This is a genomic window from Algoriphagus sp. NF (genome assembly GCF_028823735.1).
In the GTDB taxonomy this organism is placed as follows: Bacteria; Bacteroidota; Bacteroidia; order Cytophagales; family Cyclobacteriaceae; genus Algoriphagus; species Algoriphagus marincola.
Genome location: NZ_JAPEIB010000026.1, coordinates 1 through 56782 on the forward strand (window position 1 = coordinate 1; position 56782 = coordinate 56782).

Annotated in this window: 56 protein-coding genes and 1 pseudogene; 28 read left to right on the forward strand and 29 right to left on the reverse strand. The window is 41.6% G+C overall.

Annotated elements, in window-relative coordinates; genetic code table 11:
- The 5 genes and pseudogenes from OU792_RS12685 to OU792_RS12705 all read right to left on the reverse strand — a co-directional run.
- Positions 1–499: pseudogene (locus tag OU792_RS12685) on the reverse strand (type II CRISPR RNA-guided endonuclease Cas9); the annotation flags it as partial.
- A gap of 344 nt (positions 500–843) precedes the next feature.
- Positions 844–2127, reverse strand: coding sequence for a NupC/NupG family nucleoside CNT transporter (locus OU792_RS12690; RefSeq protein WP_274670367.1), 1284 nt, complete (start codon positions 2125–2127; stop codon positions 844–846).
- Between the two features lie 84 nt (positions 2128–2211).
- Positions 2212–2808 (reverse strand): bifunctional nuclease family protein, encoded by a 597-nt coding sequence (locus OU792_RS12695; RefSeq protein ID WP_024282551.1) that lies wholly within the window; start codon positions 2806–2808, stop codon positions 2212–2214.
- Positions 2809–2813: 5 nt separating this feature from the next.
- Positions 2814–3782 carry an electron transfer flavoprotein subunit alpha/FixB family protein gene (locus OU792_RS12700; RefSeq protein WP_024282552.1) on the reverse strand — a complete coding sequence of 323 codons (969 nt, stop codon included), beginning with the start codon at positions 3780–3782 and terminating at the stop codon, positions 2814–2816.
- A 34-nt stretch (positions 3783–3816) separates the two neighbouring features.
- Complete coding sequence (locus OU792_RS12705; protein WP_100626873.1) at positions 3817–4554, reverse strand: electron transfer flavoprotein subunit beta/FixA family protein; 738 nt, start codon at positions 4552–4554, stop codon at positions 3817–3819.
- A 74-nt stretch (positions 4555–4628) separates the two neighbouring features.
- Here OU792_RS12705 and OU792_RS12710 point away from each other — a divergent pair, with 74 nt between their 5' ends.
- Positions 4629–4961, forward strand: coding sequence for a tetratricopeptide repeat protein (locus OU792_RS12710; protein ID WP_274670368.1), 333 nt, complete (start codon positions 4629–4631; stop codon positions 4959–4961).
- Between the two features lies 1 nt (position 4962).
- Here the strand turns inward: OU792_RS12710 and OU792_RS12715 are convergent, their stop codons facing one another.
- Positions 4963–6138 (reverse strand): patatin-like phospholipase family protein, encoded by a 1176-nt coding sequence (locus OU792_RS12715; protein ID WP_274670369.1) that lies wholly within the window; start codon positions 6136–6138, stop codon positions 4963–4965.
- Between the two features lie 86 nt (positions 6139–6224).
- Here OU792_RS12715 and OU792_RS12720 point away from each other — a divergent pair, with 86 nt between their 5' ends.
- Positions 6225–6719: a hypothetical protein gene (locus OU792_RS12720; RefSeq protein WP_274670370.1), complete on the forward strand. Its 495-nt coding sequence runs from the start codon at positions 6225–6227 to the stop codon at positions 6717–6719.
- Here OU792_RS12720 and OU792_RS12725 read toward each other — a convergent pair.
- From OU792_RS12725 to OU792_RS12735, 3 genes are all read right to left on the reverse strand, one after another.
- A complete protein-coding gene (locus tag OU792_RS12725; RefSeq protein WP_342453736.1) occupies positions 6709–7710 on the reverse strand; it encodes a zinc-binding dehydrogenase in 1002 nt (333 codons plus the stop codon). The genes OU792_RS12720 and OU792_RS12725 overlap by 11 nt on opposite strands.
- Positions 7710–9281: a replicative DNA helicase gene (gene dnaB / locus OU792_RS12730; RefSeq protein ID WP_274670371.1), complete on the reverse strand. Its 1572-nt coding sequence runs from the start codon at positions 9279–9281 to the stop codon at positions 7710–7712. Before dnaB ends, OU792_RS12725 begins: the two co-directional genes overlap by 1 nt.
- A 65-nt stretch (positions 9282–9346) precedes the next feature.
- Complete coding sequence (locus tag OU792_RS12735) at positions 9347–10054, reverse strand: lycopene cyclase domain-containing protein (RefSeq protein WP_026946483.1); 708 nt, start codon at positions 10052–10054, stop codon at positions 9347–9349.
- A 97-nt stretch (positions 10055–10151) separates the two neighbouring features.
- On the opposite strand from OU792_RS12735, the gene OU792_RS12740 reads away from it, so the two are divergent.
- On the forward strand, positions 10152–11513 hold the full coding sequence (locus OU792_RS12740; protein ID WP_274670372.1) for a UDP-N-acetylmuramate--L-alanine ligase: 1362 nt from the start codon (positions 10152–10154) through the stop codon (positions 11511–11513).
- A complete protein-coding gene (locus tag OU792_RS12745; RefSeq protein WP_274670373.1) occupies positions 11510–12316 on the forward strand; it encodes a 3'-5' exonuclease in 807 nt (268 codons plus the stop codon). Before OU792_RS12740 ends, OU792_RS12745 begins: the two co-directional genes overlap by 4 nt.
- A 41-nt stretch (positions 12317–12357) precedes the next feature.
- Here OU792_RS12745 and OU792_RS12750 read toward each other — a convergent pair whose 3' ends face one another.
- Positions 12358–13161: a M48 family metallopeptidase gene (locus OU792_RS12750; RefSeq protein WP_446698898.1), complete on the reverse strand. Its 804-nt coding sequence runs from the start codon at positions 13159–13161 to the stop codon at positions 12358–12360.
- Positions 13162–13245: 84 nt separating this feature from the next.
- On the opposite strand from OU792_RS12750, the gene OU792_RS12755 reads away from it, so the two are divergent.
- Positions 13246–13752 carry a DUF4442 domain-containing protein gene (locus tag OU792_RS12755; protein ID WP_035483667.1) on the forward strand — a complete coding sequence of 169 codons (507 nt, stop codon included), beginning with the start codon at positions 13246–13248 and terminating at the stop codon, positions 13750–13752.
- Here the strand turns inward: OU792_RS12755 and OU792_RS12760 are convergent.
- Together OU792_RS12760 and OU792_RS12765 are read right to left on the reverse strand one after the other, a co-directional pair.
- Entirely contained in the window at positions 13749–14507 is a 759-nt protein-coding gene (locus OU792_RS12760; RefSeq protein ID WP_274670375.1) for a hypothetical protein, read from the reverse strand. The two genes, OU792_RS12755 and OU792_RS12760, sit on opposite strands and share 4 nt — an antisense overlap.
- A gap of 33 nt (positions 14508–14540) precedes the next feature.
- A complete protein-coding gene (locus OU792_RS12765) occupies positions 14541–15206 on the reverse strand; it encodes a DUF6503 family protein (RefSeq protein ID WP_134201744.1) in 666 nt (221 codons plus the stop codon).
- Between the two features lie 30 nt (positions 15207–15236).
- Between OU792_RS12765 and OU792_RS12770 the strand changes: the two genes are divergently transcribed.
- The gene (locus OU792_RS12770) at positions 15237–16115 is read left to right on the forward strand and encodes a glutamate--tRNA ligase family protein (protein ID WP_274670376.1); all 879 of its coding nucleotides are present in this window, start codon (positions 15237–15239) and stop codon (positions 16113–16115) included.
- A gap of 84 nt (positions 16116–16199) precedes the next feature.
- Here the strand turns inward: OU792_RS12770 and OU792_RS12775 are convergent, their stop codons facing one another.
- From OU792_RS12775 to OU792_RS12790, 4 genes are all read right to left on the reverse strand, one after another.
- Entirely contained in the window at positions 16200–17681 is a 1482-nt protein-coding gene (locus OU792_RS12775) for a S10 family peptidase (protein WP_274670377.1), read from the reverse strand.
- Positions 17682–17751: 70 nt separating this feature from the next.
- On the reverse strand, positions 17752–18456 hold the full coding sequence (locus OU792_RS12780) for a potassium channel family protein (RefSeq protein ID WP_134201741.1): 705 nt from the start codon (positions 18454–18456) through the stop codon (positions 17752–17754).
- Positions 18449–19249 carry a PhzF family phenazine biosynthesis protein gene (locus OU792_RS12785; protein WP_274670378.1) on the reverse strand — a complete coding sequence of 267 codons (801 nt, stop codon included), beginning with the start codon at positions 19247–19249 and terminating at the stop codon, positions 18449–18451. The genes OU792_RS12780 and OU792_RS12785 overlap by 8 nt, the downstream gene beginning before the upstream one ends.
- A 1-nt stretch (position 19250) precedes the next feature.
- The gene (locus OU792_RS12790) at positions 19251–19766 is read right to left on the reverse strand and encodes a DinB family protein (RefSeq protein ID WP_134201739.1); all 516 of its coding nucleotides are present in this window, start codon (positions 19764–19766) and stop codon (positions 19251–19253) included.
- A 296-nt stretch (positions 19767–20062) separates the two neighbouring features.
- Between OU792_RS12790 and OU792_RS12795 the strand changes: the two genes are divergently transcribed.
- Positions 20063–20608: a ferritin gene (locus OU792_RS12795; protein ID WP_026946495.1), complete on the forward strand. Its 546-nt coding sequence runs from the start codon at positions 20063–20065 to the stop codon at positions 20606–20608.
- 290 nt (positions 20609–20898) lie between these two features.
- Positions 20899–21873, forward strand: coding sequence for a formylglycine-generating enzyme family protein (locus OU792_RS12800; protein WP_446698899.1), 975 nt, complete (start codon positions 20899–20901; stop codon positions 21871–21873).
- Positions 21874–21921: 48 nt separating this feature from the next.
- Here OU792_RS12800 and OU792_RS12805 read toward each other — a convergent pair whose 3' ends face one another.
- Entirely contained in the window at positions 21922–22509 is a 588-nt protein-coding gene (locus OU792_RS12805) for a riboflavin synthase (protein ID WP_274670380.1), read from the reverse strand.
- A gap of 107 nt (positions 22510–22616) precedes the next feature.
- Between OU792_RS12805 and OU792_RS12810 the strand changes: the two genes are divergently transcribed.
- The 6 genes from OU792_RS12810 to OU792_RS12835 all read left to right on the forward strand — a co-directional run bounded on the left by OU792_RS12810 (position 22617) and on the right by OU792_RS12835 (position 26680).
- On the forward strand, positions 22617–23282 hold the full coding sequence (locus tag OU792_RS12810) for a protein-L-isoaspartate(D-aspartate) O-methyltransferase (RefSeq protein ID WP_026946498.1): 666 nt from the start codon (positions 22617–22619) through the stop codon (positions 23280–23282).
- Between the two features lie 92 nt (positions 23283–23374).
- Complete coding sequence (locus tag OU792_RS12815) at positions 23375–23902, forward strand: acyl-CoA thioesterase (RefSeq protein WP_274670381.1); 528 nt, start codon at positions 23375–23377, stop codon at positions 23900–23902.
- A gap of 69 nt (positions 23903–23971) precedes the next feature.
- Complete coding sequence (locus OU792_RS12820) at positions 23972–24547, forward strand: hypothetical protein (RefSeq protein WP_274670382.1); 576 nt, start codon at positions 23972–23974, stop codon at positions 24545–24547.
- Complete coding sequence (locus OU792_RS12825) at positions 24548–24859, forward strand: DUF3817 domain-containing protein (RefSeq protein ID WP_026946501.1); 312 nt, start codon at positions 24548–24550, stop codon at positions 24857–24859.
- Between the two features lie 5 nt (positions 24860–24864).
- Complete coding sequence (locus OU792_RS12830; protein ID WP_026946502.1) at positions 24865–25887, forward strand: hypothetical protein; 1023 nt, start codon at positions 24865–24867, stop codon at positions 25885–25887.
- Between the two features lies 1 nt (position 25888).
- A complete protein-coding gene (locus OU792_RS12835) occupies positions 25889–26680 on the forward strand; it encodes a cation transporter (protein WP_274670383.1) in 792 nt (263 codons plus the stop codon).
- A gap of 2 nt (positions 26681–26682) precedes the next feature.
- Here the strand turns inward: OU792_RS12835 and OU792_RS12840 are convergent, their stop codons facing one another.
- From OU792_RS12840 to OU792_RS12850, 3 genes are read right to left on the reverse strand one after another with little or no spacing between them, the layout of a single operon-like run.
- Entirely contained in the window at positions 26683–27270 is a 588-nt protein-coding gene (locus tag OU792_RS12840) for a Maf family nucleotide pyrophosphatase (RefSeq protein WP_134201731.1), read from the reverse strand.
- Positions 27239–28549, reverse strand: coding sequence for a DUF1015 domain-containing protein (locus tag OU792_RS12845; RefSeq protein WP_134201730.1), 1311 nt, complete (start codon positions 28547–28549; stop codon positions 27239–27241). The genes OU792_RS12840 and OU792_RS12845 overlap by 32 nt, the downstream gene beginning before the upstream one ends.
- Entirely contained in the window at positions 28542–30050 is a 1509-nt protein-coding gene (locus OU792_RS12850; RefSeq protein ID WP_134201729.1) for an acetyl-CoA carboxylase biotin carboxylase subunit, read from the reverse strand. Before OU792_RS12850 ends, OU792_RS12845 begins: the two co-directional genes overlap by 8 nt.
- Before the next feature lie 176 nt (positions 30051–30226).
- Between OU792_RS12850 and OU792_RS12855 the strand changes: the two genes are divergently transcribed.
- Together OU792_RS12855 and OU792_RS12860 are read left to right on the forward strand one after the other, a co-directional pair.
- Positions 30227–31477, forward strand: a complete 1251-nt coding sequence (locus OU792_RS12855; RefSeq protein ID WP_134201728.1) for an aminotransferase class I/II-fold pyridoxal phosphate-dependent enzyme — start codon at positions 30227–30229, stop codon at positions 31475–31477.
- Positions 31478–31576: 99 nt separating this feature from the next.
- Positions 31577–31753: a histone H1 gene (locus tag OU792_RS12860; RefSeq protein WP_035475384.1), complete on the forward strand. Its 177-nt coding sequence runs from the start codon at positions 31577–31579 to the stop codon at positions 31751–31753.
- Between the two features lie 63 nt (positions 31754–31816).
- Here OU792_RS12860 and OU792_RS12865 read toward each other — a convergent pair whose 3' ends face one another.
- Complete coding sequence (locus tag OU792_RS12865) at positions 31817–33658, reverse strand: M1 family metallopeptidase (protein ID WP_166669397.1); 1842 nt, start codon at positions 33656–33658, stop codon at positions 31817–31819.
- 167 nt (positions 33659–33825) lie between these two features.
- On the opposite strand from OU792_RS12865, the gene OU792_RS12870 reads away from it, so the two are divergent.
- On the forward strand, positions 33826–36948 hold the full coding sequence (locus OU792_RS12870; protein ID WP_134201727.1) for a VPS10 domain-containing protein: 3123 nt from the start codon (positions 33826–33828) through the stop codon (positions 36946–36948).
- Between the two features lie 165 nt (positions 36949–37113).
- On the opposite strand, the gene OU792_RS12875 is transcribed toward OU792_RS12870, so the two are convergent.
- Both OU792_RS12875 and OU792_RS12880 read right to left on the reverse strand, forming a co-directional pair.
- Positions 37114–37545, reverse strand: coding sequence for a hypothetical protein (locus OU792_RS12875; protein ID WP_134201726.1), 432 nt, complete (start codon positions 37543–37545; stop codon positions 37114–37116).
- 76 nt (positions 37546–37621) lie between these two features.
- Entirely contained in the window at positions 37622–38131 is a 510-nt protein-coding gene (locus OU792_RS12880; RefSeq protein WP_274670384.1) for a hypothetical protein, read from the reverse strand.
- Positions 38132–38252: 121 nt separating this feature from the next.
- On the opposite strand from OU792_RS12880, the gene OU792_RS12885 reads away from it, so the two are divergent.
- Positions 38253–39845, forward strand: coding sequence for an ATP-dependent DNA ligase (locus OU792_RS12885; protein ID WP_274670385.1), 1593 nt, complete (start codon positions 38253–38255; stop codon positions 39843–39845).
- Positions 39835–42294, forward strand: a complete 2460-nt coding sequence (locus OU792_RS12890; RefSeq protein ID WP_274670386.1) for a ligase-associated DNA damage response DEXH box helicase — start codon at positions 39835–39837, stop codon at positions 42292–42294. The genes OU792_RS12885 and OU792_RS12890 overlap by 11 nt, the downstream gene beginning before the upstream one ends.
- Here the strand turns inward: OU792_RS12890 and OU792_RS12895 are convergent.
- The 4 genes from OU792_RS12895 to OU792_RS12910 form a co-directional block, all read right to left on the reverse strand.
- Entirely contained in the window at positions 42291–43736 is a 1446-nt protein-coding gene (locus OU792_RS12895; RefSeq protein ID WP_134201723.1) for a TrkH family potassium uptake protein, read from the reverse strand. The genes OU792_RS12890 and OU792_RS12895 overlap by 4 nt on opposite strands.
- Positions 43737–43738: 2 nt before the next feature.
- Positions 43739–45085: a Trk system potassium transporter TrkA gene (trkA, locus tag OU792_RS12900; RefSeq protein WP_026946515.1), complete on the reverse strand. Its 1347-nt coding sequence runs from the start codon at positions 45083–45085 to the stop codon at positions 43739–43741.
- A 120-nt stretch (positions 45086–45205) separates the two neighbouring features.
- Positions 45206–46444, reverse strand: coding sequence for a DNA recombination protein RmuC (locus OU792_RS12905; protein ID WP_134201722.1), 1239 nt, complete (start codon positions 46442–46444; stop codon positions 45206–45208).
- Positions 46434–47456, reverse strand: coding sequence for an alpha/beta fold hydrolase (locus OU792_RS12910; RefSeq protein WP_134201721.1), 1023 nt, complete (start codon positions 47454–47456; stop codon positions 46434–46436). The genes OU792_RS12905 and OU792_RS12910 overlap by 11 nt, the downstream gene beginning before the upstream one ends.
- Before the next feature lie 79 nt (positions 47457–47535).
- Here OU792_RS12910 and OU792_RS12915 point away from each other — a divergent pair, with 79 nt between their 5' ends.
- From OU792_RS12915 to OU792_RS12930, 4 genes are read left to right on the forward strand one after another with little or no spacing between them, the layout of a single operon-like run.
- Complete coding sequence (locus OU792_RS12915) at positions 47536–48771, forward strand: Nramp family divalent metal transporter (protein WP_274670387.1); 1236 nt, start codon at positions 47536–47538, stop codon at positions 48769–48771.
- A gap of 50 nt (positions 48772–48821) precedes the next feature.
- Positions 48822–49370 (forward strand): RNA polymerase sigma factor, encoded by a 549-nt coding sequence (locus tag OU792_RS12920; protein WP_026946519.1) that lies wholly within the window; start codon positions 48822–48824, stop codon positions 49368–49370.
- Positions 49371–49404: 34 nt separating this feature from the next.
- Positions 49405–49770, forward strand: a complete 366-nt coding sequence (locus OU792_RS12925; protein ID WP_274670388.1) for a hypothetical protein — start codon at positions 49405–49407, stop codon at positions 49768–49770.
- Positions 49767–50204: a hypothetical protein gene (locus OU792_RS12930; RefSeq protein ID WP_274670389.1), complete on the forward strand. Its 438-nt coding sequence runs from the start codon at positions 49767–49769 to the stop codon at positions 50202–50204. Before OU792_RS12925 ends, OU792_RS12930 begins: the two co-directional genes overlap by 4 nt.
- A 30-nt stretch (positions 50205–50234) precedes the next feature.
- Here OU792_RS12930 and mscL read toward each other — a convergent pair whose 3' ends face one another.
- Positions 50235–50660, reverse strand: a complete 426-nt coding sequence (gene mscL, locus OU792_RS12935) for a large-conductance mechanosensitive channel protein MscL (RefSeq protein ID WP_026946522.1) — start codon at positions 50658–50660, stop codon at positions 50235–50237.
- A gap of 158 nt (positions 50661–50818) precedes the next feature.
- Here mscL and OU792_RS12940 point away from each other — a divergent pair, with 158 nt between their 5' ends.
- The 5 genes from OU792_RS12940 (at position 50819) to prfB (ending at position 56129) form a co-directional block, all read left to right on the forward strand.
- Positions 50819–52867, forward strand: a complete 2049-nt coding sequence (locus tag OU792_RS12940; RefSeq protein ID WP_274670390.1) for a S9 family peptidase — start codon at positions 50819–50821, stop codon at positions 52865–52867.
- A 92-nt stretch (positions 52868–52959) separates the two neighbouring features.
- A complete protein-coding gene (locus OU792_RS12945; RefSeq protein ID WP_024282615.1) occupies positions 52960–53331 on the forward strand; it encodes a methylglyoxal synthase in 372 nt (123 codons plus the stop codon).
- Complete coding sequence (gene pfkA / locus OU792_RS12950; protein WP_026946524.1) at positions 53331–54317, forward strand: 6-phosphofructokinase; 987 nt, start codon at positions 53331–53333, stop codon at positions 54315–54317. The genes OU792_RS12945 and pfkA overlap by 1 nt, the downstream gene beginning before the upstream one ends.
- A 97-nt stretch (positions 54318–54414) precedes the next feature.
- Positions 54415–54960 (forward strand): hypothetical protein, encoded by a 546-nt coding sequence (locus tag OU792_RS12955; RefSeq protein WP_051260791.1) that lies wholly within the window; start codon positions 54415–54417, stop codon positions 54958–54960.
- A 67-nt stretch (positions 54961–55027) separates the two neighbouring features.
- Positions 55028–56129, forward strand: a protein-coding gene (gene prfB, locus OU792_RS12960) for a peptide chain release factor 2 (RefSeq protein ID WP_134201715.1) whose coding sequence is annotated in 2 segments (ribosomal slippage) — positions 55028–55087 and positions 55089–56129 — 1101 coding nt in all. Because the reading frame shifts where the segments join, the coding sequence is not laid out codon by codon here.
- Between the two features lie 273 nt (positions 56130–56402).
- Here prfB and OU792_RS12965 read toward each other — a convergent pair.
- Positions 56403–56729 (reverse strand): hypothetical protein, encoded by a 327-nt coding sequence (locus tag OU792_RS12965; protein ID WP_274670391.1) that lies wholly within the window; start codon positions 56727–56729, stop codon positions 56403–56405.
- Positions 56730–56782 lie beyond the last annotated feature (53 nt).

Consider the following 56782-nt stretch of genomic DNA (forward strand, 5'->3'; position numbering starts at 1 on the left):
AATAGACAGTCCAATCATAGGGAATCTTGGTTTCTTCACCACTAGCTTTTTGATAAAATAGTTCAGGACGACTTACTTTAAAGTCAACCAGCATTTCTTCAAATGAATCACGAAAAATGAACTCATATTTTCCATTTTCATTTTTCCTGTAATTAAGTTTGACTTCCTTTCCTTGTTTAAATTGCCCTAGTTTCTCATCAAAATCGATGCTTTTTGAATAATGCTCGGGAAGAAAACCTAGAATGTTTAACACTCGGTGAAGTCGCTCTCTACGCATATTATCTCGTTGATATAATCGGCGAATTCCACGATAGCTAGTTCTTTCGGCAGTTTGTGATATAGATTGACCGGAGTCAAATTTTCCCAAAATATCTGCACTCATGGGAATTATTCGTACTCCTAACCCTTCGATATGACCTTCTTTTTTTTCAAAGTCATGCTTGATTAGACTCCATCCAATACTATTTGTCCCCAAATCCAATCCTAAAATTTTTTTCATCTTTTTTAAAAATTGAAAGTTTAAAACTTATATTAGCAATACCAATTTGAAGCAATTCACAATAAGGATTATTCCGTTGTGAAAACATTTAAGAGGGCCCCTTTTGACGAGTTCATCAGGGGTCGTCTTTTTTTAGTTCTTTAGGTATGGATGCAAAATACCCATCCTTCTCGAAAAAAAGAATACCATAAAATGGGTAATTTTTAAATAAATCGACTATTGACGTAAATTGTCGTAATAAAAAATCATCAGAAATAAATCAGATTATTTCCTTAAGAGATTACATTTAATCATAGAATTCTTTATAGAACCTAAATTAAAATCTTGTACTTGATACTCGCTACTTAAAACAACATCCCCGCAATTGTCGCTGTCATCATACAAGCAAGTGAAGCAGCAAAAAGCGAAATCAAACCAAGTTTACTCAGCGTTCCCTGTTTATTAGGAGCGATGATACTGATACCGCCTAGCTGGATGGCAATTGAACTGAAATTAGAAAAACCACAGAGCGCATAGGTTGCGATGACGATGGACTTGGGAGAAAGAGACCCTACTTCCTTCATTTCGGAAAGGCTCAAGTAGGCTACAAACTCATTGATCACTGTCTTTTGACCCAAGAGACTTCCTACCTGCAAAGTATCCGTCCACTCTACCCCTATCACCCAAGCGAAGATTCGGAATACCTGCCCAAAAATATATTCCAGAGAAAAGCCATCAAATTGTCCTCCTGTGGTACTTACCACAAAGCCATTGATTCCTGTCACTTCACCAAACAAATCACTCAAAAAGTAATTGACAGCTGCAATCACCGCTATAAAAGCCAAAAGCATGGCACCAACATTTAATGCTAATTTTAACCCTTCGGAAGCACCAATAGACATGGCGTCGATCAGGTTGACTCCCATACTTTCCTTACTCACTTCCAGCTTTTCTTGGACGCGCTCTTTTTCCACTTCAGGGATGAAAATCTTCGATAGCACTATCGCAGCCGGTGCATTCATAATACTCGCTCCCAAAAGATAGGCAGCAAATTTACTTTGCTCTTCTAGACTATCTCCTCCCAAAAAGGCTACGTAGCCTGCAAGAACACCTCCTGCTATTGTCGCCATACCACCCGTCATCAAGCACATAAGTTCTGACTTGGTCATATTGGGAATAAAGGGGCGAACGAGTAGTGGAGCTTCAGTTTGTCCCAAGAAAATATTTCCCGCTGCAGAGAGACTTTCCGGACCGGACAATCGCATCGTGCGTGCCATTATCCAGGCGATTCCAAAGACCACTTTTTGAAGAATTCCTAAGTAATACAGCCCGGCAGAAACGGTAGAAAAGAAAATAATCGTCGGTAAAACCTTAAAAGCGAATATGAATCCGAAACTATCTCCTGCAAGATCGCCGAAAATAAACCTTGCCCCGGCCTCACTAAAACTCAGAAACTTCACAAAGGCACTAGATAAGGCCGAAAAGCCAGAAGCAACAATCGGAACCTTAGTGATCAGAATTCCAAAAACCAATTGGAGAGCAATTCCTATAAGCACCAGTCTCCAATCTACTTTTCGTCGGTTTGCTGAAAAAATGTAAGCAATTGCCACGATGACAAGCAAACCAATGATACCTCTGATATAATCCATAGAATTCCTGTTGAAGCAGAAGCCTCAAAATTAGAGAATAGGGAGCAATAAAAAAGCCTGATCTCTCAGGCTTTTTTAGAAGTCCTAGTTTCGTTTATTAATTTCATCCCTGATCCGAGCAGCTTTTTCATAGTCCTCATCAGCAATTGCCTTATCCAGCAATTGATTGAGTTTATCCAAGCTAAAATCCTTCAAGGATGGTTCTTTCTTTGCAGTAAATTTTTGTGAAGAAGTTGACTTGGTACTTTTGGTTTGGGGCTCTTCTACATCGAAATGCTCCACGCCACCTTCCGACATCACCTTTTCGCTACAGAATATCGGACAACCGAAGCGAATTGCAATGGCAATAGCATCAGATGGCCTGGAATCAATTTCTGCATCGACCTGATCACTTCGACATTGAATTTTGGCGTAATACACACCTTCTTTCATATCAGTAATCACCACCCGATCGATATCATAATTGAATCCTGTAGCGAATGATTTAAATAAGTCATGCGTCATCGGACGATTAGGAATGATTTTTTCAATCTCCAAGGCAATTGCCTGAGCTTCAAACATCCCAATGACGATGGGTAGACGGCGGATTCCTCCAACCTCTCCCAGTACCAAAGTAAAAGATCCTGACTGAGAATGGTTAGAAGAAAGACCTAAAATTTCCAGTTCAATAACTTTTTCCACAAAAATTAGAGTTCAGCTTTAAGCGCTTCGTTCAACTTAGGAACAACTTCAAAAGCATCTCCTACGATCCCATAATCCGCAGCTTTGAAAAATGGAGCTTCTGGATCTTTATTGATCACAACGATATATTTTGAAGAGTTTACGCCCGCAAGATGCTGAATAGCGCCTGAAATTCCTATTGCTACGTATAAAGTTGGTGCAACTTTTACACCAGTTTGGCCTACGTGCTCGTGATGAGGTCTCCAACCGATGTCAGAAACTGGCTTTGAACAGCCTGTTGCTGCTCCCAGGGTTTTGGCCAAGTCTTCGATCATTCCCCAATTTTCAGGGCCTTTCATTCCGCGTCCGCCTGATACTACGATGTCAGCTTCAGGAAGTAGTATTTCACCTGTAGCCTGCTCAGTAGATGTGATTTTCGAAGCAAAATCAGAATCAGCCAAGCTAACTTCAAAGGATTCTACACTTGCTGGAGCACCATCCGTTTTCAAGTCAACAGCATTCTTTTTGATCGCCAAGATTTTATTTTCAGTTTCTACTGCCGTCATGGCAAAAGCCTTTCCGGTGTAAATACTTCTTTTCACTTGGTATCCTGAACTTGTATCGGGCAATTCGACTACATTTGAAACAAGTCCTGCTTTAATTTTAATTGCTAATCGGGCAGCTACAGCATCACCAAGGGATGATTTTGCTAAAACTACAGTCTTTGCTCCTACCTTCTCGAATGCCTGAGCAACAGCTGATGCATGTGCCTGAATTACTCCTGCAGAAAGCCTGTCATCTGATGCATGCAATACTTTTGCAGCACCGGCAGAACCCACAGAAGCTAACTCATCATCTCCGATAGCACCTAAAGCTACAGCGACTACTTCTCCTTCGTTGGTTTTAGCTGCCAAAGCATTTGCAAACGATACTGCCTCAAGACTTGTCTTTTTTACCTTACCTCCTGCGTGTTCTATATATACTAAAATTGCCATATTATCTTGATTTTAAATTCTTTATTTGATTGAATTAAAGGACTTTAGCTTCGTTTTTCAAAAGCTTCACTAGCTCTCCAACATTGTCCTTATCGATGAGCTTCACAGCACCTTTTGCAGGAGGAAGCTGATATTGTGTAGCTTCTGCTTGTGTTTCTTCTGAAACGGCTTCCACGACATTCAAAGGCTTTGTTCGGGCAGACATGATTCCACGCATGTTAGGAATTTTCCACTCTGCAATAGGCTCCTGACATCCAGCGATCAAAGGAAGGGTAGCCTCAAGCATTTCCTTTCCTCCTTCAATCTCACGGGCCATTTTCACAGTGCTTCCTTCCACATCTAGCTTCATTACTGGAGAAAAGGATGGCATGCCTAAGATTTCTCCGACCATTCCATGTACCATTCCTCCATTAAAATCGATGGATTCTCTACCCATCAAAATCAAATCATAGCCACCTTCTTTCGCATAATGCGCAATTTGAGAAGCTACGAAAAATGAATCTTTTGGCTCAGCATTCACTCGGATAGCTTCGTCAGCACCGATAGCCAATGCCTTTCGTAGTGTAGGGTCACTTTCTGCAAGTCCTACATTCAATACGGTCAATTTACCTCCAGTCTGATCTCTTAGCTCAACTGCTCGAGCCAATGCATAGTCATCGTAGGGACCGATGATAAACTGAACCCCTGTGGTGTCAAACTTTGTATTATTGTCAGTGAATTGAATCTTTGACGTCGTATCTGGCACATGGGTGATACATACAAGAATCTTCATTGGTTTAGAATTTGATTATTTTAGATTTATTTGTCGTGAAAATAACAGTAAGACCTTAATTAAAAAAACAATTCATGGCCAATTTAGAACGACTTAGACTTTTAGAAGAATTTGCAGAAGAAGAACCTAACAACCCCTTTAACTGGTACGCATTAGCACTGGAAACTGAAATAAGTCAACCTGATAAAGCTCTATTTTACTTTAGGAAAGTTCTAAAGGATTTTCCAGATTATTTGCCTGTTTATTTCCCCTCAGCACACTTTTTCGCAGAAAACGAACTGATCCAAGAAGCCAAAGAGACTTTCGAATCAGGTATTGAACTGGCTAAGCAACTCAAGGAATCAAAAGCACTACGGGAACTGCAAAATGCCTATCAAAACTTCCTGTTCGAATATGACCTAGACTAGGTCAAACTTTGAAATTTGTAGGAAAATGCTCTTGCTTGATCTCCTGTGCTCCCGCCATGTGGCCTAAATCATATAATTTTCGACAGTTTTTTGCATTATCCATCGCAGCTAGGCTATCCACCTGCTTTTGAGTATATGGTTTCGAGGGCTTAAATCGCTCATTCAGATCTTCCACGTCAAGCATCACATTGTAGCGTAGGTAGTGAATCAATCCCTTTTTTCTTCCTGGTTCATCCGTAAGAATATCATCTTCCAAAGCTGTCACTTCACTATCAATCTCAACCGCTGTAGGCGAGCGCGATAGCCATTGCATGATCTGTTGATTTTGCCAACTAGCATCTTGCATAAACATTTCTGGAAGATTGGAAGCCCAATTCAGCAGGTGACTTTTACTGATTCGTCGAGGTAGCTTTTTCCAGCGAGTCATTCCTGTCCCTACTGACACGACCATTAATTTATCCTCACCCATTTCCCAATGATAAGGGAATCCTTTGAGCGTTGCGACCATCAACATCTGAAGCGCAGGATTATTGGCCATGCTGACTCCACCGTCTACAAATGCGGCATAGCTGTCCTTTCCTCCCACATGGATGCTTTGTGGAAGAAAATAAGTAGGAGCCGCTGCACTCGCGCGTACACATTCCCAAACGGGTATGGCCTTATTATTCCCATGATCTGTGTCATAAAACTTTCCTTTGGGATGGTTATTCAAAGGCCAAACGGAATTGGTATCTGCACGCTTGGCTACAATGACAAGAGCCGTTTTAATTTCCTTCTGATCCCCAAGCAAAGTATCCCCGAATACGTTTTTCAGTTCAGAGATCAAGGCCTTATCGTCATATTTGGCCTTCAGAAGATCATCAATCTCGAAAATTCGATACCAGCGGTATTTTTTCCCAAAGATTTTGGTGCCTAGCTCAAAGTATTTATCCCGAATTTCATCCACAGACATTCCTTTGGCCAAGGCCGCGGCAATGATAGACCCGGTACTTGTCCCTCCTATCATGTCAAAGTACTCACAAAGCAACATGTCTCGTTTCGAGTGCTGTTTTCGAATGAGTTCTTCAATGTGTTTCAAATACCCAAGCGTCAATGCACCTCGAATCCCCCCACCATCCAGAGCAAGGATTCGTTTGTTTCCAGTCTTCGCATCAAATTTTTCGGCTAAAGTCTTCATAAAAGTGATTTTGGATTTTTGGAGAAAAACATTTTTATACAATTTAGTAAATTGAAATTCAGCTAGTTAAAAAATCAGAAATTTTTATGGCCGTCACACAGAAAGAAATGCTCGAATACTTCATTCCGAGAATTGAAGAAAAGGGTAAAACCTACGAAAAGAAAACGCTGGTGACGGCTAAAAAAGCAAAGCCGGGGGAAAAAGTAATTACCCGAACATCAGATGGTGTAGAAACCCAAAACACGGCAAAGGAAGGTGATTTTTTGGTTGAAAATCAGACCAGCTCAGGTGAGCAATATCTGGTTGGCAAGGAGATTTTCGAAAGTAAATACCGAATCCATCAAAGCTTGTCAAAAGGCTGGGCCAGCTACCATCCGATCGGGAAAATCAATGCAATTGAAGTCAATGCCCAAGACCTAGAGCACTTCAAAAGTGATGAGGAGCTTACTTTTATAGCTCCTTGGGGTGAAAGCATGGTAGTCAAAGAAGGTGACTTCCTGGTATGCCCACTTGATTTTTCTGAAATTTACCGAATTGCCAAGAAGGAATTTGGTGAGACTTATAAAGCTATTAAGGCTTAAGAACAATTTTCCCCGACTGTTTTCCATCCCGCATTCTATCAAATGCATCTACGGCATTCTCAAAAGAAAAGACTTGATCTACCAAAGGCTTAATTTCCTTTTCTTCCACCAACTTCAGCATTTCAGAGAAGTCATTATCCGAACCCATGGTGCTCCCCAAAATTTTTAGCTGATTCCAAAAAATCCGTCTCGCTTCCAATTTACCGGGGTTTCCCTGCGTTGCTCCGTAAATAACTATCCTAGCTCCCGGCCGAGAAACTTTGATCAAATCATTCAACCCATCGCCTGAAGCCCCATCAATAATTAAATCAAACCCTCCTGTTTCGTTTTGGGCTTTCTTAGTCCAATCTTCATCTCTATAATTAAAGCCTCCATCTAGCCCAATTTCGATGGCTTTTTGAATTTTAGACTCTTGACTACTAGATACATATATCTTAGCACCTAAAGCTTTTGAGAATTGTGCAGCAAACTGTGCAACTCCCCCTCCAAATCCTGTAATCAGGACTTGATCGCTTGGTTTGACTTTTCCCTGATATACCAATGCTCTAAAAGCGGTCAAACCTGCCAAAGGCAGCGCTGCGGCTTCCTCCCAATTCAAATGAGAAGGCTTCAGATGAAGTCGGTCAGCTGGTACAATCAAATATTCTGAAAGGGTCCCATGCTCTGGCATCCCCAAAATTTGAAAATCATTGGATTGGGCCTTTTGATCCTCTCCCCAATGCAGAGCAGGATTTATGATGACTTCTTGACCTACTTTCCAAGAGGTAACTTCTGAGCCCACTTCTTCAATAATTCCAGCTCCATCAGAACCCAAAATCACTCCATCGGAAATATTTGGGTAGAGCCCTTGTCGACACCATTCATCCCGATGATTTAGCGCAGCGGCCTTGATTTTTACTTTCACCTGATTTGACAAGAGTGAAGGTATGCTCACCTCTCTCAATTGAATTTTATCGGCGAGATTTCTATCTAAAACAATTCCTAGCATCATTAAAATGGGCTTTCTGCGTCACTATTTAAGAGGTCATCCGAATCATCATTTGCCCGGCTAGGAAGATTGATAGTTTGAGAGGAATCGAAATTGGACGCTCCGCTGGATTGAGAGGAGAATTTATTTCCGTAAAGAGGCTCAATCGATTGATTCTGCTGATATCCACCCAAACTATCCAAATCTGTAAACTTGGTGTATTTGCCAATAAATCGAAGTTTGACAGTGCCTAAGGATCCATTTCGGTGCTTCGCAATAATTACCTCTCCTACTCCTTGGGTACTCATTCCTTCATCTTCCGTAATTCCATAGTATTCTGGACGATAAAGGAACATCACCATATCTGCATCCTGCTCGATAGCACCGGATTCCCGAAGGTCAGAAAGTTGTGGTCTTTTATCTCCTCCACGGGTTTCCACCGCTCGGGAAAGCTGGGAAAGGGCAATCACCGGGATCTCAAGCTCTTTTGCGATCTTTTTCAAAGCACGGGAAATACTTGCAATCTCCTGCTCTCGGTTTCCTCCTCCCCCGCCTTTGGTATCGCCGGACATCAGCTGCAGGTAATCGATTACGATCATTTGAATATTGTGCTGAGCCTTTAGCTTTCTAGCTTTTGCCCGAAGCTCCAAAATCGACAAGGCTGGCGTATCATCGACGAAAAGCGATGCCTTGGAAAGCTTGGCTGTTTTGTGAACTAACTGCGCCCATTCATGCTCAAGCAAACTTCCCTTTTTGATTTTTTCTGAATCAAGTTCAGCTTCTGAGGAAATCAATCGATTCACCAACTGAACGGAAGACATTTCAAGAGAAAAAATCGCAACAGGACGCTCATGATCCACGGCTGCATTTCGAAGTACAGAAAGCACGAAAGCCGTTTTACCCATCGCAGGACGGGCCGCAATGATAACCAAATCTGATTTTTGCCAACCTGAAGTGACCCGGTCCAAATCGGTAAATCCTGAAGGAACTCCCGTCAAACCATCTTTTTGATCCTTTTTTGCCTCCATCTCTGCGATAGCTTCACGCATGATGGATCGCATATCTGCGTAATTTTTCCGAATGTTTTTCTCAGATATCTCAAAAAGTGACTGCTCCATCTCATCCAGCAACTCGAAAACATCGGTAGTTTCCTCAAATGCATTCTTTTGGATCTCTGAGGAAATTCTGATTAACTCTCGCTTGATAGCCTGCTCAGTGATAATTCGAGCGTGAAATTCGATATTGGCAGCAGAGGATACCTTTGAGGTCAGTTCTGTGATGTAAAAAGCACCTCCAGCTATCTCCAGCTTTCCATTTTTCCGGAGTTGGGAGGTTACCGTGAGTAGATCAATTGGTTGCGATTCGGAAAACAGATCAAGAATCGCCTGAAAAATGGCCTGATGCGAATCCTTATAAAAACTCTCAACCTTTAAGATATCAATGACCTGCGTCAGTGCATCTTTTTCAAGCATAAGAGCACCAAGGACTGCCTCTTCCAAGTCAGTAGCTTGCGGCGGAAGTTTACCTAGGTTGTTCGGGTTTTCGTAAGTGGGCTTTTTACGGGAATTACGTGGGTTGGCTGGCTGTTCACTCATTTAACAAATGTATTTTCTTTCTGCGGGTATTTTTAAACAAGTTTTCCAGAACTTGTCCACAAAAATTAAGCCCCGATCGGGGAAACTTCCTTGTAGTACACTCCATTTCTATACCCACGAAACATGGAGCAAAGTACCGCCCAACCAAAATGCCAAAGCATTTCAGAGACTGGAATACCGATTATTTTATAACCCAAAATAGGCTCATCGTTCAGCATTCCATATTTATCCCAAAAATCAGGATAGAGCAGGCCAAAGGTGATGTAATAAATAACCATAACGATGGCCAAAGTAGCAAAACCCGAAATCAGCGAAAGCTTGATCAAATCGGGCCTTTGGATCCAGATATAAGTCGCTAAGCCCATGAAAGTCAGGAATGTGACATATCCAGAGTGAATATCCAGAATCAGACTGAAAACTGTCAAGCTAGCGCATCCGATCAACCATAAAATAAAAAAATCACGGTTTTTGGCGGCTGTTTGCCTTTCGAAGTCTATCTCCTTTTTAGTAAAAGAAGAGTGGATATATCCACCAACTCCAAACATCGCAAAGCCAATAATAAAATCCTCAATTCCCGGCCAACCGGTTTTCCAAATCATCGGAGGTCTCCAATAATCGTGGAAATACCAAACTTCTGCAATGATTCCCATCAACCCGCCAATAATTCCCACTTTGATCATCCCACTCTTCCAGGGACTTTTGATAAAAACTACAAACCAAGCCAGTAGATAGAGTAAAGAAAGAATCAGGTATGCATACTTGTCATCCAGCATATTTTCTCAGTCTATTAATTTTGGTGAAATAGTTTAATAATGATTCGTTAGGCTTCCGCAAAGATTTAACTTTATATCGAAAACTAAAACAACCCAAATGAATAGCTATCATTTTATAGCCATTGGCGGAGCAATCATGCATAATTTGGCTCTTGCCTTAGCAAAAAAAGGACATCAGGTGAGTGGTTCCGATGACGAAATCTATGAGCCTTCGCGAAGTAGACTGGAAAAGGCAGGCATTCTACCGGACAAATTTGGCTGGTATCCTGAAAAAATTCATGAAGATCTAGATGGCATTATTTTAGGCATGCACGCCCGCATCGACAATCCAGAGTTGATCAAAGCCAAAGAGCTTGGCATTCCTATTTATTCCTTCCCTGAATTTGTTTTCAATCAAAGCCAGGACAAAAAGCGGGTAGTCATAGCAGGTTCGCATGGAAAAACTTCTATTACCTCCATCATTCTTCATGTTCTGAGAGATCAAAAAGTCCAGTTCGACTATCTCGTAGGAGCGCAGATTGAGGGCTTTGATTTGATGGTTGGGCTATCTGATGCTCCAGTCATCATCATCGAGGGAGATGAATATTTGACTTCCCCCTTGGATAGACGGCCAAAATTCTACCACTACAAGCACGACATTGCACTTGTCTCAGGAATAGCCTGGGATCATTTTAATGTTTTTCCTGACTTTGATGAATACAAAGGGCTTTTTGCAAACTTGATGAAAATGACTCCAGAATCAGGAACTCTGATTTATTGTGAGGAGGATCCTTTAGTGAAACAAATTGCTGAGACTGAATCAATCAACGGGAAAAGAGTTCCCTACCCTACACACCCGGCTGCTATTAAAAACGGGAAAACTTACCTGATAACTGATCAGGGTGAAATCCCTATCCACCTATTCGGAGACCACAATCTCCAAAATCTCAACGGAGCAATGAAAGTTTGTCTGGAGCTCGGCTTGACTCAGGAGCAGTTCTATCAGTCAATCCAGACCTTCAAAGGTGCGGCTAAGAGGTTGGAGCTTCTGACGGAAAAAAGCGACGGTGTGATGTACCGTGATTTTGCCCACGCCCCATCGAAACTGAAAGCCACCGTCGAAGCTGTAAAGCGACAATTTCCCAACAGGAACCTGGTTGCTGTTCAAGAATTACACACTTATTCCTCGCTCAATCGGGATTTTCTACCTAACTATGCACATACGATGGATGAAGCAGATGAAGCTATCATCTATCTAAACCCACATGCAGCAGCCCTCAAAAAGCTGGAAGTTTTGGATGAAAAAACTCTCAAAAAAGGCTTTGAGAGAAGTGATTTGAAGGTTTTTACACAGAGTCAGAAGCTGTTTGATTACCTTGTTTCAAAGGATTACAAAGACACCAACCTATTAATGATGAGCTCGGGAAATTATGACAATCTTGACCTTCCGGCTCTTGAGAAAAAATTTAAAGAATCATGACATTAAACCTTAAAAATCCCATTGTATTTTTTGACCTGGAAGCAACAGGAACAAATGTAGGGACAGACCGAATTGTAGAAATATCCTTGGTAAAACTCTTTCCTGATGAAATGAAAGAGATTTATACACAGCGCGTTCATCCCACTATTCCCATTCCATTGGAGTCTTCTTTGATTCATGGGATTTATGATGCGGATGTCAAGGATAAGCCTTACTTCAAAGACATTGCAAAAGATGTACATCAATTTATTGGAGGTGCGGATTTGGCAGGTTTCAATGTATTGAAATACGATATTCCACTCTTGGTTGAAGAGTTTCTTCGCTCCGGAATTGACTTTGATCTGGACAAAAGAAATCTGCTAGATGCACAAAAGATCTTCCATCTGATGGAAAAGCGAAATCTCTCTGCAGCGTATAAGTTTTACTGTGGCAAAACTCTTGAAAATGCACACAGCGCTGAGGCAGATACCTTGGCTACCTTGGAAGTTTTTCGTTCTCAGGTAGTTCGGTATGCAGGTGAGGAAGTCGAAGACCTTCAGGGTAATAAACTTGGAGTTTTTGAAAATGACATGAAGAAAATCCATGACCTAGTCAATGAAAAAATGGTTGATTTGGCAGGTCGATTTATTTTCAATTCGGAGGGGGTAGAAATCTTCAATTTCGGAAAGCATAAAGGCAAAACAGTCCAACAGGTTCTCAAGGAAGAACCGGGTTACTATGACTGGATGATGCGCGGAGACTTCCCGCTCGATACCAAACGCAAGCTTACTCAAGTCAAGCTGAGGGGATTTGGATCACGCTAAGACAAAAAAGCCGATTTCTTATTGAAATCGGCTTTTTTAATTTATTGCTTTTGACTTGCCTCGTAGTACTCCATTGCCTTTGGCATGTTCGCTTGAAGCTGTTCGATTCTTCGATCTGGACCAGGGTGAGTTGATAAAAATTCCGGCGGAGCCTCTCCTCCTGCGGCGTTCATTCGCTCCCAGAATTTTGGCGCTTCTCTAGGATCATAACCTGCCAAAGCCATAAAAATCAAACCCAACTCATCGGCTTCTAATTCATGTTTCCTGGAAAACGCGAGCATTCCCACTTCTGATCCCATCCCCACAGATTGAAGCAATAATTGATTGGTGAGTGTGGGATTTTGACTCAAAGCTGTGGAAAGAACACTCATGCCAAATTGCTGCAACATCCCATTAGACATCCGCTCTCTAGAATGAGAGGCGACAGCATGGGCTACCTCATGCCCCATTACGACAGCGATTCCGGTTTCGTCTTGGCAAATTGGCATGATTCCGGTGTAGAAAGCAACTTTACCACCGGGCATACACCAAGCATTCACTTGCTCAGATTGTAGCAGATTAAACTCCCACTCAAAGGTTTCTACCAATCCAGAATAGCCTTTTTCGATAAGATAAGACTCTACTGCCCTTGCAATTCGCTGTCCCACCTTCACTACCTTTTGACCATCGGGTGTACTGGTAAGGACTTTTGATTCATTCTTGGTCGCTTCGTATTGTTGATTGACTAGAGGCTGGATTTCTTCACTGGAAACCACTGCTAGTTGCTTCCTGCCTGTCAGGGGAACGGTGGCACATGCATAGAAAAAAAGCCCTGTCAGTAGGACTGCTATAATTCGCTTCATAATGACAATTTTTAATGATAAAACTCAAAAAAGATACCAAGATTACCTTACGTTTCAAATTTTATTAACTTCAGAAAAATTTCAATTATGGAAACTAAGGTTCGAGAAATTACCCTAAACGACAAAGCGAAAGATTATCAGAAAAAGATGAGAAGTCCGCTTATTTTCTGGTTTGCAATGCTAGCAAAGCTTCCTTCCGCGGTCTTTTGGAGATTAAGAATCAAGGAGTTGACGGGGGACAAATGCCAGGTAACCATCCCTTATTTCTGGAGATCTCAAAATCCATTCAAATCTATTTATTTCGCAGCCTTGGCGGGGGCAGCTGAATTGAGTACCGGCGCTTTATGCCAATTGGCACTTGCAGGAAAAGGGAAATTCAGCATGCTGGTAGTTGATTTTCGCGCTGAATACCATAAAAAAGCAAATCAGAAAATCACTTTTTCTTGTGATCAAGGCAGGGAACTCTTTCAGCTCATTGATTCACTAAATGTGAATGATACCGCACAATTAACCATGATCTCTACTGGGACTTCTGAGTCAGGAGATGTGGTGGCAAGATTTTATGTCACCTGGTCTTTTAAAAGAAAGTCTTAATTTAAAAATGAGGTTTCGATTCGGATAAATTCCTCCAGACTCTTCTTGACTCTCGCCTCGGACCAATCCAAAAACTCATGTTCCTGATGAAACTGATTAAAGCGTATAACCAACTGGTCCCAAGACTCTCTAGTCAACTGGAACTCTTCCATTAATTCTGCCCTTACCGTGTCGGACTCAATTATCTGATAATATCCTTTTCGACGCGCAAGCCATTCTTTTTTACGCTCATATTCCCTAGCCAATCTCGCCTTCTTGGTAAAATAGGAAATCGGACCACTGATTCCGATGCCACCTGTACCGTCACCATTGTCCAAAGGTCGAGTGATAACCTCCCCTTTTCGTGATGGCTCTTTGGCTTCATTCTCATCGCGGATTGTTAACCTTCCGTCCTTAAAGCTATACGAGTAATTATTGCCCTCTACTTCAAAAGTGGGTAAGAATCGAGCTTTATCTTGCAACTCTATCATCAAAAAGAACTCAGAACTTAAAGCCTGACGCTGTGAGACAAATCCGGGAAAGGAAAAAATCAAGGTATCGCCCAGAAACGCGGAAATAGAAAAATAACCTCTGCTATTACTCAATACTTCTTCGCCAGAACTTATGGATTGCACTTTCACTCCCTCCAAGAACCCCTTGTCTTGACTATCGATGATATTGCCAGAATAGGTGCGCTGTGCCAAAGCAGAAAGCACTAGGAAATAAGCGAAAAGAAAAAAGATAAAACGAATCACCAACGAAAATAAGCCTAGCACCAGTTATCATAAAATAATCTCCGTTAAAAGACCTTAAGCTCCTTCAGAGGCCCTCACCAAAATATCAGTTCCAAGAAACTCATCTTTCTCAGTTCTATACCAGGTTCGCACTTTTGGGATTTTCATGTCTGAAACTTCCAAAAGGCCATCCAGATAGATAATTTCTCCTTTTTGGGCAGCCTCATCTTGATAAAACTTGTAAGCTTTCATCTCAAAACTTTCTTTGTCCAAATAGAAATACCAAACATCTTTTTCATAAGGTACCTTCACCACCCAATAGGCTACTCCATTCAAAACCTCGGTTTTTATTTCTTTTTCAATTATGGTATTTGGATCTTGAAGCTTCATGGGAAGCCCCCACAGATAGGAGTAATAATTTCGAAGCATAATGGCCCGGTCTTGAGCTATTTCCCCCTTGAAAACTTGGACTGAGTCATTCCAAACGATAAAATGAAGATCATCCTTCCGGTATATGACCTTTGAAAGCTCGTTGTCAAAAGAAACTGCATATTTCCGTGATGGACGATCTGGAGGAATACTATCCTCGATTTCCAATGTCCCTTTGAATTCAGCCCAATTTCCAGCTGGGTCATGAAATTGGATGGACTTTTGAATCAGCTGAGGGCCTGTCAACTCGTCGCTTTGCCGCGAAGAGCATGAAAAAATCAAAACTGTACAAAGACAAATAAATGCACGCATTTTTTGTTTTAAGGTACGTATTTTTACTTGATGAAATTCAATCTGACTCGGATCGCTCCTACCCCTAGTGGTTACCTTCATTTGGGTAATGCCTATTCTTTTTTGGTGACCAAAGCATTGGCAGAAAAATCAGGTGCGAAAATCCTTCTTCGAATTGATGATTTGGATAGGGAGCGATTTCGGATGGAATATCTGGTTGATATTTTTGAGACTTTGGACTTTTTGGAAATCAACTACGATTTGGGGCCCAAAGGACCTGAGGATTTTTTGGTCAATTGGACACAGCTGAATCGCCTTGATTTGTATCGAGAAGCTCTGGAAAGGCTTTGGGCCGAAGGCTGCCTTTTTTCTTGTACCTGCTCTCGCAAGAAAATTGCTCAAATGAACTCTTCAGGCTACTATCTTGGACATTGCTTGGATAGAAATATCTCCAAAACCAAAAAGGAAGCGGCTTGGCGAATCAATACCTTTGAAGATGAACTGGTAAAGATTCAGGATATCCATGGGAAATCAAAAGAGGAGGTTATTCCTGAAGATGTGGCTTTTTTCATTGTTCGAAAAAAGGACGAAATGCCGGCCTATCAATTGACATCGGTAATTGATGATACGCATTATGGTGTTGACCTTATCGTAAGAGGAATAGATCTTTACAATTCCAGTTTAGCGCAGGTCTTTTTGGCCAAAAGCCTGAAGGATACAGCTTTTGAAAAAGTGAGTTTTTATCATCATCCGATTCTCAAGGATCCCCATGGAAAGAAACTTGCCAAGTCGGATGGATCAACTTCAATCCAATTCTTGAAAAAAGGGGGGAAAAGTCTGGAAGAAGTATACCTCTTACTGGGAAAAATGATGCAAGTAGACAAGCCAATTGGAAACTTCGATGAGTTTAAGGCAGCATTAGCTTTTTGAAAAAGTTTGAATAAAAAAAGCTTGAGTGCTTCAATCAATTTTGACTAGCACTCAAGCTTATAATTTTTCAGTATTTAAATCAAATTAATCGTATTTGGCAGGCATGCCTTCTTCGACCATGGAATTTTGGATAAACTGCCGGATATCCTCATTGGATGTGGCCAAATCTTCAGCTCTCAAATACATCATATGACCTGATCTGTAACCTTTGAATGATATTCGATCCGCCATTTTTCCATTTGGATCGATGTGCCAAAGGCTATATTTCGCATTAAAGAAATCGGTGCCTCCATCAAAGTATCCCGACTGAACCATCAGGTGCAAGTAAGGATTTTGCCGCATGGCCTGCCCCAAATCATATCCTGTAGTCTCATTGGATCGATCCCAAGGATGTACGGGTCCGAATAGATTGTAGGTAAGGTCAGTTTCGAAGCCCAAGACGTTTTTCGCATAATGATTAAAAGCCGGAGCAAAAGCATGATTCCAACTTGTCAATGCTGGATCGAAATCATATCGAACTCCCGCCTCCATCCGATCGAAACCTTTGTACCGGCTGTCCAAACGACCCACAGTCATTCCTTCATCTCGAAGAAGTTCTTTCCAGAATAGGCTTGTTCCAACCATTAGGTTATTGGAAAGGAAAACCTCTTTGTCCAGGCCGGAATACCGAGCCATTTTGGTAGCCATAGCATCCTTTTCGGATGCAGACAGACTTCCACCTTTGACCATGGCTGGAAGAGCTTCCTCAACGGCAAATTTCTCCACTTCCGGAATGATTTCATCCAAATCCTTGCTTTGTAAATCAGATGGAAGTTGTCCATGATACCAAGCTGTCGCCGCATAATAAGGAAAGTAGTTTGCCATTTTAACCGGACCACCTCTTTCAATCCCCATATCGGTTGGTGAAACCAAAATCACCCCATTGAAATACATCCAGTGTGAATTCTGAAGCTGTGAAACCAAGCCAGCAACTCGCGTGGTACCATAACTTTCTCCAATTAGATATTTTGGCGAAGCCCAGCGATTTTGTCTGGTAACAAAAGTATTGACCCAATCCGCTAGATATTTGATGTCAGAATTAATACCAAAGAAGGTAGATCGTGGAGTTTCTTCATTTAGAATTCTTGAATAACCAGTATTCACAGGATCTACATAGACGATATCAGCTACATCCAGAATGGAATGAGGGTTTGACTTTGTACCATAGGGCTGAACAGGGTATCCTTCATCATCAATTTTAAGTAAAACGGGCCCAGTATAAGCTAAGTGCATCCAAATCGACGCTGAACCAGGACCTCCGTTGAATGAGATTACCAAAGGTCGCTTAGACTTATCGCTGACGTCAGTCCGCTCATAAAAAGTGTAGAATAATGAAGCAATCGGATCACCGTTTTCATCCCAAACAGGCTGTGTTCCAGCTGTTGATTTATAAGGAACACGCTTTCCTTTGATGGTCACCTCGGCCTGCTTCTCAACTTTCGTTTCTACAGGGAGCTTACGAATTTCTTGCGCCCAGCCAATGTGGCAAATGGATGCAAATAGGATTATGAGTAATTGTTTTTTCATAGATAGGTAATTTGATCCTTAAAATAAGGATTGATCTTTTATTGCGAATTCAATTTTACACTAATGGAAGCTAGCGCCTTGATTCTCCTACCAGTTTGGCGATCACCACAGCAGGATACAAGATGCCGACGGTAGAAAGAAAAACAGAAAGCATTTTGGACATCACATTGATTGGATAAAGATCACCAAAACCTACGGTAGTCAATGAAACCATGCTGAAATATATGTATTCGGCAAAATCATCGTCCAAACCTAAAAGCGCTCGATCCCCACCTGCTATGCTAGAACCGGTTGTTAAGTGAATAATTTCAAATACGAAAGCACCTAATATCGCTACACTTAAATAGACATTGATAGCTCCGATCACACGGTAAAGATTGACTTCCCTATCTCTAAATAACAAGCTGATATTCAATAAAATAAATATCATCATATTAAGTATACCTACGATTCTTTCTAGGAGATAGAATTCTACAGGAAAATCACTAAAACGCAATAGCCTCAATCCCAATTGCGTAAAGAAAAGCCCTGTTGTAAGGAAAATAAACACCTTTCTTTTTGAAGACCAGATTCCCGTAAAAAATAGAAAGAGGAAGACGAGGTTTACATAGAGCATGTCGATATGACCATACTCAATCAATATTGGTAAGACGAAAACCGTGAATAACAAAACTAGAAGCAATATGCTAAAACTGGCATCTGTCAGCCAATAGTCTGTAAAATGCCTAAAATACCTTTTAATAGGTCTTCGAGTTGATTGTATATGATCAGTCATTTTTCAATTCCATTTCCGCTTGATAAACGACAACTGCCTTACCTTTGATGAGCACGCGATCATCATGTTTTTCTAGTTCCAATTCACCGCCTCTCCTACTTGCTTGGTATGCTTTCAATTGGGTTTTCCCTGTTTTTTGATTCCAATAATCCATTAAGGCACAGTGTGCAAAACCAGTGACAGGATCTTCTGGCACTCCTACATTTGGACCAAAAAAGCGGGATACGATATCATATTTCTCGCCTGCTGCCGTGATAATGAAACCCTCCTCGCTATGCTTTGCGATAAGCATAAAATCAGGTTCAAGGGAACAAACAGAATGCTCATTTTCCAATTCAAAAATCCAGTTTTTATTCAATTGAGCAGCTTTCACTATCTTTTTCCCAAATAGCTCCTTTTGAAAAAAAGGATGCTGATCCTCGACCGTGGGAATCAAAGGAAAATTCATCTCCAAACCATCATGACTTGCATTTACAATCAGCTCACCACTCATGGTATGGAAATGGATAGGAACATTTTCTTTAGCCCAGCCTTTGCGAAGCATCCAAAATGAGGAAGCCAAAGTCGCATGCCCGCAAAGATCAATCTCCAAGGTGGGTGTAAACCAACGCAGATTAAAATGACCTTCTCGCTCTGTTCGCTGCACAAATGCCGTTTCGCTGAGATTCATTTCCATGGCTATATTTTGCCGCATTTCATCAGAAAGATCATGCTCCAACAAACAAACAGCCGCTGGATTGCCAGAAAAGGGCTTTTCGGTAAATGCATCAACTACACCTATTTCTAATCTCATTTTAATAGCGGGTTTTTAATATATCCAAATGATGAATAAAATGGCCGGGAATGATCCAAAACAAAGCTCTCGGAGTCATTTGATTGCCGTTCACCTGACCGGGAAAATCAAGCATTTCATCCGATAAGGTGCGAATCAGGGAAACCAAAGCTTTTCTTGAAGCTGAAAAATCCTCTAAAAGTAATTGCGTGGGTACCGCTCCAAATCGTGCGTTCAGCACATAGGGATCCTGATCAAAACCCGGTAAAGCAGAACGTTCACCTCTTGCAAAGCAAAGACCACGAAAAGTCATGATACGCTCAGTATCGATCACATGACCAAGCACCTCTTTGGGAGACCACTTTCCTTCCTGATAGGGTTGATTTGGCCAGTCTTCTGATTTGGATTTGAACAAATCCATCAAGTCATTTACTTGCTTTTCGATCAGTTCACAATAGTTTTGATTTTCAACCAATCCTAAATATCGATCATAATAAGCGGGGTATTCGCCTTTCTTAGGCAAATTAAAATTATCCATTTAGTGCAAGATTTAATTTCGTGTCTCTGTTGGATAAATTTAGGATTAAGATCAAAACCATCCTTATTGAGCTTGAATTTTTATTTTGCTCTTATCTAAAAATCAAATTAAATTTCTTAAAAAAACATCGGGAGAACACGTTTACCCCACCAATTCTCAAACACTTTGATTTCGATTATAATGGCCAGGATTTCAACTCATCTTTAATTATATCAATTCTAAATTTTGAGTTAAAAGGCAGCAATTGAAACTACTTCACCTAGGTTTGGTTTTATTTGTATAAAACAAAGATAGATATGAAGGAAAGAGAAATAGTCACATTGCAGCGCTCTTTGCTGCACGACACAGAACAGCTATTAAATCAGCAAATCGAGATGGAAGGTAAAAGCTCAGCATATTACCTCTCCATGGCTTCTTGGTGCCATATGATGGGCTATGAGAACGCAGCCAAATACCTTTATACGCATTCTGACGAAGAACGTATGCACATGATGAAGCTTTTTCAGTACGTAAATGAGGCAGGTGGACATGCGATTCAGCCCGAAATCAATGGGATCAGACATAATTTCAATTCACTTCGCGAAGTGTTTGAATTGATTCTTGAGCATGAAATCAAAGTCACCAAATCAATTAATAATATCGTAGATCACGCATTTTCTGTGAAGGATTTCGCTACGTTCAGCTTTATGCAGTGGTATGTGACCGAGCAGCGAGAAGAAGAGACCATGTCACGTCGTGCACTTGAACTATTCGATATTATTGGAGAAGAGGGTGTAGGATTGTGGACTATCGATCAAGAATTGGGCAAATTGCATGCTTCTGCTCATGCTGACGAGGCCTAATTGCATTTACACAAGATTTTCGAAAGCGGTGGAATAACTTCTATCGCTTTTTTTGTGCAGGTATTCAGCAAATTTTAACAATAATCCAGAAGATCTTGAGTATACATAGAGCTCAGAGTTCAAGAATCAAGATTTTGTTTATAATTTCAAGAATGAAAAATATCAGAGCCAAAAGGTTGATCAATACCAAAGTTGCTTTTCTTTCCCTAGTCATAATTGGATTTTCCTGTTCGGAAAAATCTCAAACCCAAAGCCCAGAATCCGAAGGTCAAATAGTCTACGACACACCGATGCCTTCCAAGGATACTCCTAAAGGAATGGCCTGGATTCCGGGAGGTGAATTTACGATGGGAACGAACGAGGCTGACGCCTATGCTGCTGAAAAGCCTGCAGTTCGACTGAAAGTAGAAGGCTTTTGGATGGATACTCATGAGGTTACGAATGCAGAATTTGCAGAATTCGTGGAGGAAACAGGCTACATCACCATGGCTGAGCGTCCTATCGAATGGGAAGAATTAAAGAAACAACTTCCTCCAGGCACACCAAAACCAGATGATTCGGTGCTAGTTCCTGGATCCTTGGTTTTTACTCCACCACCCTATCAAGTTCCGCTTCAGGATATTTCACTTTGGTGGACTTGGGTCAATGGAGCATCTTGGAAGCATCCTGAAGGCCCTGAATCTAACTTGAAGGGTCGAGAAAATCACCCAGTCGTTCACATCGCCTATGATGATGCAGTGGCCTATGCAGAATGGGTTGGGAAGCGTTTACCTACAGAGATCGAGTGGGAGTTTGCTGCCAGAGGTGGAATGAACGGAAAAAGATTTGCCTGGGGTGATGAGCTCACTCCAAACGGCCAATATCTAGCAAATACGTTTCAGGGGAATTTTCCAAATGAAAACACAGGAATGGACGGTTTTGTGGGAACAAGCCCCGTAAAATCTTTTGCACCCAATACGTTTGGACTTTTTGATATGATTGGGAATGTCTGGGAATTGACCAGCGATTGGTATGATGCACTGAAGTTTGCAAGATTGGCAGGAGAAGCACCCAAGCTTGATGCCGGAATGAATCCATGCTACAACCCTGATAATCCCTTCGCTCAAGAGCGAGTCATCAAAGGTGGCTCCTACCTTTGTGCAGCCAATTACTGCGTAAACTATCGTCCCTCAGCTAGACAAGGTCAAGCCTATGACTCAGGAACTTCCAATGTCGGCTTTAGACTGGTAAAGGACCCCGAAAACAAGAACCTTACGCTTAAATGAGCATTGATTCGACACAATAAAGGCCTCTCATTTTGGAGGCCTTAATTATTAGTAACCTTTAAGGATTCGCTTGATATACTTTCCTACAATATCAAACTCCAAATTGACTGTATCCCCTACTTTCAATTGGTGAAAATTGGTGTGTTCGTAGGTATATGGAATGATGGCAACAGAAAAAATCCCTGGTCCGGAATTAAAGCAGGTCAAACTAGTCCCATTAATCGTGATTGACCCTTTCTCTACAGTGACATTCCCAAGGCTTGAATCATATTCAAAATCAAAAACCCAGGAACCGTTTTCATCCTTTATTCCCGTAATTCTTGCTACTTGATCGACATGACCTTGAACAATATGGCCATCAAATCGTCCGTTTGCAGACATGCAGCGTTCCAGATTTACTTTTTTACCAACAGTCCATTGCGAGAGATTGGTCTTTTGAATTGTCTCATCAATTGCTGTGACTTTGTAGGTCTGGGGAGTGGTTTCAACAACAGTCAGGCAAACCCCATCATGAGCAAGCGATTGATCGACCTTCAGTTCAGGAGCTAAATTGGACTCCAATAAAAAATGTGCGTTTGAGCCTTCTCTTACGATTTCTTTTACCGTGCCAAACGATTCGATGATACCAGTGAACATGCGTGATTTCTTTTTGATTGAGTTTCAATGATTAAGTACAAAATGCCCTAAAGGGTTTCAAATTAAGCCAAATAATCACTTATCTTCGACGTGAATCCAAATAAAATATGCCACTTCTCAAGCTCGAAGACACCTACCTTCACAAGGGTAAAAGAAAAGCTCTCGTTCGGGAGATCAAGCAGAAGGGAATCTCTGACGAACGAGTCCTAGAAGCGATCAATACCCTACCCAGACATTTTTTCTTTGACTCAGCGCTAGTTTCTCATGCTTATGAAGACAAAGCTTTCCCGATTGGAGAGGGTCAGACCATTTCCCAGCCTTATACGGTTGCCTTTCAAACTCAGCTCTTAGACGTAAAGCCCGGTCAAAAAATCTTGGAAATTGGAACAGGCTCAGGCTATCAGGCAAGTATTCTTCACTTAATGGGAGCAGAAGTTTATACCATCGAATATCAAAAGAAGCTTTTCGAGGGGACCAAAAAATTCCTTAATAGGCTTGGGATCACTGATATGAAGCTTTTCTACGGGGATGGATCTCAGGGCTTGGCAAGTCACGCTCCATTTGACCGGATTTTGGTAACTGCAGGGGCACCTGTAGTCCCTGATGCACTAATCGATCAATTGGTGCCGGGAGGAATTTTAGTAATCCCTGTAGGTGACCGAAGCCGTCAAAAAATGCTCAAAATCACCAAACAAAAAGGCGGCAAATATACTTCTGAAGAATATGACTATTTCGCTTTTGTCCCTCTGTTGGGAAAAGATGGCTGGCGGTAATTGCAATTGAATCAGAATAAAATTTTGTTTCAAAATAAATGCAAGCCATTATTTAGAATATAATTTTTATTTTTGTCTCAAATCATTGAAATATGGCTAAGAAAAAATTCGCTAAAGATTCGGCAACTATCATGACAGAGATGGTATTGCCCAACGATACCAATACCTTGAATAACCTGATGGGAGGAAGACTCATGCACTGGATGGATGTGGTGGCCGCCATTGCTGCACAGAAGCACTCCAATCGAATCGTAGTCACAGCCTCTGCAGATAGCATTTCCTTCAAACAGCCAATTGCTTTGGGAAATGTGGTGACCCTGGCAGCTCAAGTCACTCGGGCTTTCAACTCTTCCATGGAGGTACACATTGAAGTCACGGCTGAGGATATTCCTGCTAACAAAAAGACGGTCACTCACCGGGCATTTTTCACCTTTGTAGCAGTAGATCAAAATGGCAAACCGATAGAAGTCCCTGAGGTGGTGACAGAAACAAAAGAAGAAATTGAGCTTTACGAAGGAGCACTGAGACGACGACAGCTACGCTTAGTCTTAGCCAAACGAATGAAACCAGAGGATGCGGTGGAGCTTAAATCCATTTTCAATTTGGACATTCCGCAATAATTCGATCAGGAGACTAACAAAGTCTCCTTTTTTTTTGGGAGGTGACCAATTTTTAAGCAATTTTCAAGCATGGAAAGTGACTCACTACATAGTCTGAAATTACTCCTGAACGAAGATTTATACTTGGTTCCAGAAGAGATTTATCAAATTATATCCCCCGAAAAAACAGAGCTAGGAAAAGCGGTTAAAAAAGAAACAACTCCTAGCTACGATCAAGCTCCGCCTGTGGATGATTCCAGTGTCGCGGATGAGGTAAAAGAACCTGTTGCTCCAATCATTAGAGGGCAATTTGCCAAAGGGATTTTGATCCTTCATGAGGAAGACGAGCTTGCAGATGAAGTGATGGATATGCTGTCGAAGATGGTTTCGGCTGTAAATCATTCCATGAGTGATGTGGGGCTTTTGAGCAGTGAAGAATTGAAGGGTAAAAGTCTGGAGGATTTTCAGGCAATCAATGCTCACAAGGTCATTAAGTTTGGAAAGATCTCACACCCTATCAACGCCCTGCCGATTCCTTCCTATCAAATCAAAACCGAGGAGGAAACCGAATACCTATTTGCTGATTCTCTCACACAAATTAGCATGGATAGAGCACTGAAAAAGAAGCTCTGGGAAAACCTTCAAACCCTATTTAATATCAGCTAAATGAATACCGAACAAGTAAAATGGGCCAAGCGCTTCAAATGGATAAGCTTAATCGAAGGAATATCTTTTTTGGTACTCCTCTTCATAGCTATGCCGCTCAAATATATCTATGAACTCCCAATGGCAGTCACCGTAGTTGGTTGGATTCACGGGGTATTATTTGTCATCTATATCTATGTGGTTTTTCCTACGGCTTCCAAACTGAAATGGAATTTTAGCCGGACATTCTTTGCATTGATTGCTTCAGTTCTTCCTTTTGGACCCTTTATTTTTGATCGAAATCTGCGAAAAAGTCAAAAAGTAGAATTGTAGTATCGATGGCATTGATCAGCAAAAAGAAGCAAGTCTATCCCATCAGTAAAGGGCTGAGAGATTACCTGATCAATCATGGAAGAGAAGTGGATATCCCAATTCACTATGATGAACTGCTTCGATACAAGGATTCAATTGCATTATATGACTCCAAAGAGCAGGATACGTTGTGGGAAACTGTTTTTTATGAGCAGACTGACCGTGAAGAGATTCATTACAATGTCAAGCGAATCTATGCAATCCTAAAAGCCGGAGGTGACATGTCTGTCATGGAGCACCTTTACATTGATCGAATTGATCTCTGCATTTATGGGAATACTCAGCCCTTCCGAATTCGGATCGTAAACCGGATCAATGATAATTTTGACTATTTCTACATCAAAAATGCGGACGCCTCAAGGGTTTACGGGCTAGAGCTGGAACATTTACTTTCTCCCAACAGAATTAGCTACCTCGTACATCGAAACACCCTGATTGAGGAGCATATCGCAGGAATTCCTGGAGATAAATTTATGCGATTGCATATGCAGGATTCCCACCTGAATCCCATTCGATTGGCGAAAGAGTTTGTAAAATTCAATGAGCGCTGCTTCGTAAGATTGTTAGGAGACATGCATTCTTCAAATTTTGTAATCGATGTGACTCCAGACTTTGAAGAAACCAATTATCGGATCCGGGCTATTGACTTTGATCAGCAATCCTATGAGGGTAAAAAGTCTATCTACCTACCCCAATATTTCAAGGAAAATAATGTCCTGATCCAATTGGGCATGAAATACATCACTCCGGAATCTATGCGCCAATATCAGCGGGAAGAGCGAGCCCTGATCGCTACCCGAGTCAAATCATCTAAGCAAGAAATTGAATCAATCCTTCAGGCGATGGAAAATGATCAGATTTCACCCTTAGAAAATATCGATAGCCTAAGGAGAGAATTGGCAAGGCATTACAAAAACCAAAAGTTTATGAGTTGCCAAAATATGGGACAAATCCTTCGGGTAAGTTTACAACAGGTACTTAATTATTAAAATGAACAGGTCTACTTTTTCAATTCCTCAAATGGATTGTCCATCCGAAGAAACCATGATTCGGATGAAACTTCAAAATGTAAAGGGAATAGCAGGACTTTCATTTGACTTGGAGAAAAGGATTTTGGATGTCTCGCATGAAGGAGATGTGAAGGAAATCTCGGCTGCACTCGAGGAGTTAAACCTTGGAAGCAAATTTATTCAAACGACCGAGATTGAGAAATTTAAAAAGACTGAGGACGGAGTTCAGAAAAAGCTTCTGTGGACAGTTCTGATCATAAATTTTTCATTCTTCCTGATTGAAATGATTTTCGGATGGCTAGCGGGATCCATGGGATTGGTGGCCGATAGCCTGGATATGCTTGCCGATTCCTTGGTTTATGCGCTTAGCCTCATTGCCGTAGGAAGCAGCATCACGAGACAAAAACAAGTAGCAGGAATAGCAGGTGTTTTTCAGCTTTTATTGGCAGCCGGTGGATTTTATGAAGTGGTCAGAAGATTTCTGAATGTGGATGAAAGACCTGATTACCAGTGGATGATCATTATTTCGATTTTGGCATTGATTGCAAATGCCTGGTGTCTTTACCTTTTGCAAAAATCAAAAAGTCAGCAAGCCCATATGAAGGCAAGTATGATTTTCACCTCCAATGACATCTTGATCAATGCAGGTGTAATCATTGCCGGCTTGATGGTCCTTTGGCTAGATTCCTCCCTCCCAGATTTGATCATCGGGGCATTCGTATTCGTTTTGGTGAGTTTGGGAGCTTGGCGGATTTTGAAATTGGCGAAATAAAATCACCACTTTTTCAATTGCTCATAAACCAAGTGGAGCGGAAAACCCATGACATTAAAATACGAGCCTTCAATCCGGGAAACACCAATGAAACCAATCCATTCCTGAATACCGTAGGCTCCGGCTTTGTCAAATGGCTTGTAATCTTTGATATAATGCCAAATCTCCTCTTCCTCCAAAAATCGAAAAGTGACCAAGGTCTCATCTTCTAAGGTGATTCTTTTCAGACGATCCTTGATGGTGACAGCAGTCATCACTGTATGAGTGGCTCCTGATAGGCTTTTGATCATATCAAAGGCCTCCTGATCGGATTGGGGCTTACCTAAAACATGCCCATTTTCAATCACCACAGTATCAGAAGTAATCAAAATCTCGTTTTCCAGAAGTTCATCGGGAAAGGATTCTGATTTCAATTTAGAAAGGTAAGCAGCTACGTATTCGGCCGGAATATCGGAAGGAATGGATTCGTCCACCGGACTGGATTTGATCTCAAACTCAATCTCCAGGCCTCGAAGCAATTCCTGCCGACGAGGTGAATTGGAGGCTAAAATGATTTTCTTATCCTTCAGATTTTCTAAAAAACGCATCATAGTTGAATTCAAATTCGCTTTGCTCGATACTGGCAAAAAGCAGCCCGCTCAAAGCCTTAGGATAAAAGTACGTAGATTTTTGCGGCATCAAATGCCCTGATTGACAAACTTCCATGACAGTTCGCATTGAAAGTTCTCGGGTGATCAAAGCAAAGCTAGCCTGACCCGATCTGACCTGCCTAAGACAGCGAGCGAAATTCCGCTCATAGGCAATCTGTGATGAATTCCTCTGTTCTTCTCGATTGATTCCCAAGATTTGATTGAAAACCACCTCATGTAAAACAGCAAGGTCCAGCTTTCGAATCACTTCCGGTAAATCATGATTGATAGTCTGGTACTTCTCTGGAATTAATTCGAGTACATATCCCTCCTCTCCTAGTAGCAAACCAAAAGAAAATGGCTTGTGCAGGGCATAATTCCCGATTTCTTCAGCATCCCCAAATTTCTTGACTTCGAACCAAGCTGATAATTTATCTAAAAAGGAATCTTGACTATCGGTCAATCCATAAAATAGTCTGTGGGTTGGCAGAATTTTCAGATCATCTGATGCCGCATTTGTCAAATACATCAGGTGGTAGTCATGAGCTTTCCACTTGCGGTCCAGAAATTCATCTTTCATTTCCTTCCTCAAAGCTATACTCCCTTCTATCCGATGATGACCATCTGCCAAGACAACCTGCTTTTGCGCAAGCAAATCCAAAAACTCGGAAATCACCTGCCGATCATGGATCACCGACAATACCTCCCTAACCCCCTGATAATCTTCCAATTCATAAAGAGGGCTCTGAATAGCTTCATCCATCCATTGCTCTAGTTTGAATTCCGGATCATCGTATAATCCATGGGTTGGAGATGCTTGAATTTTAGCCTTTTTAAGAAGATCTACTCGATCATTTACAGCAGAAACGATGGTGTTTTCATGCCGTAAGATTTGCTTTTCTTCCCAGTCATAAGCTTTGATTTGTGCTATAAAACCCTTTCGACAGCGCTCTGTGGTCTCCCCGGGAAGTCGGAAGTATTGATAGTAAACATAGATTCCGGGCAGATAATCCTGACGGAGGATTCCCTCTGATTTCCACTTCTGAAGTGTTTCAAAGGCCTCTTTTCCCGGATCAGCGCCCTTTGGGACAGAAAGATGAATGCTGTTTAAGGGATTTTCATACAAAAGCTCCCGTTGCTTGGAAGAAACAACATCGAAAAGTGGCGCGGTAAGTTCTTCTACTTTGGAATTGAAAGTCTCAGCATATCGCCATGCTCGAAGAGGAAGGATTTCAGCCATCTATTTTCAATCTTTTTCTCCATGCCGAGTTCTGATTACTTTTCGCACTTTCTCCTGACACTTGAGTTGCCTGTTTTTCTTTTTCAAAAAACTCTACGGCCAAAGCCGCAATAAGTGACTCCTCTTCATCGGAAAGTGAATCATCCAGTACATCCGGAGTAAAATATTTCTCTACAAACTTGGTATCAAAATCTCCACTCACAAAAGCCTCATGCTGCAAAGCAAAGCGGCAAAATGATAAAGTAGTCTGAATTCCTGTGATTTGATAATCATCGATAGCCCGGATCATTCTTGAAATCGCGGCTTCCCGATTTTCAGCGTGTGTAATCAGCTTTGAAATCATCGGGTCATAATAAATCGGAATTTGCATTCCTTCCTCGAAACCATCATCTACCCGAATTCCCGGCCCTTGTGGTCTCTGGTAAGTTTGAAGCTTCCCAATATCCGGAAGGAAATTATTTTTTGGATCTTCAGCATATACACGGACCTCTACCGAATGTCCATTGATTGTCAAATCCTCTTGAGCAAACTGTAATTCCCTGCCTTCTGCAATCCAAATCTGTTCTTTGACCAGGTCTTTCCCAGTGATCATCTCGGTGACAGGATGCTCTACTTGCAAGCGGGTATTCATTTCTAGGAAGTAGAAATTCAGATCTCCGTCAACGATAAATTCCACTGTCCCAGCTCCAAAATAATTACAGGCTTTGGCCACACCAACGGCCGCTTCTCCCATTGCTTTCCTCATTTCAGGGCTCACTACAGCTGAAGGAGCTTCTTCAATTACCTTTTGATGTCTTCGCTGAATCGAACACTCCCGCTCAAAGAGATAAACGACATTTCCATGCTGATCTCCCAAGACCTGTATCTCAATATGACGTGGGGAAGTAATAAACTTTTCAATAAAAACTGCACCATCCCCAAAAGCAGATTGCGCCTCGCTGACAGCGCGTTGCATTTGCTCCTCAAAATCTGCTTCCGATTCCACTATTCGCATTCCCTTTCCCCCACCTCCGGCAGAAGCTTTGATCAGGATAGGATAGCCGATTTCTGCAGCTCGCTCTTTCGCAGCAGGAATATCAGAAATGGCTTCCTCTGTACCAGGCACCAAAGGAATATCGTAAGTGGATACTGCCTGTTTCGCGGCCAGTTTACTTCCCATTACTTCAATAGACTCCGGAGAAGGTCCGACGAAAAGCAATCCCGCATCGGTAACTTTCTTTGCAAAAACTGCATTTTCAGACAAGAAACCGTAGCCTGGATGAATTGCATCTACCTTAAGATCTTTGCAAACTTCGATGATTTTGTCACCCAACAAATAAGATTCGGATGAAGGTGGTGGCCCCAAGCAAACTGCCTCATCTGCGTATTTGACATGAGGGGAAAGCCGATCAGCTTCACTGTAAACGGCAACTGTTTTTATCCCAAGCTCTTTTGCAGAGCGCATGATACGAAGGGCAATTTCACCTCGATTGGCAACAAGGAGTTTTTGAATTTTTCTCATGTTCTAAAGTTGGGTTTGGGTCTATCGAATCTAAAAAGCGAAGAAAACAAATATATTTGACTTAAAATAAAGATTAGGCCAAGCCATTTTGCTTTTTTGCTTGGTAGGCATATAAGTTGTATTTTTGGCGAATTTTAAAACCGAAAAATTATTGCTTAATCATAAATAATATCACCTTGGATTTATTTGCAAAACTACAAACCAACCTAGGTCCACTAGGCAAACATTCAGCTTGGTCAGACGGGTACTACATGTTTCCAAAGCTAGAAGGAGAGATTGCACCCCGCATGATGTTTCAAGGTCGAGAGGTCTTGACCTGGTCATTGAATAACTACCTAGGACTTGCCAATCACCCTGAAGTTCGTAAAGCTGACGCTGATGCAGCTGCTAAGTGGGGAGCTGCCTATCCAATGGGCGCTCGAATGATGTCAGGACAGACTACCCTTCACGAGCAGCTTGAAAGTGAACTTGCTGAATTTGTAGGAAAAGAAAAAGCATACCTACTAAACTACGGCTATCAAGGTATCATGTCGGTAATCGATGCACTACTTGATCGTAAGGACGTCGTGGTATATGATTCAGAATGCCACGCCTGTATCATCGATGCTCTTAGAATGCACATGGGTAAGCGATATGTGTATCCGCATAATGATATCGAAAATGCAGAAAAGCAATTGGAAAGAGCGACCAAGCTTGCAGCAGAAACAGGCGGAGGTATCCTATTCATTACGGAAGGTGTCTTCGGAATGACTGGTGATCAGGGCAAGTTGAAAGAGATTTGCGATCTGAAGAAAAAGTTTCAATTCCGTCTTCTTGTAGATGATGCACATGGTTTTGGTACTTTGGGTAAAACAGGTGCTGGTACACATGAGGAGCAAGGAGTAATTGAAGAAGTGGATTTGTACTTCTCCACTTTTGCCAAGTCTATGGCTTCTATCGGAGCTTTCATTGCTGGTGATGAAAAAGTAATTCACTACCTACGCTTTAATATGCGTTCTCAAATCTTCGCCAAATCACTTCCAATGATCTTGGTAGAGGGTGGTTTGAAGCGATTGGAACTACTAAGAACTCGACCTGAGCTTAAGAATAATCTTTGGAAAATTGTCAATGCCCTTCGAAAAGGACTACATGATGAAGGTTTCAGCACTGGAAAATCAAATTCTCCTGTAACGCCAGTAGTATTAAATGGTACTGTAGGTGAAGCTGCGGCCCTTTCGCATGATTTGCGAGAGAATTACAACATCTTCTGTTCAGTAGTGATTTACCCTGTAGTACCTAAAGGCATGATTATCTTGAGGTTAATCCCTACAGCTGTTCATACTTTAGAAGATGTAAATGAAACTGTAAAAGCATTTGCAGCAGTGAAAGAAAAACTGACCAGTGGTCAATACAGGAATTCTGAACTTGCCATTACATTTGGTGAGTAAAAAATTTTCAAAAAAAAGGCCATTAGGATTGAAATAGTAAGTATTTGGGCTATATTGACCCTATAAAATTATCATCAACCTAAAAAAACTACTTTTACTATGAGCAGATTTGACGAAGTAAAAAATCTTGTAATGGACCTCGAAGCTGATTTCGATAAGTTCTATTCTAAAGGAAATCAGGCAGCTGGTACACGTGTTCGTAAAGGCATGCAAGACTTGAAAAACCTAGCGCAAGATATCCGTAAAGAAGTACAAGATATGAAGAACGCTGGTTGATCCTACTGAAAATAAAAAAGGTGACCAAATGGTCACCTTTTTTTATGCCTAAAAAGTAGAGCCTTAAAACTCTACTTTGTTATTTTCTGGCTGTACATCCGCCATTCGCTTGGTTGGATCAATTTCGATTGATTTAATGGTCTCTAGATTTCTATCAACAACAAGTGTTTTTTCCAGATTAACCCAGCCCCATTTTTCAGTATGGATGCGAGTAGGTGTTCCTGCTTCCTGAGCTTTTTCCCCCCGCATGATCACCAATGGCAAATAAATGGACTCTTGGGTTCCGTCCTTGTAGGTAATGACCAAATCCACAGGCATAGGCATCAAGCCCACCCGCTGAAGCGTAATTTCGGTTTTTTCACCATTGGCTTTAGCTTCTTTGATCGCATAATCAATAGTCTTAGTGGTATGGACGAAATATTCCTTGTACCAGTCTAGCTCCAAGCCACTTTCTTTTTCCATGATTCGGATCAAATCATTCACGTTTGGATGCTTGAACTTCCACTCATTGAAGTATCGAAGTAATCCACGATCCCTAACCTCTGCTCCAATCACATAGCCCATCTGCTCCATGAAAACAGCACCCTTGGAATAAGCTGCAGCCCCATAGGCACGGTTTGTATGATAATGATCTGAGTGTGTAGCCAAAGGCTCTTCTAGTCCAGATGCTACCAAACCAAAGTATCCACGGTAACTGCCAGCATGTACATTAGATCTACCACGTGACATAATTTCTCCCATAGTCAAATTGGTAGCATAAGAGGTAAACCCTTCATCCATCCATGGATACAAAGACTCATTGGTAGCCAAGACCCCATGATACCAGCTATGTGCTAATTCGTGAACCATCACCCCTACTAAAGATGGTAAGCTACGCTCTCCGGTAATTAGAGTGGACATGGCATATTCCATTCCTCCATCTCCACCTTGTACTACAGAAAACTGCTTGTACGGATATTGACCAAAGTGCTTGGACATATATTCGATCGCTTTTGGGGTGAATTCTTTCAGTTTCTCCCAATTCTCAGACGTTTTTTCTCCAGGAATGAAGAAATGGTGAACGGTAATTCCATTATCCATCAACACCTTATCGTGTTGGTATTTTGGATCTGCTCCCCACATGAAATCATGAACCATTGGAGCTTTGAAGTGCCAAGTAAGTGTTTCACCCGTTGGTTCTGGTACAGTTACACCTTCATCTTGGTAGCCATGACCAATTTCATTCGGGTTTTGCAAGTATCCCGTACCTCCGATAGTGTATTCCTTATCGATGGTGATTTTCACATCAAAATCTCCCCAAATTCCATAAAACTCCCGTCCGATGTATGGATTGGCATGCCAACCTTGCTCATCGTAGTTAGCTAATTTCGGATACCACTGTGACATGGAGTAGCGAACTCCTTCTTCAGAATCACGACCAGATCTTCTGATCTGAACAGGGACTTGGCCATCAAATTCTAATTCTAAAGTAGCCTGGGAGTTAGGTAAAATCGGCTCTGGAAGGGTCACTTCTAGGATGGTACCCACCTCATTCGCTTCGGCAGTTTTTCCATTCACTTTTAGATTTTTGACATGCAAATAACCAATCTCATCAGGAGAAAGCTTTGAAATCCGATCTCCTACCCTACGGTCTGGGTCAGCAATGGTACGAGACCGCACATCCATCATACTTCCCGGCTGAAAAGCATTGTAATACAAGTGGTAAAAAACTCGATGCAGCGTGTCAGGCGAGTTGTTGGAATAAACTAGGCGCTGCGTACCTTGATACTGATTGGTATTCACATCCATGGATACTTCCATCTGATAATCCACCGCCTGTTGGAAACGACCAGTTTGAGCCCAGGCCACTGAACCAAAAAGGAATAGAAAAAGCCCTAATACAGGCTTTTGATAACGATTCGACATATATTTTTAATTTTTTCTTAAAGAAAAGGAAAAATGCACTGACCCACCAAACCGATAATCAATTTTTAGAAAGAACTTCCTGTTCAGCACATTTTGAATCCATTAGAATAAAAATTAAAAATGGGTGGATTAGTTTTATTTTATTTAAAGAAAAAATCACCAATTCTATGAGAAAACTCTTTACTCTCTGGCTGATGTTCCTTTTGGGCTCAACAGTCATTGCACAAGATGTGGACATGGATCTTTTCAAATCCATGAAAACAAGAAATGTGGGACCTGCAGGGATGAGTGGAAGAATCACGGCTATTGATGCTGTAGATGATAATCCTTCCATCATTTATGCTGGTTCTGCCTCTGGCGGACTTTGGAAATCTACATCAGGTGGCATCCATTGGGAGCCAATCTTTGATGAGCAGGTTGTCCATTCCATTGGAGCGATTTCCATTTATCAGAAAAACCCTTCTGTAATCTGGATTGGAACCGGAGAAGGAAACCCTCGAAACTCGCTAAATCTGGGATATGGAGTATACAGATCCCTAGATGCAGGCAAAACTTGGGAGCTGATGGGTTTGGAAAAAACTCGAGCCATCCACCGAATTATCGTTCATCCTGACGATCCCAATACCGTGTATGTGGGTGCAATCGGTTCTCCTTGGGGAGAGCAGGAAGAGCGCGGTCTTTACAAAACCACAGATGGAGGAAAGACTTGGGATAAAATCCTTTACATCGACGAAAAAACGGGAGTGGGTGAAATGATCATGGACCCCAATAATCCAAACAAACTGTTTGTCAACATGTGGCAGCATCGCCGTTATCCGTGGTTTTTCGAATCAGGAGGACCTTCTTCTGGTTTATATGTAACACATGATGGTGGTGAAAACTGGAAAAGGCTAGATGATAAAAATGGCCTTCCAAAAAGCGACTATGGTCGTATGGGACTTGCCATTTCTGCCGCAAACAGCAGCAAAGTATATGCTTTAGTTGAGTCCAAAAAGAACGCACTCTACGTTTCTGAAGACGGAGGCGAAAATTTCAAAATGATCAATGATAAGCCAGAAATAGGCGATCGACCATTTTACTACTTTGAAATTCACGCCGATCCTAAAAATGAAAACCGTATCTACACACTCTATTCTCGTGTGGGAATGAGCGAAGACGGTGGAAAGTCATTTACCCAAATCTTGCAGTATGCGGGCGTTCACCCAGACCACCATGCCTGGTACATCAATCCTAATGATCCCAAGCTCATGATGGACGGGAATGATGGAGGGTTAAACATTACCCGAGATGGTGGCAAAAACTGGTATTTTGCAGAAAAACTACCTGTCGGACAATTCTATCACGTCAATGTAGACAATGAACTTCCATACAATATCTATGGAGGAATGCAGGACAACGGCTCTTGGGTAGGTCCGGCTTATGTCTGGAGAAGAGACGGTATCCGAAATACTTATTGGCAGGAAATCTCTTTTGGTGATGGATTCGATGTCGTTCCACATCCGGCAAATTCTAGATTTGGATATACCATGTCACAGGGTGGAAATCTATCCCGATTTGACAAACTTACCGGCCACAACCGATTCATCCGACCTACGCATCCGGACAAGGATGTTTTCTTACGATTCAACTGGAATGCAGCGATCGCAGAAGATCCCCACAATGAAAACGGTGTGTATTACGGATCACAGTTTTTACACAAGTCCAGCGACAGTGGAGAAACTTGGGAAATCATCTCTCCTGATTTGACTACCAATGACTCTACCAAGCAGCGTCAGCAGCAAACTGGAGGTCTTACATTTGATATTACCGGTGCTGAAAACCATACGACGATTATTTCCATCGCTCCTAGCCCTGTGGACTCGGATGTAATCTGGGTAGGCACTGATGACGGCAACCTTCAAGTCACTCAGGATGGTGGTGAAAATTGGACAAATGTTGCTTCAAAACTTCCCGGACTGCCTAAGGCAAGTTGGATCGCGCAGATTCAAGCTTCCAAGTATGCTGCAGGAGAGGTTTGGGTGATTGCCAATAACTACCGAAACAATGACTTCACTGCTTATGCTTATCACAGCAGCGATTTTGGAAAAACTTTTACGCGCATAGCTGACGATTCCAAAGTCTGGGGGTATACGCTTTCAATTAAGCAGGACCCTGTAGAGCCTAACTTAGTGTTCTTGGGTACCGAATACGGATTGTATGTTTCATTTGACAAGGCAAAAACCTGGAACAAGTGGGAACATGGCTATCCAAAAGCCGTTTCTACCTACGACATGGCCATTCAGGAAAGAGAAGCGGATCTCGTGATCGGTACATTTGGCCGATCCATGTGGGTACTCGATGATATTCGTCCTTTGCGGATTTTCGCTGCTAATAACGGAGCCATGCCTGCGGCCAAAATCACTGCAGTTCCTGCTCCAGATGCTTATCAAGTGGAAATTCAGCAGCCTCACGGAGAGCGATTCCCTGCTGATGGAAAATATGCCGGTGAAAACCGGGAGACAGGCGGCCGCTTGAGCTTCATTTTGAATGATGACAAAGAAAAGCTGGACACCGTTACGGTAAATATCTACAATCAGGCAGGCGAGCAAATCCGGACGCTGAAGACTACACCAGAAAAAGGAGTCAATCGGGTAAATTGGAATCTCGATAGAAAGTCAACTGCTGAATATTATGGAGAGCGAACCAATAGAAACAGATTCTTTGAGCCTTCTGGAGGAGATGTCATCCCTGGTACCTACAAAGTAGAATTTGTCTATGGGGAGGAAAAAGCTGAAACCATGATCACCGTTCATTCAGATCCAAGAATTGAAACTCGAATTGCTGATCTTCAGGCAAAGGATGCATTCATGAAGGAAATGGAAGCTTTGCAAAGCAGAATGAACAAGGCTAACCATCAAATGGACGAAGCAGAAAAAACCATCAAAAAGGTACAGGATATGACCAAAGACTTGGATTCTGAGGAGGCAAAGGCACTTGCTGAAGCTGCCAAAGAGATCAAGAAAAAATTGGATACAGTGAAGGAAGCTTTCAACGGCCCAACAAGAGAAGGACAGGGAATTGTTCGAAATCTGTACCCTACTACCATGAGCCTTCAATTTGTGCCAAGACGCTATGCAGGCAGCTCTTATTCAGCACCAGGACCAACAGAACAGCGAACGCTAAACCATGCGAAGGAAGCTGCTGATGAAGCAATTGCCGTCTTGGATGAGTTCCTTGCAGGTGACTGGAAGGCTTTCGAGGAAAAGGTGAAAAGTACAAAAATTGACTTATTTGAGTCTGTTGAAGACTGATTCTAAAGTTGGGAGCAGGAAGCTTGAAGTTTGAAAAATGAAAAACTTAAATAAAACCTGCTTCAAAAAAAATCAAATCAATACCAAAAATAGGAGGCTGTTCTCAATGAGGACGGCCTTTTATTATTATTAATTCATTAATAATTCAATTCCTAATTTGGAGGACTATTTCTCTTTTCTTTTTAAGAATGATTCTTTTAAAATTGAATTTTCCAAGACCAAGGTATCTCCATTGAAATGGAATTGATAAGAAGTAGAGCCTAAATAGTTCCCATTTGAACTAAAGGCTCTTAACTCAAGAGAATCTTCAATTATCGACCACTTAATTTTAGGATAATCCATTATTGACATATCGGATTCTTGTAGTTGCTTTCTAACAATTCTAAAATCAAGAATATAATCACCATTTTTTTTAAACGCATAAGTATATTTTTGATCAATGGATTCATCATCACGAATAATTCCATATTTTTCAGACTTAACCATTATCCAAACTCCCATTAGTTTGTCTTCATCTTGAAAATAAGCGTCTATTTTTTCACTAAAATTTGGAATCAAAACCAAGAAACAAAAACTATAAATTAAAGAAAAGATCATGGTCGTTGATTTTAGTATTCAGAGTTAATTAAAAAAGCATTCTATTGAGGTGCTTTTTTAAATGTCATTGACACAATTAAAAATCCTTACCGCAAACTGCCATTTTGGAGGGATCGAAAACAGACTGCTCAGCTGCTAAACCAATATCACCAGCCACCAAGATAACTTCATAATCTGGTCCATCATTCGCTAAGTGAATTTTGACATGCCCTTCAAATAGCGCAAAATCCTCAAAACTCAACTTAGATCCATCAGATAATTGCTCAAGAACGGTCACGCTTTGAAGTGAATTTGCAGGGACGGAATTCAGTACAAAGGCAATCGGAGCATCCTGCAATTGATAGTTGCCGAAATGAAGGTGTGCGGGATAACTTACATTGGAATTGCTATTTGCGCCATCTAGGATAATACTAAGTTCCAGCTTTCCTCCTACCAATTCTTTGACAGTCAAGGTGCCATTAAAATCAAAGTCTGAGGACTTATATAATTCGTATTCAGCGACTTTTCCCGTGTAAATATCTGGCTCGGGATCACTGCAGGCAAACCCCAAACCTATTATCATTATACTCAGAAGTAACTTTTTCATGCTTGTTCAGTTTTCATAGCTAAAACGTCAGATTTACAAAACCTGTTCGTTTTCTCATAAAATTATTGATTTTCGGCAATTCCTTGCGGACTAAAGTCACATTATCCTTTTAAATTTCAGAATGAAGCATTTTTCGCAGTTGATCACACAGCTCGATCAGTCCAATAAAACCAAAGATAAATTGGCAGCCTTGGATCAATTTTTTTACGCTGCTTCAGATCAGGAAAAAGTTTGGGCTATTGCGATTTTCACTCATCGAAGGCCCAAAAGACAAATCGCGACAAAGCAACTCCGCGAATGGTGCATGGAAATGTCAAAAACTCCGGCCTGGCTTTTTGAAGAATGCTATCATACTGTCGGAGATCTGGCCGAAACCATTTCGCTCTTACTCCCCCTTCCTACCCAGACCCATGAGCTGGACCTGAGTGCCTGGATTCAAAAACTACAGAATCTAAAAGGACTCGATGATGAAGATAAAAAGGCATTTCTAATTGATTCTTGGAGTCGGCTGGATAGAATGGAGCGCTTTGTTTTCAATAAAATAATCACCGGAGGATTTCGAATCGGTGTCAGCCAAAACTTGATCACACAAGCCCTCGCAAATTTCCTGGATCGGGAAAAATCAGAAATTGCTTACGCCCTGATGGGAAATTGGGACCCTGAAAAAATCAGCTTTCAAGATCTATTTGACCAAAGCCAAAATCAACAGGATTTATCCAAACCCTATCCATTTTACTTAGCCCATCCACTCGAATCAGAACCTCAAGAACTTGGATCTTTGGATGATTGGCAAGCAGAATGGAAATGGGATGGCATCAGAGGACAAGTCATTTCCCGAAAAAACGAGTTCTTTATCTGGAGCCGTGGTGAGGAATTGGTGAACGAGAAATTTCCTGAATTAATGGATTTGGCCGCCTCTCTACCAGATGGGACTGTTTTAGATGGGGAAATATTGGCTTTTCGGGATGGGCAACCCCTCCCTTTTTCATTGCTGCAAACTCGAATAGGAAGGAAAAATGTCTCCAAGAAAATCTTGAAAGATGCACCCGTGAGCTTTTTGGCTTATGACCTTTTGGAGTGGGAAGGTAAAGATTTACGAGAACTGCCACTATCAAGCAGAAGAAGTCAACTGGAATCTTTATTTGCACAAGTTGATCACAATCATTTTGAACTATCCGACCCTTTGACTACTGAGTCTTGGGAAAAATTAGCCGTCGTCCGTGAAGACTCTCGTGCGCATTTCGCAGAAGGACTGATGCTTAAACACAAAAACAGTCCCTACGAGACCGGTCGAAAGCGTGGGAATTGGTGGAAATGGAAAATCGATCCGCTGACTATTGATGGGGTGATGATTTATGCCCAAAAAGGACATGGAAGAAGGGCTGATTTATACAGCGATTATACCTTTGCAGTTTGGGATGAAGATCAATTAGTCCCCTTTGCCAAAGCCTACTCAGGGTTAACTGACGCCGAAATGCGGGAAGTGGATCAATTTGTAAAAAAGAACACCAAAGAACGCTTTGGCCCGGTGCGTACGGTCAAACCTGAATTGGTATTTGAAATTGCTTTTGAAGGAATTCAGGACAGCCCCCGTCACAAAAGTGGGATTGCACTTCGTTTTCCACGAATATTGAGGTGGAGAAAAGACAAACCAAAAGAAGAGGCCAATACACTCCAAGAACTCCGATCCCTACTCGACCTTTATGGAGGATAAAAATCTAGAACCAGCATTAGCATACTTCCGAGCGAAAAATTGGGAAGCCTTTGAATTCCAGAAAACTACCTGGAAGGACTACCTCGATGGCAAATCGGGTCTACTCAATGCACCTACGGGATCAGGAAAGACTTTTGCACTTTGGTTTGCTGTTATTTTGGATTTCATCCGAAAGAATCCTACCGATTGGAAAAGCAAAAAGAACAATGGGCTTCAACTCATTTGGATGACTCCACTCCGCGCTTTGTCTCAAGATATCCAAAAAGCCATGCAAGAGGTCTGCTACTCTATGGACTTACCTTGGCAGGTAGCTGTGAGGAATGGAGACACCGATGCAAAAACCCGAGCTGCACTCAAGCGGAAACCACCGGAAGTATTGATCACTACTCCCGAGACCCTACATATCCTGATTGCCCAAAAGGATCATGAAAAGCTTTTCAAAAACCTTCAGTGCGTGGTGGTGGATGAATGGCATGAGTTGGTCGGGAATAAGCGTGGCGTTCAGGTTCAATTGGGTCTGGAGTACATCCAATCCATTTGCAAACATACTTTTCGACGCTGGGGCATTTCGGCGACTATTGGAAATATGGAGGAAGCTGCCAAGGCACTTTTGGGCACCAAGCTTCCCATCCACCTGGTCAAAGCTGAAATCGACAAACCCATCATACTTCACTCGGTATTTCCTCCAGAAATCGAGAAATATCCTTGGTCAGGACATCTGGGCATTCGGATGATGGAGCAGGTCATTCCCATCATTGAAGCAGGCAGGACGGTTTTGCTTTTCACTAATACCCGTTCACAAACTGAGATTTGGTATCAAAAGCTTTTGGAAGCCAGACCCGATTGGGCTGGATGGATCGCCATGCACCACGGCTCATTGGACATGAAAGTCCGGGCTTGGGTGGAAGATTCCCTTCATGAAGGTCGGTTGAAGTTGGTCGTTTGTACCTCAAGTTTGGACTTAGGTGTGGATTTTAGGCCGGTGGATCGGGTGATTCAGGTCGGTAGTCCAAAGGGCGTAGCTAGATTTATTCAGCGTGCCGGAAGAGCGGGCCATCAGCCGGGGTTACCTTCGGAGATCTTTTTTGTCCCCACAAATTCATTGGAATTGATAGAGGCAGCCGCATTGAGAAATGCCATTGAATCCGAGAGCTTAGAGTCTCAATTCCCACCTGAAATGCCCTATGACGTCTTGATTCAGTTTTTGGTTACGCTTGCAGTGGGTGTAGGATTCCGAAAAGAGGATGTGTATCCCATCGTGAAAAACACTTTCTCTTTTAAGGATTTAAGTTCGGAGGAAATGGATTGGACTATCCGATTCATTACCCAAGGAGGGGATTCACTGAGCAGTTATGAGGATTTTTTGAAAGTAGTACTTGAAGAGGATGGGCTTTATCGGGTAAAAAATAAGCGGATAGCGATGAAGCACCGGCTTTCGATGGGGACGATTGTATCGGAGCCCATGATTAAAATCAAATTTAAAAATGGTGCCTACCTCGGTACAGTCGAAGAATATTTTATCACCAAAATGAAAATTGGTGATCGATTCTTTTTTGCGGGGAGATCATTGGAACTGTTGAAAATAAAAGACCTGACTGCCACTGTAAAAGTATCCGAGAAGAAGACTACCAATGTGGTGAGTTGGATGGGCGCTCGAATGTCGCTCTCCTCCATGCTAGCTGACCAAATCCTTCAAATCCTTCAAGAGTATAATCAAGGACTGATGAAATCAGAGGAAGTCCGGCAAATAGCTCCTATTCTAGACCTGCAAAGCAAGCTTTCGGTTGTTCCAGACCCGGATACTTTATTGATTGAGTCTTTTCAGAGTAAGCAAGGCTATCATTTATTCTTTTATCCTTTTGAAGGTCGGATGATTCATGAGCTGATGAGTGCTATGATCGCCTATCGAATTTCTGTCAGCTATCCGGTGACTTTCAATATGGCAATGAATGACTACGGATTTGAGCTACTTAGTGACAGTCCCATCGCCATTGAGGAGATTTTGGAGGAGGATATTTTCACTCTAAGAAACCTAGAGGAGGATGCATTGCTTTGCGTGAATGAAAGTGAAATGTCCCGAAGGAAATTCCGGGAAATCGCAGGAATCTCGGGTTTAGTCTTTCAGGGCTTTCCGGGTAAGCAAGCCACTTTTAAGCACATTCAGTCCAATTCAAGCTTACTTTTTCAGGTATTTGAGCAGTATGATCCGGAGAACTTACTCCTCAAGCAAGCTCAAAAAGAGGCTTTGAATCAACAAATGGAGCAGGAAAAGTTTGTCAAAGCAGTCAAGAAGATCAACCGAAAACGAATCGATATTCGCTATCCGGTTCAGTTTACTCCCTTTTCCTTTCCGATCATGGTCGATCGGCTAAGTCGGACCACTCTATCCTCAGAAAGCTTGGAAGATCGAATTGCTAAAATTCAAGCTCAGTTCGAAATTCAGGATTAATTGGTTCGCCAGAAAAACGGAGTGAATAAGATTAAAAGCGTGAAAAGCTCCAATCTTCCCAAGAGCATGATAAAAGAGAGGAAGATTTTGGCTATCGGAGAGAAGAATGCAAAATTATCCACTGGGCCAACCTGACCTATTGCAGGTCCTACATTTCCAAGACTTGTAGCTACTGCCCCGAGGGAGGTTGCCAAATCATAACCCATCAACGAAAGTGCTAAAGAACCCAGCACGAAAGTCAAAAGATAGATCAACAGGAAGTTCATGATATGAGTGATAATCCTACCCGTTACCCGATCTCCATTAATAACGAGTGGTACCACTGCCCGGGGATGAATCAATCTTTTGAACTCCAACCAAGAGTTCTTGATAAACGTGAGGTGTCTTACAAATTTGATCCCACCTGCTGTAGAACCTGCAGACCCTCCTAGGAAAAGTAGCATGAAGAAAATAAAAGTTGCTCCTTGTCCGTATTGGGTGTAATCATCCGTCACATAGCCCGTAGTAGTAACAAGGGAAACAACCTGAAAAAGGGACTTTCGGAATGCTAATTCGTAATCGTTTCCTCCTGCAGCAATGGGGTAAAACAAAATAACAGCAAGTGCCAAAACGGCAATTGTGTAGGCTTTGAACTCATCGCTTCGCAGGACACGACGCACTTTACCCATCAATCCAAAATAGATAATCGTAAAGTTGGTCCCTGCCAAAAACATGAAAAAGATGGCCACATATTGAATAAAAGCCGAATCATAATAAGCCATGGAGGCATTTTTGGTAGAAAAACCTCCCGTAGCCATCGTGGTCAATCCATGATTAATGGCGTCAAAAAAGGTCATTCCCCCTACCCAATACAACAAGGTGGCCGATAGGGTCAAACCGACATATACATACCAAAGTCTCTTTGCTGTTTCAGAAATTCTAGGGTGCACTTTATCGGAAGTAGGCCCCGGTGATTCCGCTACAAAGAGCTCAATTCCCCCAATTCCCAAAAGCGGAAAAATAGCTACTGTCAATACAATAATCCCCAAACCACCAATCCACTGTGTCATGCTTCTCCAAAAGAGAATCCCTTTGGGCATCACTTCTATATCTGTCAAAATAGTCGCTCCGGTTGTAGTCAAACCAGAAACTGTCTCAAAAATCGCATCTTCGAAAGAAGGTATTTGTTGACTGAGAATATAGGGTAACATCCCAAAAAGACTCATAAAAATCCAGCTCAAAGCAACGATGAGATACCCCTCCCGCTTTCGGATATTTTGGTCTTGTTTGGAAAAAGATAAAAACAGAATAGCCCCCACAAATCCAGAAATCCCCATAGAGATAAGAAGCGGCCAGGCATTCTCATCGTAATACCATGAAAAACCAACTGCAGGAAGCATCAGTAGTGCAATAAGCACCAATAATGCTCCCATGATTTTGGCAATTTCCCGATGATGAATCATACTTAGTGAAAAAGTTTTTCTAATGAACTCTTGGCCTGAGGAAGCGCCAAAACGATCGCCTTATCATTTAATTGCAATTGAAATTCACCATCCGGAATAAATACTTCTTCTCCTCGAATGACTCCTGCGACAATTGCCGTATCCGGGAAATGAAGATCTTTCAGTGGGTTTTTGGTCAAGCGATTGTTTTTAGAAACTGAATACTGAATAAACTCAGCATCTACTCCATAAATCCCCGAAACCGCTTCAACGGTTCCTTTTCTGAGGTATCGGGATATCTCATTTGCAGCTACCAATTTTTTATTGATCAAAGAATCAACCCCAATGCTATGCGAGATATGAATGTACTCCCGAGTATCGACGTGAGCGATAGTCTTATATACTCCGTGATTCTTTGCAGAAAGACTGGTGATAATATTGGTCTCAGAAGACTCTGTCAAAGCCAAAAAAGCGTCCATTTGCTCCAAGCCTTCTTCGATCAGCAATTCAATGTTTTTATAGTCACCATTGATTATCAACGTATTTGGAAGTTGCTCTGCTAGCCACTTACAACGTTCCTTATCTCTATTGACTAGGGTAACTCTAAAATGATCTTCTAGCCGCAGAGCGGTGGTCAAAGCCATATCATCCCCACCGATAATCATGATATTCTTGACTTCTCTTTTCTTTTGACCGATCAGCTCAAGGATACTCTCGGTGTGTTTTTTGGTAGAAATAAAAAACACGTGATCGTGATTCCGGATGATATTACTTCCCCGCGGAATAATAGTTTTCTGATCACGAAGAATGGCAATAATCCGAATATCCTCAAAAATTGGATTGGAACTCATATCCATAATCCGTTGATTTACAAGCGGATTAGACTCATCCAATGTGACACCTACGATATTTAGCTTTCCACCTTCAAAGTCAAAAACCTCCGTAAAACTGGAGTTCTGAATCATATTGAAAATCTCCTTACTGCAAAGCATGGTAGGAGAAATCAGGTTATCTATTCCTAGATTATGAAAAAATTGAATATTCTCGCTGCTTTGGTAAGAGTGATTTCTTACTCTAGCCATAACCATTTTGGCTCCTAGTTGCTTTGCTAAAACAGCAGCTACGATATTGGTTTTTTCCGAAGTAGTGACCGCCAAAAGCATACTGGCATTCGAGACATTGGCTCGTTGAAGAACATCAATGGAGGTGGCATCCCCCATCACCGTCAAGACATCAAGCTTCGAAGAAACATAATCCAGTACTTCTCGCTCTGTATCAATCAGTGTGATATCCTTATTGTCATAACTCAATTGCTCTGCAAGGTGGTAACCCATGTCCCCCGCTCCAGCAATGACGATGTGCATCCCCATAGAATTGGTTCTGGTGATAAAACTGACGGCAAAGTTAATAGCTTTCTACATGGTAATGAGGAAATAGGAGAAAAATTTGAAGAATTGGACTATAAAGCGAATTATACTGAATTTGGTAAACTATTCTGATTCTTTTAATAGCCTGTTACTATCGTCCTGCGGTATCTCTTGTACATCCTTGAGTTTCCGCTGAATCACACGTGTCCGAACTCCGACTAGCTTATCCAAATCATCATTGGCCTCCTGAAGTTTCTTCTGCGTGCGCTCGATGAGGGTTCCAAACTTGGAAAATTCAGTTTTCACAGCACCCAAAATCTGCCAAACTTCTGAACTTCGTTGTTGAATAGCCAAAGTCTTGAAACCCATTTGCAGACTATTCAAAATCGCTGAAAGTGTGGTAGGACCCGTCACTAGCACTTTGTACTCTTGTTGGATTTCTTGTGCAAGACCGGGATGTCTGAGCACTTCTGCATAAAGACTCTCCACTGGGAGAAATAAAATAGCAAAATCAGTCGTGTAAGGTGGATTTAAGTACTTGGATCTAATGTCCAAAGCCGATTTTTTAATAGCTCTGACCAATTCAGCACGATAAAATTCCACTTCAGAAACATTGCCGCTATCGTATGCATCCACTAATCGCAGATAGGATTCCTGAGGAAATTTAGCATCAATTGGAAGTAAAACCGGTTCTTCATTTCCCGGCATCTTCACCGCAAACTCGACCCGCTCCCGATTACCTTTTCCAAGTGAAGCATTGTTCAGGTACTGCTCTGGTGAAAGCATATTTTCCAATAAAGCTTGAAGTTGATACTCTCCCAGCACGCCACGGCTCTTGACATTACTCAGCACCCGCTTCAGGTCTCCTACTCCATTTGCTAAATGCTGCATCTCTCCAAGTCCTTTTTGAACCGCCTGAAGCTGCTTTGACACCAATTCAAAAGAATGCCCAAGCCGGGCTTCCAAGGTCTTTTGAAGCTTTTCATCTACGGTTTCACGGATTCTTTCAAGTTTCAATTCCGTGCTTTTTTGCAATTCTTCCTGCCGCTGATGGATGGATTCCAACTTTTCCTTTTGCAATGCATTCAGGTCTTTGATATTTTGCCTGAAGACCTCTGCAAAATTCTTGATAGATTCCTGTTGATCTCGGGAAGTCGATCGAAGTGAATCAAATACCAATCTAAACTGAGCAAGCAGATCTTGCCGGTTTTCTTTTCTTCCTTCCAAAAGGCTTTGATTCACCTCTTCTTTTAGCTGTCGAAAGGCGTCATTTTTCGAGCCTGAATAGCGCGACCAGATCAAAAAAATGAAAATTAGAAGTTGAAAAAGAAGAACTAGGATCAATAAATAATCAGTAGGCATAAGTCAGGATATTTGGCTCATCAAGGTACTTGGGCCTAACCTCAACTCCCAAAAAGGAAAGGTATTTTGAGACAGTCTCTGTCGGGATTTCTTCCATTGGCACATGGCCAGCCTCATCAAAGATTACCAAAGAAGATCCTGGAATGGCTTTTTCCAGAAGATATGCTTGTGTCACGGGAATCCAAGTATCCTTTTTGCCCCACATGATCAAAGTCGGCATGGTCAGCCTCTTGAAATCAATATCGCTGTTTCGAGGAGATCGGAGCCTGTCCAAAGTTGCCTGCCGGTTGCCCTCGGATAGCATCAACTCAAAATAACGGTTTACAGCCTCTTTGGGGATTTTACTTTCATCTCCATAGACCTGCTTGAGATTCATTGCAAAAAGAAACTTGGGAGTACATTTCAACAGGACTTTAGAAAAAACTGGATGACCCGCCAACTGAAAAATCCAAGCGCCACCACCTCGACTGGAATTATTTTTTGAACTTGATTCAATATTTCTTGGCTCAGGTTTTGGAGCTCCTGATGCGTCGATAAGATTCAAAGAAAGTACGCGATCTGGCCTGGTACTCGCCACTTGCATGGCTACTGCTCCTCCCATCGAGTTTCCTGCTATATGAAACTTCGGAAGATTCAATTTATCTGCGAGTCGGAGTATCAGTTCGCTGTAATCCATGATGGAGTACCGCTGCAAATCATCCGGCCCTGTCAATCCGTGCCCTGGAAGATCCACAGAAATAGTCATGAAATAGGGACTAAGCTCCTGCTGCCATTGATCCCAGGTGTGTAAGGAAGAAAAACTACCGTGAATCAAAAAAACAGGTATACCCTCTCCAAGGAAACGAACATGCAGGTTAATTCCATCCACTTCTATGAAATGGGACTCCGGAAGACTATACTTCTCCACAATTTCATCCTTTGGAATATCATTCCTAAAAAGAAGGAGCAGAAAAAAAACAAAAGACAAGAAAATGACAGCAACGATTTTGAAGCTAATTTTCAACCAATTCATAGAAATATCGAGTAAATAAGAATTTTATGAATCTATAACAAAAATTCTACCCAAAAGGCTATTTTTCCGAAAAGGAAAATTGTCACCCATCAAAAAACTCCTCCAAAATATCGGTCCCGGACCACTTGTAGCAGCAGCTTTCATCGGGCCAGGAACTGTCATGGTCTGTACACTTGCTGGCTTCAATTTCGGTTTTGAATTACTTTGGGCTTTGGGTTTATCAGTATTAATCACCATTGTCCTTCAGGAGACCTCAGGAAGGATTGGGATTGCTACCCAAAAAGATTTGGGCGAGCTTGTTAGGGAAAGTACAGGTCCCTTCATTTATAAATCGATCCAAATCTTATTGATTTTTTCAGCGATTGTTCTTGGAAACATCGCCTACGAATCCGGAAATATCACCGGTGCTAGATTAGGGTTGGAAGTATTTATTTCTTTGCCAAAAGTTGATTTAGCTGGACTATCCTTAGACTTGGGTAATCTTTTTATAGGATCGCTTGCCTTTGCTATGCTTTGGTTTGCCAAATATCGATCCATTGAGCGATTCTTGGTTTTCCTTGTGATTTTGATGTCCATTTCATTTATCTGGACGGCTATTGCTTTGGCACCAGATTGGTCACAAGTGGCTGGTGGTTTTATCCCAAGACTTAATTCTGACAATCTCACCAATGTGGTAGCATTGATTGGGACGACGGTGGTTCCTTACAACCTATTTCTCTATGCATCATTGAGCAAAAACAAATGGAAGGACCGAAAAGCCTTTCATTGGATGCGGTGGGATATTGGCCTGGCCATTATTTTAGGCGGCTTAGTGTCCATGGCCATCTTGATCGTCGGCACATTCAATATGAGTGAGCAAATTCAAGACGCCCAATCCGTGGCAAATGGCTTACAACCCGTTTTTGGGAAAACGGGGTCTTATCTGATGGGTTTCGGGCTTCTTTCGGCAGGTTTGACCTCCTCAATCACAGCACCTTTGGCTGCAGCCTTAGTCATTTGCGGTATTTTAGGAAAAACCCAAGAGACTCAATCCACACCTATGCGCCTTTCTATTTTACTTGTCATGGGTTTGGGGCTGATTTTTGCCTCCTTGGGCATTAAGCCCGTACAATTAATATCCTTTGCACAGTTGGCTAACGGTGTGCTTCTGCCCTTTGTGAGTGTTTGGATTGTATGGATGGCAAGTCGAACTGCTGTTATGGGTAAGTCGAAAAGCCAAAATAGCTACCTGATTCTTTCATATTTGATCGTTTTATTCACCTTCATCTTAGGCTTGCGATCAGTTGCTTCTGTTTTGAAATGGGATTTTGTATAAAAATTTATGACCTGAGTAAACCCAAGATGAAAAGTCAAGTCTAAAATTCAATGATTCAGATAGACGACCAGGATATTCTTCGGCTTATTCGAAAGCCTGAAACCAAAAACCGTGGTTTTAGGATTTTGATCGAGCAGTATCAGCGTCGTATTTATCAGGTCATCCGCCGTATGGTTTTAATTCATGAAGATGCTGATGATCTGACTCAAAATACTTTCATCAAGGCCTACAGACATTTAGATAAATTCCGAGAAGATTCCGGGCTTTATACTTGGATCTATCGAATAGCAGTGAATGAAACCCTGAGTTTTCTGGAGAAAAAGAAAAAGCGATTCTTCTTCTCAGTCGACGATCATCAGGAAAAATTGGAATCCTACATTGACCAGCCAGGAAGTCTTGATGGAAATGAAATCGAAAAAAAGCTGGCTAAAGCTCTGCTTACACTTCCCGAAAAACAGCGTCTAGTCTTTCATTTGAAATATCAAGAAGAAATGACCTATGAACAAATGGCCGAAGTGACAGGAACAAGTATCGGGGCATTGAAGGCGAGCTATCATCATGCAGTCAAAAAAATTGAAGAATCTTTAAAATCTGAATAAACCTTCCGCTTCTCAGCGAGTCAAATAAACTGAAATGGAAAAATTACCAAAATTACCCGAATTCAAAGCCCCCGATGGTTATTTCGAAGGACTACCAGATCAAATCCTGTCGAAAACAAAATCCAATTCGAACTATTCGTATTTGAAATGGGCGGCAGTATTTGTGTTTTTTGCTTCGATATCCATTTATTTTTTATTACCGAATTCTGAAAGCCCATCCACTGCTGTGGCTTTGGATGAAAATATCAACCTCTATATTGATTCGGAATATTGGACAGCAGAGGATATTTTGGCAATGAGCGAAGACCCAAATGAATTACTCGATGAGCTTTTCGAAGAAGAGATGACTATTTTCGAAGAGTTTTTGGAAGAAGAAAACCTATCACCTCAGCAACAATGAAAAAGTTTGGAATATTCCTGATCGTTAACCTCTTGATTATAATTTCTGTCCAGGCTCAACGCCGTGGAATTGATCGTGAAAGACTTGAAGCAGCTCGGATTGCCTTTATCACAACCAGATTGGATTTAAGCCCTGAACAAGCTGAAAAGTTCTGGCCAATTTTCAATGAATTCAATGAGCAAAGAGAAGAAAAGTTGAAGCAGATCGCAAGTCTTAACCCTCGGTCAAGTACCGAGTCCATATCCAAAGAGGAAGCTCAAAGACTCATTAAGCAGCGATTTGAACTACAACGGGAATTGATCGAAGACGAAGAAGCCTTTGTCCAAAAAGCAGCTATAGTGATCTCCTACCAGCAAATTTTACAGCTAAACTCGATAAACCGGGAATTTGCCAGAAGCATTTACCAAAGGCAAAGAGATAATCGAAACCCATAAAAAAAAAGAGCTCCAATTGGAGCTCTTTTTTTATTGCTTTTTGAGGAGATCACGGATTTCCTCTAGTAGTACTTCAGATTTTGGCGGTGGCGGCGGCGGGGCAGCAGCTTCTTTCTTTTCTTCCTTGCGATTCATGCGATTAATCCCCTTTACAGCAAGAAAGATTACAAAGGCTACGATCAGAAAATCTACCACATTCTGGATAAACATCCCATAATTCAATGTAACTGCAGGCGTAAGTATCTCTCCGGCTGCATCAAGTTCGGCCTCTTTGAGAGGATAGGAAAGATTTTTAAAATTGACTCCTCCGATCAGCAGACCTATTGGAGGCATGATGACATCATTCACAAAAGAGGATACGATCTTGCCAAAGGCTCCACCGATGATTACACCGACAGCAAGATCGACCACATTGCCTTTCATGGCAAATTCTTTAAACTCTTTAAGCATTCCCATAAGCGTTGGATTAAGATTGATGGTTAGTAATTAGAGACTTAATAACTTTCTTTTTTTCAATTTTCACAATAGCTGAATTAAAATACCTCAGAATTTTAATAAAAAATGAACCTTCCTCCTTCATTTTGATTTGCTTTACAACCCAAAATCTCAAAAATATGAAGGCACCTATCGCCAAAAAGATAAATCATATTATAAAAACACATGGCCACGAACGAACCGATCCATACTATTGGATGCGGGATCGAGAAAATCCTAAAGTGATCAACTATCTAAAAGAAGAAAATAGCTACTTAAAGGAGGCACTAAAAGAAACAGAAGGGCTACAGGATCAACTTTTTCAAGAGATGAAATCTCGAATCAAAGAAGATGATCAAAGTGTACCCTATTTCAAGAAGGGCTACTACTGGTATTCGAGATATGAGCAAGGCTGTGAGTACCCAATTTACTGCCGAAAGAAAGGATCCCTGGAGGCTAAGGAGGAGATTTTACTAAATGTGAATGAGCTTGCCGAGGGAAAGCCTTATTGTCAAGTGAGTGGATTGGCGGTAAGTAATAATCAACGATATCTAGCCTATGGATTGGATGTGGTAGGCAGAAGAATCTATGAGGTATTTTTCAAAGACCTCGAAACAGGGGAAACTTCTAGCTTAACCATTCCCAATACGACCGGTAATATCACTTGGGCAGCAGATGATCAGCACCTTTTTTATTCAAAACAAGACCCTGAAACCCTTCGAGCTCATAGAATTTTTAGACATGAATTGTATTCTAATTCGGAAAATGACCAGTTGATTTTTGAGGAAAAAGATGAGGAATTTTCCTGCCATGTACTGAAAACCAAATCAGAGGCTTTCTTATTGATTCTTTCAGAAAGTACGATTTCATCCGAAATCCGATTTGTCGATGCAAGTCAACCTTTGGATGATTGGAAGGTTCTTCAGGCAAGAATTCCTCACCTCGAGTATGCTGCCGACCACTATGAAGATCATTTTTGGATCAGAACAAACCATCAAGCCCAAAATTTCAAAGTGGTTAAAGCTCCGGTTGACAATCCAGGATTGGAGAATTGGAAAGATTTCATTCCTCACCGTGAGAATGTCTTGATCGAGGATTTTGATCTTTTTTCAGGATTTTTTGTTTCGCAGGAGCGAAGCAATGGACTTACCCAATTACTGATCAAACCTTGGGATGGAAGTCCCGGACATGCTTTGGACTTTGGAGAAGAAGCCTACACCGCCTGGATTGGACACAACCCAGAATTTGATACTGAAATCCTGCGATTTGGCTTCAATTCTCTGGTCACTCCAGCCTCAATATTTGATTATCACATGGTCACTCGCGAGAAAACTCTTCTAAAGCAACAGGAAGTGGTGGGAGGCTATGATTCTTCGCTTTATGAATCAGCCAGAATTTGGGCGCAGGCAGAAGATGGGGTCATGGTACCGATCTCTTTGGTTTACAAAAAGTCAAGCTTTCAACCAGATGGGAGCAATCCCCTTCTGCTGTATGCATACGGATCCTATGGCTACAGTTCGGATGCGTATTTCTCAAGCAATCGTCTAAGCCTTTTGGATAGAGGATTTGTTTTTGCGATAGCGCATGTAAGAGGTGGTGAGGATCTGGGTAGGAAATGGTATGAAGATGGCAAACTTCTAAAAAAGCAAAACACATTTACAGACTTTATTGCTTGCGCAAAGCATCTGATCAATGAGAATTATACTCAGGCAGACCGTTTATACGGGATGGGAGGAAGTGCCGGCGGATTGCTAATCGGTGCCGTGATCAACATGCGACCTGATTTATTTGATGGGGTGATTGCTGCTGTACCTTTTGTGGATGTGGTGACGACTATGCTGGATGAAAGTATCCCATTGACTACTGGAGAGTTCCAAGAGTGGGGAAATCCCAAGTTTGAAGAGTATTATCATTACATGCTCAGCTATTCTCCCTACGACCAGGTCGAATCAAAGGCCTATCCCAATATTCTGGTCACCTCCGGATTACATGATTCGCAGGTTCAATATTGGGAACCTACAAAGTGGGTGGCAAAGCTGAGGGACTTGAAAACAGACGAAAATCTCCTATTACTTCACACCAATATGGAGGCTGGTCATGGAGGTGCTTCGGGTAGGTTTCAGGCACTTAAGGAACTAGCTATGGAGTATGCTTTTCTGGTAATGCTTGCAAATAAGAAAAGAATATAATTCCCTCAATCGACTTAACAGTTTATTGAACTGGCAAAAGATAGGAAAAGAGATTTTTTTCTAACTTTGACCCAACCTATTAAACTTAATTTATGAAAATTGCGCTCATAGCACATGATGGCAAAAAAGCCGACATGGTCCATTTTTTAAGTGGCTTCAAAGACATTTTGCATCAAGCAGATGTAGAACTAGTAGCTACAGGCACCACTGGCTCACATATTCAGAAAGCTGGTTTTGAGGTACAGCGATTATTATCAGGTCCAATTGGTGGCGATGCTCAGATTGCAGCTATGGCTGCGCAAAAGGAACTCAACATGGTCATTTTTTTTAGAGACCCCTTGGATAAGCATCCCCACGAACCTGATGTGCAGATGCTGATGAGAATCTGTGACGTACATAATATTCCGCTTGCCACTAACCCTGCTTCGGCTGAACTCATGTTTAAAGCGCTAACTCAAGCCTAATGGAAACTAAAGTGATTAAAAAAATCGGTGTCTTGACCTCGGGAGGAGACTCTCCGGGGATGAATGCAGCCATTCGAGCAGCGGTCAGAGCAGGATTTTATTACAACCTAGAAATGTATGGGATATACCGTGGATATGAAGGTATGATCCTGAATGATATCAAAAAGCTTGATTCCAAAAACATCACCCATGTCTTGGAACGAGGTGGAACCTTCTTAAAATCCGCTCGGAGTGAAGAATTTCGCACACCAGAAGGAAGGAAAAAAGCTTATGATAATCTTCGTTCTCATGGAATCGATGCGCTGGTAGTAATTGGTGGAGATGGTTCATTGACCGGAGCTCATTTGTTTTACAAAGAGTTCGGAATTCCGGCTATTGGCCTTCCCGGTACCATTGACAATGACCTCTCAGGTACTGATTCGACCATTGGATTTGATACTGCATGCAATACAGCAATCCAGGCAATTGATAAAATCAGAGATACCGCCACCTCCCATGATCGTCTCTTTTTCGTGGAGGTGATGGGTAGAGATGCAGGATTCATTGCCATCAATGCAGGGATAGGTTCAGCAGCAGCAGCCATTTTGATTCCTGAGAAAAAGATGCCCATCGAAGATTTGGTAGAAAAGCTGAAAATTAGAACCAAGGCTAAAAAGTCCTCCAATATTGTGATCGTTGCAGAAGGTGGAAAAAGTGGCGGCGCTGCAGAAATAGCCGAAAAAGTTAAAAAGCATCTACCCTATTATGATATTAAAGTGACCATTCTGGGTCATTTACAGCGTGGTGGAGCTCCTTCATCTTTTGATCGCCTACTTGCCTCAAAGTTGGGTGTTGCAGCTATTGAAGGACTTTTGCAAGGAAAATACGATGTGATGGCCGGGCTAATCAATAATCGGGTTGTTTTCACCCCGATCAAAAAGGCAATCGTAGATGATAAGACGGTAGATGATGATGACTTTCGAGTTGCCAAAATTCTCTCTACCTAATATTTCAAGCCCGTTCAAGCGGGCTTTTTTATTTTACACTAAAAGATTTTCATTTATTTTTTGCAGGATTTAGTGGGATTGATGTAATTTTCGATTGATGAGATCAAAATACTTTTCCAATTCCCCTCTCCTTTGTCAAAAACTGTTTTTTGCCTTGGGATTATTTTTATCCATAACTTTCAACAGCTCGGCTCAATCCAGCGACTTCTTACTTTTGAAGCGAGGAAACAACAGTAAATCCCAAATAAAATACCAAGTAGGAGAACAAATAACCTACAAGAGTGCCAAACTTGGCTACTATGTCACCGATGTGATCAAGGAATTCACAGCAGACTACATCTATCTATCTGAAAATATAATCTCTCCGGAGGATATTTTGGAGGTGGACATTAGGAATAAAGACCGAAGAAATAAGACGCTAGGCGGGCTGAATTATCTACTCCTAGGCTCTGGGCTTATGCTTTTTACCGTGGATGGAGTGAACTCTCTGTACCAACAAGGGGAACTCACAATCGACCGAAATGTCAGTATAATTAGTGGAATTTTAGTAGGCACTGGCTTAGCTTTGCTACCGGTCCGTTACAAGACATTCAGACACACAGGCAGAAATCGGATTCAAATCATTCAAATGCGGATGAACTGAGCATTTTTACTTGGCAAAGGCAGAATTTTTTGAGACTTTTGCAGCTTTATAATTTAAACTTAGAAAAATGACTTCAGAACAACTGAAAGACTTGAAAGCTCGCACCACGGCTTTGAGGAGGTATCTTTGACTACGATCGGAAGAAAGCAGAAATAGAAGATCTTGAGGCAGTGTCCTCACAGCCAGATTTTTGGAACAATCCAGACGAGGCTGAGAAAACCATGAAGCAAATCCAGATCCGTAAAGGTTGGACAAGTTCTTACGAGGACTTGGATCAAATTATTCAGGATTTGGAGGTTTTACATGAATTCTACAGTGCCGGAGAGGTCGGTGAAGAAGAAATAAAAACTGAATACGAGAAAGCTAGAAAGACAGTCGAGGAGCTCGAACTGAAAAAGATGCTTTCCTCGGAAGAGGACCAACTCAATGCCGTGCTGGAAATCAATCCCGGCGCAGGAGGTACAGAGAGCAATGATTGGGCTTCTATCCTCATGCGGATGTATATTATGTGGGGGGAGAAAAATGGCTACAAAGTTCGTGAAGTAGATGTCCAGCCTGGGGAAGTGGCAGGAATTAAATCAGCAACTTTGGAATTTGAAGGCCCATTAGCCTATGGCTTTTTGAAATCTGAATCAGGGGTACATCGATTGGTAAGAATTTCTCCATTTGATTCAGGAGGAAGACGTCACACATCTTTTGCATCAGTGTATGCTTATCCTGAGGTGGATGATTCTATCGAGATCGACATCAATCCTGCTGATATTGAACTACAAACTTCGAGATCAGGCGGTGCAGGTGGTCAAAACGTCAACAAGGTAGAAACCAAGGTTCAATTGACACATAAACCAACAGGTATCGTGGTAGTATGTCAAGTGGAGCGATCTCAGCTAGCCAACCGGGAAAAGGCGATGCAAATGCTAAAGTCCCGCCTCTATCAAATGGAACTGGAGAAGCGGAATGCTGAAATTGCCAAAATAGAAGCATCCAAACTTCGAGTAGATTTTGGTTCTCAGATTCGAAACTATGTCCTGCATCCCTACAAACTGGTGAAGGACAACCGAACTGGATATGAAACATCTGATACACAATACGTTTTAGATGGTGGCTTAAATGAGTTTATGAAAGCCTTCTTACTTGCTCAAAGCGAGGAAGAAGCAAACAGAGAGTAAATTAAAGCCGGTTAATCCGGCTTTTTTTATAATTACCCTGAAATATATAGAGGATCAGCAAGCAAAAAATTCTTTTCTAGCTGCTTCATAATTTTGTTTCCTTAAATCAAGTTGCAGTAATAGCTTGTGAAGGTAATCTTCAACGTAATAGAAAAATGAAAAGGAACTAGAGCAAAAAATCCTTTCAATTACCTGAAACAAAAAGCAAGTAATCAAGCTCCAATTTTAAAGACAGAGTTCAAATCACAAGAAAGAACTCTGTCTGAATCAAAATTATTTTTTAGGGAGAAGTCGTCCACTAACCGGCTCAAGGTCATACATGGCGAAGCTTTCGATTATACTTTCCATTTCCTCATTTTCCCCATGGTCATCTTTTCCTTCTTCAGTTTCAAGAAAACTGTAGAGTGTATCCTTTTTATCGAAAGTAGCCCACACTATCACTGTGTTTTTGTCTTGGTCAGCACTTACTTGATAAGCCAGAAGTCCTTCAGACTTTTTATCCATTTTTGAAGTAGGAGCTTTCGCAATTCTGACCAAGTCCTCAAATTTTCCAGGCTTGGCTGTGGATACTGATACAAATGTGTAAGTCGGATTATTCATTTTAATAATAAATTTTGATTTTTACTTTGTTATTGATATAAATATAATGAATT

Excerpts from the sequence above, each read along its gene's own strand:
- OU792_RS12690 (WP_274670367.1), bottom strand. The coding sequence starts at position 2,127 with ATGGATTATATCAGAGGTATCATTGGTTTGCTTGTCATCGTGGCAATT.
- OU792_RS12700 (WP_024282552.1), bottom strand. The coding sequence starts at position 3,782 with ATGGCAATTTTAGTATATATAGAACACGCAGGAGGTAAGGTAAAAAAG.
- OU792_RS12705 (WP_100626873.1), bottom strand. The coding sequence starts at position 4,554 with ATGAAGATTCTTGTATGTATCACCCATGTGCCAGATACGACGTCAAAG.
- OU792_RS12710 (WP_274670368.1), top strand. The coding sequence starts at position 4,629 with ATGGCCAATTTAGAACGACTTAGACTTTTAGAAGAATTTGCAGAAGAA.
- OU792_RS12715 (WP_274670369.1), bottom strand. The coding sequence starts at position 6,138 with ATGAAGACTTTAGCCGAAAAATTTGATGCGAAGACTGGAAACAAACGA.
- OU792_RS12720 (WP_274670370.1), top strand. The coding sequence starts at position 6,225 with ATGGCCGTCACACAGAAAGAAATGCTCGAATACTTCATTCCGAGAATT.
- OU792_RS12725 (WP_342453736.1), bottom strand. The coding sequence starts at position 7,710 with ATGATGCTAGGAATTGTTTTAGATAGAAATCTCGCCGATAAAATTCAA.
- dnaB (WP_274670371.1), bottom strand. The coding sequence starts at position 9,281 with ATGAGTGAACAGCCAGCCAACCCACGTAATTCCCGTAAAAAGCCCACT.
- OU792_RS12735 (WP_026946483.1), bottom strand. The coding sequence starts at position 10,054 with ATGCTGGATGACAAGTATGCATACCTGATTCTTTCTTTACTCTATCTA.
- OU792_RS12740 (WP_274670372.1), top strand. The coding sequence starts at position 10,152 with ATGAATAGCTATCATTTTATAGCCATTGGCGGAGCAATCATGCATAAT.
- OU792_RS12745 (WP_274670373.1), top strand. The coding sequence starts at position 11,510 with ATGACATTAAACCTTAAAAATCCCATTGTATTTTTTGACCTGGAAGCA.
- OU792_RS12755 (WP_035483667.1), top strand. The coding sequence starts at position 13,246 with ATGGAAACTAAGGTTCGAGAAATTACCCTAAACGACAAAGCGAAAGAT.
- OU792_RS12765 (WP_134201744.1), bottom strand. The coding sequence starts at position 15,206 with ATGCGTGCATTTATTTGTCTTTGTACAGTTTTGATTTTTTCATGCTCT.
- OU792_RS12770 (WP_274670376.1), top strand. The coding sequence starts at position 15,237 with ATGAAATTCAATCTGACTCGGATCGCTCCTACCCCTAGTGGTTACCTT.
- OU792_RS12775 (WP_274670377.1), bottom strand. The coding sequence starts at position 17,681 with ATGAAAAAACAATTACTCATAATCCTATTTGCATCCATTTGCCACATT.
- OU792_RS12780 (WP_134201741.1), bottom strand. The coding sequence starts at position 18,456 with ATGACTGATCATATACAATCAACTCGAAGACCTATTAAAAGGTATTTT.
- OU792_RS12785 (WP_274670378.1), bottom strand. The coding sequence starts at position 19,249 with ATGAGATTAGAAATAGGTGTAGTTGATGCATTTACCGAAAAGCCCTTT.
- OU792_RS12790 (WP_134201739.1), bottom strand. The coding sequence starts at position 19,766 with ATGGATAATTTTAATTTGCCTAAGAAAGGCGAATACCCCGCTTATTAT.
- OU792_RS12795 (WP_026946495.1), top strand. The coding sequence starts at position 20,063 with ATGAAGGAAAGAGAAATAGTCACATTGCAGCGCTCTTTGCTGCACGAC.
- OU792_RS12800 (WP_446698899.1), top strand. The coding sequence starts at position 20,899 with ATGCCTTCCAAGGATACTCCTAAAGGAATGGCCTGGATTCCGGGAGGT.
- OU792_RS12805 (WP_274670380.1), bottom strand. The coding sequence starts at position 22,509 with ATGTTCACTGGTATCATCGAATCGTTTGGCACGGTAAAAGAAATCGTA.
- OU792_RS12810 (WP_026946498.1), top strand. The coding sequence starts at position 22,617 with ATGCCACTTCTCAAGCTCGAAGACACCTACCTTCACAAGGGTAAAAGA.
- OU792_RS12815 (WP_274670381.1), top strand. The coding sequence starts at position 23,375 with ATGGCTAAGAAAAAATTCGCTAAAGATTCGGCAACTATCATGACAGAG.
- OU792_RS12820 (WP_274670382.1), top strand. The coding sequence starts at position 23,972 with ATGGAAAGTGACTCACTACATAGTCTGAAATTACTCCTGAACGAAGAT.
- OU792_RS12825 (WP_026946501.1), top strand. The coding sequence starts at position 24,548 with ATGAATACCGAACAAGTAAAATGGGCCAAGCGCTTCAAATGGATAAGC.
- OU792_RS12830 (WP_026946502.1), top strand. The coding sequence starts at position 24,865 with ATGGCATTGATCAGCAAAAAGAAGCAAGTCTATCCCATCAGTAAAGGG.
- OU792_RS12835 (WP_274670383.1), top strand. The coding sequence starts at position 25,889 with ATGAACAGGTCTACTTTTTCAATTCCTCAAATGGATTGTCCATCCGAA.
- OU792_RS12840 (WP_134201731.1), bottom strand. The coding sequence starts at position 27,270 with ATGATGCGTTTTTTAGAAAATCTGAAGGATAAGAAAATCATTTTAGCC.
- OU792_RS12845 (WP_134201730.1), bottom strand. The coding sequence starts at position 28,549 with ATGGCTGAAATCCTTCCTCTTCGAGCATGGCGATATGCTGAGACTTTC.
- OU792_RS12850 (WP_134201729.1), bottom strand. The coding sequence starts at position 30,050 with ATGAGAAAAATTCAAAAACTCCTTGTTGCCAATCGAGGTGAAATTGCC.
- OU792_RS12860 (WP_035475384.1), top strand. The coding sequence starts at position 31,577 with ATGAGCAGATTTGACGAAGTAAAAAATCTTGTAATGGACCTCGAAGCT.
- OU792_RS12865 (WP_166669397.1), bottom strand. The coding sequence starts at position 33,658 with ATGTCGAATCGTTATCAAAAGCCTGTATTAGGGCTTTTTCTATTCCTT.
- OU792_RS12870 (WP_134201727.1), top strand. The coding sequence starts at position 33,826 with ATGAGAAAACTCTTTACTCTCTGGCTGATGTTCCTTTTGGGCTCAACA.
- OU792_RS12875 (WP_134201726.1), bottom strand. The coding sequence starts at position 37,545 with ATGATCTTTTCTTTAATTTATAGTTTTTGTTTCTTGGTTTTGATTCCA.
- OU792_RS12880 (WP_274670384.1), bottom strand. The coding sequence starts at position 38,131 with ATGAAAAAGTTACTTCTGAGTATAATGATAATAGGTTTGGGGTTTGCC.
- OU792_RS12885 (WP_274670385.1), top strand. The coding sequence starts at position 38,253 with ATGAAGCATTTTTCGCAGTTGATCACACAGCTCGATCAGTCCAATAAA.
- OU792_RS12890 (WP_274670386.1), top strand. The coding sequence starts at position 39,835 with ATGGAGGATAAAAATCTAGAACCAGCATTAGCATACTTCCGAGCGAAA.
- OU792_RS12895 (WP_134201723.1), bottom strand. The coding sequence starts at position 43,736 with ATGATTCATCATCGGGAAATTGCCAAAATCATGGGAGCATTATTGGTG.
- trkA (WP_026946515.1), bottom strand. The coding sequence starts at position 45,085 with ATGGGGATGCACATCGTCATTGCTGGAGCGGGGGACATGGGTTACCAC.
- OU792_RS12905 (WP_134201722.1), bottom strand. The coding sequence starts at position 46,444 with ATGCCTACTGATTATTTATTGATCCTAGTTCTTCTTTTTCAACTTCTA.
- OU792_RS12910 (WP_134201721.1), bottom strand. The coding sequence starts at position 47,456 with ATGAATTGGTTGAAAATTAGCTTCAAAATCGTTGCTGTCATTTTCTTG.
- OU792_RS12920 (WP_026946519.1), top strand. The coding sequence starts at position 48,822 with ATGATTCAGATAGACGACCAGGATATTCTTCGGCTTATTCGAAAGCCT.
- OU792_RS12925 (WP_274670388.1), top strand. The coding sequence starts at position 49,405 with ATGGAAAAATTACCAAAATTACCCGAATTCAAAGCCCCCGATGGTTAT.
- OU792_RS12930 (WP_274670389.1), top strand. The coding sequence starts at position 49,767 with ATGAAAAAGTTTGGAATATTCCTGATCGTTAACCTCTTGATTATAATT.
- mscL (WP_026946522.1), bottom strand. The coding sequence starts at position 50,660 with ATGGGAATGCTTAAAGAGTTTAAAGAATTTGCCATGAAAGGCAATGTG.
- OU792_RS12940 (WP_274670390.1), top strand. The coding sequence starts at position 50,819 with ATGAAGGCACCTATCGCCAAAAAGATAAATCATATTATAAAAACACAT.
- OU792_RS12945 (WP_024282615.1), top strand. The coding sequence starts at position 52,960 with ATGAAAATTGCGCTCATAGCACATGATGGCAAAAAAGCCGACATGGTC.
- pfkA (WP_026946524.1), top strand. The coding sequence starts at position 53,331 with ATGGAAACTAAAGTGATTAAAAAAATCGGTGTCTTGACCTCGGGAGGA.
- OU792_RS12955 (WP_051260791.1), top strand. The coding sequence starts at position 54,415 with ATGAGATCAAAATACTTTTCCAATTCCCCTCTCCTTTGTCAAAAACTG.
- OU792_RS12965 (WP_274670391.1), bottom strand. The coding sequence starts at position 56,729 with ATGAATAATCCGACTTACACATTTGTATCAGTATCCACAGCCAAGCCT.